This is a genomic window from Micromonospora sp. NPDC050397 (genome assembly GCF_044901685.1).
GTDB lineage: Bacteria > Actinomycetota > Actinomycetes > Mycobacteriales > Micromonosporaceae > Micromonospora_G.
Map to the genome: position 1 here is coordinate 228,870 of NZ_JBJDPS010000005.1, position 56,682 is coordinate 285,551.

At 70.0% G+C, this 56,682-nt stretch carries 51 protein-coding genes and 2 tRNA genes (1 of these 53 cut by a window edge); 33 read left to right on the forward strand and 20 right to left on the reverse strand.

What is annotated here, in order from left to right:
* Positions 1-403: 403 nt before the first annotated feature.
* On the forward strand, positions 404-1,831 hold the full coding sequence (locus ACI2K4_RS19890) for an MFS transporter (protein WP_404513177.1): 1,428 nt from the start codon (positions 404-406) through the stop codon (positions 1,829-1,831).
* A 283-nt stretch (positions 1,832-2,114) separates the two neighbouring features.
* Here ACI2K4_RS19890 and ACI2K4_RS19895 read toward each other — a convergent pair whose 3' ends face one another.
* Both ACI2K4_RS19895 and ACI2K4_RS19900 read right to left on the reverse strand, forming a co-directional pair.
* The gene (locus ACI2K4_RS19895; protein WP_404513178.1) at positions 2,115-2,306 is read right to left on the reverse strand and encodes a DUF397 domain-containing protein; all 192 of its coding nucleotides are present in this window, start codon (positions 2,304-2,306) and stop codon (positions 2,115-2,117) included.
* Positions 2,299-3,168: a helix-turn-helix domain-containing protein gene (locus tag ACI2K4_RS19900; RefSeq protein WP_404513179.1), complete on the reverse strand. Its 870-nt coding sequence runs from the start codon at positions 3,166-3,168 to the stop codon at positions 2,299-2,301. The genes ACI2K4_RS19895 and ACI2K4_RS19900 overlap by 8 nt, the downstream gene beginning before the upstream one ends.
* Positions 3,169-3,773: 605 nt before the next feature.
* Between ACI2K4_RS19900 and ACI2K4_RS19905 the strand changes: the two genes are divergently transcribed.
* The 5 genes from ACI2K4_RS19905 (at position 3,774) to ACI2K4_RS19925 (ending at position 12,792) form a co-directional block, all read left to right on the forward strand.
* Positions 3,774-4,682 (forward strand): hydroxymethylglutaryl-CoA lyase, encoded by a 909-nt coding sequence (locus tag ACI2K4_RS19905; RefSeq protein WP_404513180.1) that lies wholly within the window; start codon positions 3,774-3,776, stop codon positions 4,680-4,682.
* A 176-nt stretch (positions 4,683-4,858) separates the two neighbouring features.
* A complete protein-coding gene (locus ACI2K4_RS19910) occupies positions 4,859-6,391 on the forward strand; it encodes an acyl-CoA carboxylase subunit beta (protein WP_404513181.1) in 1,533 nt (510 codons plus the stop codon).
* Positions 6,392-6,501: 110 nt separating this feature from the next.
* Complete coding sequence (locus ACI2K4_RS19915) at positions 6,502-7,650, forward strand: acyl-CoA dehydrogenase family protein (protein ID WP_404513182.1); 1,149 nt, start codon at positions 6,502-6,504, stop codon at positions 7,648-7,650.
* Between the two features lie 163 nt (positions 7,651-7,813).
* Positions 7,814-10,003, forward strand: coding sequence for an MMPL family transporter (locus ACI2K4_RS19920; RefSeq protein ID WP_404513183.1), 2,190 nt, complete (start codon positions 7,814-7,816; stop codon positions 10,001-10,003).
* A gap of 131 nt (positions 10,004-10,134) precedes the next feature.
* Positions 10,135-12,792 carry an ATP-binding protein gene (locus ACI2K4_RS19925; RefSeq protein WP_404513184.1) on the forward strand — a complete coding sequence of 886 codons (2,658 nt, stop codon included), beginning with the start codon at positions 10,135-10,137 and terminating at the stop codon, positions 12,790-12,792.
* A gap of 287 nt (positions 12,793-13,079) precedes the next feature.
* Here ACI2K4_RS19925 and ACI2K4_RS19930 read toward each other — a convergent pair whose 3' ends face one another.
* Entirely contained in the window at positions 13,080-13,526 is a 447-nt protein-coding gene (locus ACI2K4_RS19930) for a MarR family winged helix-turn-helix transcriptional regulator (protein ID WP_404513407.1), read from the reverse strand.
* A gap of 159 nt (positions 13,527-13,685) precedes the next feature.
* Between ACI2K4_RS19930 and ACI2K4_RS19935 the strand changes: the two genes are divergently transcribed.
* Positions 13,686-14,264 (forward strand): YceI family protein, encoded by a 579-nt coding sequence (locus ACI2K4_RS19935; protein WP_404513185.1) that lies wholly within the window; start codon positions 13,686-13,688, stop codon positions 14,262-14,264.
* 289 nt (positions 14,265-14,553) lie between these two features.
* Positions 14,554-16,032: a glutamate--cysteine ligase gene (locus ACI2K4_RS19940; RefSeq protein WP_404513186.1), complete on the forward strand. Its 1,479-nt coding sequence runs from the start codon at positions 14,554-14,556 to the stop codon at positions 16,030-16,032.
* A 112-nt stretch (positions 16,033-16,144) separates the two neighbouring features.
* Here ACI2K4_RS19940 and ACI2K4_RS19945 read toward each other — a convergent pair whose 3' ends face one another.
* Positions 16,145-17,560: a hypothetical protein gene (locus ACI2K4_RS19945; RefSeq protein WP_404513187.1), complete on the reverse strand. Its 1,416-nt coding sequence runs from the start codon at positions 17,558-17,560 to the stop codon at positions 16,145-16,147.
* 193 nt (positions 17,561-17,753) lie between these two features.
* On the opposite strand from ACI2K4_RS19945, the gene ACI2K4_RS19950 reads away from it, so the two are divergent.
* On the forward strand, positions 17,754-18,380 hold the full coding sequence (locus ACI2K4_RS19950; protein WP_404513188.1) for a PASTA domain-containing protein: 627 nt from the start codon (positions 17,754-17,756) through the stop codon (positions 18,378-18,380).
* 819 nt (positions 18,381-19,199) lie between these two features.
* Complete coding sequence (locus ACI2K4_RS19955) at positions 19,200-20,300, forward strand: PASTA domain-containing protein (protein ID WP_404513189.1); 1,101 nt, start codon at positions 19,200-19,202, stop codon at positions 20,298-20,300.
* 41 nt (positions 20,301-20,341) lie between these two features.
* On the opposite strand, the gene ACI2K4_RS19960 is transcribed toward ACI2K4_RS19955, so the two are convergent.
* Positions 20,342-20,878 (reverse strand): hypothetical protein, encoded by a 537-nt coding sequence (locus ACI2K4_RS19960; RefSeq protein ID WP_404513190.1) that lies wholly within the window; start codon positions 20,876-20,878, stop codon positions 20,342-20,344.
* Positions 20,879-21,073: 195 nt separating this feature from the next.
* Positions 21,074-21,379, reverse strand: coding sequence for a hypothetical protein (locus ACI2K4_RS19965; protein ID WP_404513191.1), 306 nt, complete (start codon positions 21,377-21,379; stop codon positions 21,074-21,076).
* 580 nt (positions 21,380-21,959) lie between these two features.
* Between ACI2K4_RS19965 and ACI2K4_RS19970 the strand changes: the two genes are divergently transcribed.
* The 3 genes from ACI2K4_RS19970 (at position 21,960) to ACI2K4_RS19980 (ending at position 23,810) form a co-directional block, all read left to right on the forward strand.
* A complete protein-coding gene (locus ACI2K4_RS19970) occupies positions 21,960-22,835 on the forward strand; it encodes a helix-turn-helix domain-containing protein (RefSeq protein ID WP_404513192.1) in 876 nt (291 codons plus the stop codon).
* Positions 22,811-23,032: a DUF397 domain-containing protein gene (locus ACI2K4_RS19975; RefSeq protein ID WP_404513408.1), complete on the forward strand. Its 222-nt coding sequence runs from the start codon at positions 22,811-22,813 to the stop codon at positions 23,030-23,032. The genes ACI2K4_RS19970 and ACI2K4_RS19975 overlap by 25 nt, the downstream gene beginning before the upstream one ends.
* Positions 23,033-23,396: 364 nt before the next feature.
* Positions 23,397-23,810, forward strand: coding sequence for a hypothetical protein (locus ACI2K4_RS19980; RefSeq protein ID WP_404513193.1), 414 nt, complete (start codon positions 23,397-23,399; stop codon positions 23,808-23,810).
* Here ACI2K4_RS19980 and ACI2K4_RS19985 read toward each other — a convergent pair.
* The 6 genes from ACI2K4_RS19985 to ACI2K4_RS20010 all read right to left on the reverse strand — a co-directional run bounded on the left by ACI2K4_RS19985 (position 23,778) and on the right by ACI2K4_RS20010 (position 29,056).
* A complete protein-coding gene (locus tag ACI2K4_RS19985; protein WP_404513194.1) occupies positions 23,778-24,389 on the reverse strand; it encodes a hypothetical protein in 612 nt (203 codons plus the stop codon). The two genes, ACI2K4_RS19980 and ACI2K4_RS19985, sit on opposite strands and share 33 nt — an antisense overlap.
* 100 nt (positions 24,390-24,489) lie before the next feature.
* Positions 24,490-25,269, reverse strand: coding sequence for a 3-ketoacyl-ACP reductase (locus ACI2K4_RS19990; protein WP_404513195.1), 780 nt, complete (start codon positions 25,267-25,269; stop codon positions 24,490-24,492).
* Positions 25,266-26,705: a hypothetical protein gene (locus ACI2K4_RS19995; protein WP_404513196.1), complete on the reverse strand. Its 1,440-nt coding sequence runs from the start codon at positions 26,703-26,705 to the stop codon at positions 25,266-25,268. Before ACI2K4_RS19995 ends, ACI2K4_RS19990 begins: the two co-directional genes overlap by 4 nt.
* 187 nt (positions 26,706-26,892) lie before the next feature.
* On the reverse strand, positions 26,893-27,699 hold the full coding sequence (locus ACI2K4_RS20000; RefSeq protein WP_404513197.1) for a WecB/TagA/CpsF family glycosyltransferase: 807 nt from the start codon (positions 27,697-27,699) through the stop codon (positions 26,893-26,895).
* Between the two features lie 75 nt (positions 27,700-27,774).
* On the reverse strand, positions 27,775-28,890 hold the full coding sequence (locus tag ACI2K4_RS20005) for an NAD-dependent epimerase/dehydratase family protein (protein ID WP_404513198.1): 1,116 nt from the start codon (positions 28,888-28,890) through the stop codon (positions 27,775-27,777).
* An 80-nt stretch (positions 28,891-28,970) separates the two neighbouring features.
* Positions 28,971-29,056 (reverse strand) — tRNA-Leu (locus ACI2K4_RS20010).
* Between the two features lie 244 nt (positions 29,057-29,300).
* Here ACI2K4_RS20010 and ACI2K4_RS20015 point away from each other — a divergent pair.
* The 7 genes from ACI2K4_RS20015 to pknB all read left to right on the forward strand — a co-directional run bounded on the left by ACI2K4_RS20015 (position 29,301) and on the right by pknB (position 38,362).
* A complete protein-coding gene (locus ACI2K4_RS20015; protein ID WP_404513199.1) occupies positions 29,301-30,107 on the forward strand; it encodes an FhaA domain-containing protein in 807 nt (268 codons plus the stop codon).
* A 4-nt stretch (positions 30,108-30,111) separates the two neighbouring features.
* Positions 30,112-30,594, forward strand: coding sequence for an FHA domain-containing protein (locus ACI2K4_RS20020; protein ID WP_404513200.1), 483 nt, complete (start codon positions 30,112-30,114; stop codon positions 30,592-30,594).
* Positions 30,591-32,072, forward strand: coding sequence for a PP2C family protein-serine/threonine phosphatase (locus tag ACI2K4_RS20025; RefSeq protein WP_404513201.1), 1,482 nt, complete (start codon positions 30,591-30,593; stop codon positions 32,070-32,072). The genes ACI2K4_RS20020 and ACI2K4_RS20025 overlap by 4 nt, the downstream gene beginning before the upstream one ends.
* A 79-nt stretch (positions 32,073-32,151) precedes the next feature.
* Positions 32,152-33,600 carry an FtsW/RodA/SpoVE family cell cycle protein gene (locus tag ACI2K4_RS20030; RefSeq protein WP_404513202.1) on the forward strand — a complete coding sequence of 483 codons (1,449 nt, stop codon included), beginning with the start codon at positions 32,152-32,154 and terminating at the stop codon, positions 33,598-33,600.
* On the forward strand, positions 33,597-35,099 hold the full coding sequence (locus ACI2K4_RS20035; RefSeq protein WP_404513203.1) for a peptidoglycan D,D-transpeptidase FtsI family protein: 1,503 nt from the start codon (positions 33,597-33,599) through the stop codon (positions 35,097-35,099). The genes ACI2K4_RS20030 and ACI2K4_RS20035 overlap by 4 nt, the downstream gene beginning before the upstream one ends.
* Complete coding sequence (locus ACI2K4_RS20040; protein ID WP_404513204.1) at positions 35,100-36,533, forward strand: serine/threonine-protein kinase; 1,434 nt, start codon at positions 35,100-35,102, stop codon at positions 36,531-36,533. It begins immediately after the preceding gene.
* Complete coding sequence (pknB, locus tag ACI2K4_RS20045; RefSeq protein WP_404513205.1) at positions 36,530-38,362, forward strand: Stk1 family PASTA domain-containing Ser/Thr kinase; 1,833 nt, start codon at positions 36,530-36,532, stop codon at positions 38,360-38,362. Before ACI2K4_RS20040 ends, pknB begins: the two co-directional genes overlap by 4 nt.
* A 49-nt stretch (positions 38,363-38,411) precedes the next feature.
* Here the strand turns inward: pknB and ACI2K4_RS20050 are convergent, their stop codons facing one another.
* Genes ACI2K4_RS20050 through ACI2K4_RS20065 form a run of 4 tightly spaced genes read right to left on the reverse strand, consistent with a single transcriptional unit; the run spans position 38,412 to position 42,062 of the window.
* A complete protein-coding gene (locus ACI2K4_RS20050) occupies positions 38,412-39,062 on the reverse strand; it encodes an aminodeoxychorismate/anthranilate synthase component II (RefSeq protein ID WP_404513206.1) in 651 nt (216 codons plus the stop codon).
* Positions 39,063-39,066: 4 nt separating this feature from the next.
* Positions 39,067-39,360: a hypothetical protein gene (locus tag ACI2K4_RS20055; protein ID WP_404513207.1), complete on the reverse strand. Its 294-nt coding sequence runs from the start codon at positions 39,358-39,360 to the stop codon at positions 39,067-39,069.
* Between the two features lie 3 nt (positions 39,361-39,363).
* Positions 39,364-41,259: a class E sortase gene (locus ACI2K4_RS20060; RefSeq protein ID WP_404513208.1), complete on the reverse strand. Its 1,896-nt coding sequence runs from the start codon at positions 41,257-41,259 to the stop codon at positions 39,364-39,366.
* On the reverse strand, positions 41,256-42,062 hold the full coding sequence (locus ACI2K4_RS20065) for a DUF881 domain-containing protein (protein WP_404513209.1): 807 nt from the start codon (positions 42,060-42,062) through the stop codon (positions 41,256-41,258). The genes ACI2K4_RS20060 and ACI2K4_RS20065 overlap by 4 nt, the downstream gene beginning before the upstream one ends.
* A gap of 219 nt (positions 42,063-42,281) precedes the next feature.
* On the opposite strand from ACI2K4_RS20065, the gene ACI2K4_RS20070 reads away from it, so the two are divergent.
* The 7 genes from ACI2K4_RS20070 (at position 42,282) to ACI2K4_RS20100 (ending at position 50,515) form a co-directional block, all read left to right on the forward strand.
* The gene (locus ACI2K4_RS20070) at positions 42,282-42,545 is read left to right on the forward strand and encodes a cell division protein CrgA (RefSeq protein ID WP_404513210.1); all 264 of its coding nucleotides are present in this window, start codon (positions 42,282-42,284) and stop codon (positions 42,543-42,545) included.
* Positions 42,546-42,848: 303 nt separating this feature from the next.
* Complete coding sequence (locus ACI2K4_RS20075; RefSeq protein ID WP_404513211.1) at positions 42,849-45,041, forward strand: (Fe-S)-binding protein; 2,193 nt, start codon at positions 42,849-42,851, stop codon at positions 45,039-45,041.
* An 11-nt stretch (positions 45,042-45,052) separates the two neighbouring features.
* Positions 45,053-46,219 carry a sensor histidine kinase gene (locus tag ACI2K4_RS20080; RefSeq protein WP_404513212.1) on the forward strand — a complete coding sequence of 389 codons (1,167 nt, stop codon included), beginning with the start codon at positions 45,053-45,055 and terminating at the stop codon, positions 46,217-46,219.
* Complete coding sequence (locus ACI2K4_RS20085) at positions 46,210-46,854, forward strand: response regulator (protein WP_404513213.1); 645 nt, start codon at positions 46,210-46,212, stop codon at positions 46,852-46,854. Before ACI2K4_RS20080 ends, ACI2K4_RS20085 begins: the two co-directional genes overlap by 10 nt.
* A 144-nt stretch (positions 46,855-46,998) precedes the next feature.
* Positions 46,999-48,312 (forward strand): hemolysin family protein, encoded by a 1,314-nt coding sequence (locus ACI2K4_RS20090; protein WP_404513409.1) that lies wholly within the window; start codon positions 46,999-47,001, stop codon positions 48,310-48,312.
* Positions 48,309-49,352 carry a hemolysin family protein gene (locus ACI2K4_RS20095; RefSeq protein WP_404513214.1) on the forward strand — a complete coding sequence of 348 codons (1,044 nt, stop codon included), beginning with the start codon at positions 48,309-48,311 and terminating at the stop codon, positions 49,350-49,352. The genes ACI2K4_RS20090 and ACI2K4_RS20095 overlap by 4 nt, the downstream gene beginning before the upstream one ends.
* A gap of 134 nt (positions 49,353-49,486) precedes the next feature.
* Complete coding sequence (locus ACI2K4_RS20100) at positions 49,487-50,515, forward strand: NlpC/P60 family protein (protein WP_404513215.1); 1,029 nt, start codon at positions 49,487-49,489, stop codon at positions 50,513-50,515.
* A 298-nt stretch (positions 50,516-50,813) separates the two neighbouring features.
* Here the strand turns inward: ACI2K4_RS20100 and dcd are convergent, their stop codons facing one another.
* Positions 50,814-51,392 carry a dCTP deaminase gene (dcd, locus tag ACI2K4_RS20105; protein WP_404513216.1) on the reverse strand — a complete coding sequence of 193 codons (579 nt, stop codon included), beginning with the start codon at positions 51,390-51,392 and terminating at the stop codon, positions 50,814-50,816.
* 156 nt (positions 51,393-51,548) lie between these two features.
* On the opposite strand from dcd, the gene ACI2K4_RS20110 reads away from it, so the two are divergent.
* On the forward strand, positions 51,549-52,190 hold the full coding sequence (locus ACI2K4_RS20110; protein ID WP_404513217.1) for a pyridoxamine 5'-phosphate oxidase family protein: 642 nt from the start codon (positions 51,549-51,551) through the stop codon (positions 52,188-52,190).
* A 105-nt stretch (positions 52,191-52,295) separates the two neighbouring features.
* Here the strand turns inward: ACI2K4_RS20110 and ACI2K4_RS20115 are convergent, their stop codons facing one another.
* Positions 52,296-53,273 carry a zinc metalloprotease gene (locus ACI2K4_RS20115; protein ID WP_404513218.1) on the reverse strand — a complete coding sequence of 326 codons (978 nt, stop codon included), beginning with the start codon at positions 53,271-53,273 and terminating at the stop codon, positions 52,296-52,298.
* Between the two features lie 208 nt (positions 53,274-53,481).
* Here ACI2K4_RS20115 and ACI2K4_RS20120 point away from each other — a divergent pair.
* The 3 genes from ACI2K4_RS20120 to ACI2K4_RS20130 all read left to right on the forward strand — a co-directional run bounded on the left by ACI2K4_RS20120 (position 53,482) and on the right by ACI2K4_RS20130 (position 54,498).
* A tRNA-Gly gene (locus ACI2K4_RS20120) sits at positions 53,482-53,555 on the forward strand.
* Positions 53,556-53,739: 184 nt separating this feature from the next.
* Positions 53,740-54,036: a hypothetical protein gene (locus ACI2K4_RS20125; RefSeq protein ID WP_404513219.1), complete on the forward strand. Its 297-nt coding sequence runs from the start codon at positions 53,740-53,742 to the stop codon at positions 54,034-54,036.
* A 108-nt stretch (positions 54,037-54,144) separates the two neighbouring features.
* Complete coding sequence (locus ACI2K4_RS20130) at positions 54,145-54,498, forward strand: hypothetical protein (RefSeq protein ID WP_404513220.1); 354 nt, start codon at positions 54,145-54,147, stop codon at positions 54,496-54,498.
* Positions 54,499-54,521: 23 nt separating this feature from the next.
* Here the strand turns inward: ACI2K4_RS20130 and ACI2K4_RS20135 are convergent, their stop codons facing one another.
* Together ACI2K4_RS20135 and ACI2K4_RS20140 are read right to left on the reverse strand one after the other, a co-directional pair.
* On the reverse strand, positions 54,522-55,274 hold the full coding sequence (locus ACI2K4_RS20135; protein ID WP_404513221.1) for a glycosyltransferase: 753 nt from the start codon (positions 55,272-55,274) through the stop codon (positions 54,522-54,524).
* Positions 55,262-55,930, reverse strand: coding sequence for a UTRA domain-containing protein (locus ACI2K4_RS20140; RefSeq protein ID WP_404513222.1), 669 nt, complete (start codon positions 55,928-55,930; stop codon positions 55,262-55,264). The genes ACI2K4_RS20135 and ACI2K4_RS20140 overlap by 13 nt, the downstream gene beginning before the upstream one ends.
* Before the next feature lie 131 nt (positions 55,931-56,061).
* Between ACI2K4_RS20140 and ACI2K4_RS20145 the strand changes: the two genes are divergently transcribed.
* Together ACI2K4_RS20145 and ACI2K4_RS20150 are read left to right on the forward strand one after the other, a co-directional pair.
* Positions 56,062-56,616 carry a hypothetical protein gene (locus tag ACI2K4_RS20145; RefSeq protein WP_404513223.1) on the forward strand — a complete coding sequence of 185 codons (555 nt, stop codon included), beginning with the start codon at positions 56,062-56,064 and terminating at the stop codon, positions 56,614-56,616.
* A 38-nt stretch (positions 56,617-56,654) separates the two neighbouring features.
* On the forward strand, positions 56,655-56,682 hold the start of the coding sequence (locus tag ACI2K4_RS20150) for an LLM class flavin-dependent oxidoreductase (RefSeq protein ID WP_404513224.1). 848 nt of this gene lie beyond the right edge of the window; 28 of the gene's 876 nt are visible here — the first part of the coding sequence; it begins with the start codon at positions 56,655-56,657; its stop codon lies beyond the right edge, outside the window.

Below are 56,682 nucleotides of genomic sequence, written 5' to 3' on the forward strand. Positions count from 1 at the left end.
CGTGGCGACACCCGCGAGTACGCCGTGCATCGGCAACCGGTGCATGTAGAGGCGGGCCGCCGCGCCAGCCGGATCAACCCGAACGCGTTGTCGCCGGCCGAGTAGCGGTCGGCAAGGGTCGGCAACCGTCGCTTACGGGTCTGGTCCTGCTGCACGGGCACTCCCCGGTCTCGGGAGGGGATGTTGTCGGTTCTGGTCATTGTCATCCCTTATCGGGAGTTAAGAGCCGAGATATAGGCATTGCCCGCATCGCCCCACCCGCCGAGACCGAACGTGTCCTTGCTCATACCCCCGACCGGAACTTTGTGTACGCCGTAGACCACTCGTATACGTTGTAGACGTACGCCGTAGATCCACGACGTACGTCTCTCTTTTGGCACCGGCTTCCTCGACGGGATACGCAATGCGACGCAGCCCCTGGGCCACCCTCGCGGTGTTGGCACTCGCCCAGTTCATCGTGGTACTCGACGTGACGATCGTGAACGTCGCACTGCCCGACATCCAATCCGACCTGCGGTTCACCACCGACAACCTGCAATGGGTGATCAGCGGCTACACGCTGCTCTTCGGCGGGTTCCTGCTCCTCGGCGGACGTGCCGCCGACCTGCTCGGTCCACGGCGGGTCTTCATCGGTGGACTCGCCCTGTTCGGCCTGACCTCGCTGCTCGGCGGACTCGCCACCTCACCGGGTCTGTTGATCGGCGCACGAGCCGTACAGGGACTGGGCGGCGCGCTGCTCTCCCCGGCGGCACTGGCGATCCTCACGGTCACCTTCGCGCACGGACGCGCCCGGAACATCGCCATGGGCGTCTGGGGTGGCCTCGCCGGGCTCGGTGGCACCCTCGGCGTGGTCGCGGGTGGACTGCTCGTCGACTCGCTGAGCTGGCGTTGGGTCTTCTTCGTCAACGTACCGATCGTGATCGCGCTGATCGTCGCCATCCCGACCTTCGTCCGGGACATCCGGCACGACAAGCAGGAGAACCGGAGCTTCGACCTGGCCGGCGCGGTGCTCGGCACCGCCGGGGTGCTCGCCGTCGTCTTCGGCGTCGTACGCGCCGAGGCGAGCGGCTGGGGTTCGGCCGAGGTGGTCGGCTTCCTCGCCGGTGGCGTAGTGCTGCTCGTCGCCTTCGTCGCGGTCGAGGCTCGCACCGCCGCGCCCCTGGTACCGCTGCGCCTGTTCCGTGCCCGCTCGCTGAGCGTCTCCAGCGCCGCACTGGCACTCAACGGCGCCGCGTTCCTCTCGATGTTCTTCCTGGTCGCCATCTACCTCCAGCAGGTACGCGGCGACTCCGCCCTGGAAGCCGGCATGCACTTCCTGCCCATGGGTGTCGCCGCGATCGTCGGCGCCGCCCTCGCCACGCAACTGGTGCACCGGGTCGGCACCCGTACGCTCCAGATCGCCGGTACGGTGCTCAGCGCCGCCGGACTCCTGCTCCTCTCCCGGGCCGGGGCGACCGGCGGCTACGCCACCGAACTGCTGCCCGGCCTGGTCCTGTTCGGCCTGGGCATCATCGGCATCGGCGTACCGGCGCAGATCGCGGCGGTGGCCGACGTCGCGCACCACGAGGCGGGAGCCGCCTCCGGCGTGGTGACCGCGTTCAACCAGGTGGGGGGCGCACTGGGACTCGCCATCGTCACCACCCTCTCGATCACTCACACGACCAACGCGATCGCCCAGGGGGTCGGTCAGCAGCAGGCCCTGGTCGAGGGCTTCCACCGTGGCCTGCTGGTGGCCACCGCGTTCGCGATCCTCAACCTCGTGGTCAGCCTCGCCACACCGCAACTGCGCCCCGACGCCGAACAGGTCGCCGAGGCCGCCGTCGCCGCCTGACCTCTCTCGGTCGGGGTGGGTGGGGCCCACCGTGCCCACTCTGGGCCGTCAGGCTTGATCCCCGCCGTGGGCACGGTGGGCCCCACCCTGGCACATCACGATGATGGTTGACTGTCTTCCGCTCCGGAAGTGGTGACTTGGTTCGGGAGTACATGGAAAACCGTGTAGATACATCGAATTCCGTGTAGAGAATTTCCTCGTCATACGTCCGCTGCCGCGACACGCGTGAGGATCTCCGTGAGCGGTAGATCAGCCGGGCTCGGCCGCACCGTGCGTGGGTTTGTCAGGACTGCTTGGCGAAGCTGACGAAGGCTCGCCAGGCTTCGGGGGTGACGGTCAGCGCCGGGCCGTGCGGGTCCTTGCTGTCGCGTACGCCGACGATGCCGGTCAGGTTGTCGGCGACCTCGACACACTCGCCGCCCGACCCGTTGCTACGGCTGGACTTGCGCCACCGGGCGCCGGTCAGGTCACGCATCTTCGACCTCCTTGGCGATTTTGGCTATCAGGTCGGCCGACTGGCCCGGATCCAGGGCCAACTCATCGAGCGCGTCCCACGCAGCATCGTACGCCGCGACCTCGGCCGGCTTGTCCAGATAGAGCGCGCCGGTGAGCGCTTCACAGTAGACGGTGGTCGGCTCCGGTGCCCGGACTCCGACGGCCGGAAAGTCGAGAATGATGAAGGCGCCGCTGGTAAGCACGTAGCTGAGTCGAGCGGTCGTGGGCACGACCCGGATCGACACCCGCCTGCGTTCACCCGCCGCGATCAGGTGGGTGAGCTGCTGGGACATTCCCGGTACCGAGCGGCGTAACGGATCTTCAGACAGGAACACGTCAAGCTGCGGCGGGACTGGCGACCTGCGTTGCAGTAACTGCTGGCGCTCCATGCGGACCTCGACCAGGCGACCGACCTCGTGATCGGGGATGCCCGGGTGCGAACCCAGCAGGGCTTCGGCGTACCTCCTTGTTTGCAGCAGTCCAGGTACCGACGTTGGCTGGAAATGCCGTAGGCGGGAGGCGGCTGCTTCTAGTCCTAGGTAGAGGTCGAACCAGCCGGGGATGGCGTCGCCGTAGGCGTGCCACCAGCCCTTTGCCTTGCTCTCGACGGCAAGGCCGATCATCGCCTCGGTCATCTCGGGCGAGACGCTGTAGAGCCGGCACATGGAGATGACGTCGGATTTGCGTACGGCGTTGTAGCCGCCTTCGACCCGGTACATGGTCGCCCGGGACCACTCCTGCTCCTTTGCCGCCGTTTCGAGGCTCAGCCCTGCCGTCTCGCGCGCCTGTCGGAGCAGACGTCCGAGCTGCCTGCGCGGTACGGACGATCCGGTGTCGACCATTTAGCCCCCTGTCTCAAATTCATGCGGTTGACGCACCGAGTATGCGACTCAAAAACGTCGATTGTCGATACGGAGACAAGATTCTTTGGATGTCTCAGGACTGAGTATTGCTCCGCAAGTGATCCGGCGTACAGAGTGGATCGGGAAAGATCCTGCTCGATCTTGATGTTGGGGAGGTGGACATGTTTGTCTGGCGGCTTTTAGGCGACTGGTGCGGGCGGGCGGATGAGCCCCGTTTCCTGGATCGGCGCGACCATGGATGTTGATCCGATCGTTCCGGAGCTGGAGTTGCACGCGCCGCTGCGGCCCTTCTGGATCTGTCGGAACGACGCCAGGCCCTGGCCGTGTCCGGATGCTCGGCTTAATTTGCTCCGGGCGTACGGCGAGCGCCGGCTTGAGCTGTACCTGTACCTCGGTGCCCAGTTTGTCCATGCGCTGGCTGAGTTGGACGGGATCACGGCGCAGGTCGGGGGTGGTCCGGAGCCTGGGGTGCTGCATGCGCGGATCCTCGGTTGGGTGCCTCCGGGGCGGGGCGGGCGTTCGGGGCGGTGAGCCGGTGGGCGAGTAACAATGGGCGGACCAGTGGCGTCACAGTGAGGTGGCCGATGAGTCAACTGCCAGGTGCGGTGTCGATCCGCGAGGTGGGACCGCGCGACGGGTTGCAGAACGAGGACCCGATCCCGACCGAGGCGAAGGTGCGGTTGCTCGACGCGCTCTCGGGCACGGGGGTGCGCCGGATCGAGGCGGTGTCGTTCGTCCATCCGAAGGCGATCCCGCAGATGGCGGACGCGGACGAGGTCTGGTCGGCCGCGACTCAGGTGGCCGGGGTGCGTTACTCGGCGCTGGTGCCGAACTCGCGCGGGGCGGCGCGGGCGCTCGCCGCCGGGTTCACCGAGATCGAGGTGGTGGTCTCGGCCAGCGACACGCACAACCGGCGGAACGTGAACCGGTCGACGGAGGAGTCGCTGGACGACATCGCCGGGTTGGTCGAGCTGTTGCACGGGGCCGGGGCGACGGTCGAGGTGATCGTGGCGACGAGCTTCGGGTGTCCGTACGAGGGGGATGTTGATCCCGCTCGGGTGGCGGGGATCGTGGATCGGGTCGTCGCCGATGGTGCCGATCGGGTTGCGTTCGGTGACACGACCGGGATGGGTACGCCTCGTCGAGTGCGTGAGTTGGTGACGGCGGTGCGGGACCGGCGGCCGGACGTGCCGATGTTGCTGCACTTCCACAACACCCGGGGCACGGGGTTGGCGAACATTCTGACCGCGTTGGAGCTGGGCGTTACCGAGTTCGACGCGAGCATCGGTGGACTCGGTGGGTGTCCGTACGCGCCGGGGGCGAGCGGGAACGTGGCCACCGAGGAGGTGGTGCACATGCTGCACGACATGGGCATCGACACCGGAATCGACCTGGACGCGTTGATCGAGGTGGCGGAGTTGGCCGAGAAGCTGGTCGGGCGGCAGTTGCCGTCGGGTGTGTTGCGGGCCGGGCCGCGCAGTCGGCTGGTGTGACCTCGCAACCCGGTCGCCTGTCGCCTGAATGGTGTGCGGGTGGCTGTTGATCAGGGGTTCGTGGTCGCGGTGGCTCGGCTCGATGCAGTAGCCTAACGATCGTTCAGTGGATTTCCGGGGCCGGTCGACGGCCGGCACCGGAGCCGTGGTCGCTCGGGGTGCGGTGAGGAGTCGGCGTGACGCTCGACAGTGAGGCGCTTGAGCAGCTCCGTAAGCGGGTCCGGGCCGGTGGTGCGGAGAAGTACCACGCGGCCAACGCGGCGAAGGGCAAGCTCTTCGCCCGGGAACGGGTCGCGCTCCTGGTGGACGAGGGCTCGTTTGTCGAGGACGGGGCGTACGCGAACGCGCTCGCCGAGGGGTTGCCGGCCGACGGGGTGATCACGGGGCAGGCCACCATCGACGGCCGCCAGGTCTGCCTGATGGCGAACGACTCGACGGTCAAGGCCGGAAGCTGGGGCGCGCGTACGGTCGAGAAGATCATTCGCATCATCGAGCGGGCGTACGCGGCCGGCATGCCGATGGTCTACCTGGTCGACTCGGCCGGGGCCAGGATCACCGACCAGGTGGACCTGTTCCCGGGGCGGCGCGGGGCCGGCAAGATCTTCTGGAACCAGGTGCGCGCCTCGGGCTCGATCCCGCAGGTCTGCGCGCTGTTCGGGCCGAGCGCGGCCGGTGGCGCGTACATCCCGGCGTTCTGCGACGTGGTCGCGATGGTCGAGGGCAACGCCAGCATGTACCTCGGGTCGGACCGCATGGTCGAGATGGTGACCGGCGAGAAGACCACGCTGGAGGAGATGGGCGGGGCGCGGGTGCACTGCGCCGAGTCGGGCGTGGGGCACTTCCTCTGCAAGACCGAGGCGGACGCGCTCACGGTGGTCCGGGACTACCTGTCGTACCTGCCGGCGAACTGGACCGAGGCGCCGCCGGTCGCCCCGGCGGTCGACGCGCCGGCCAAGGTGGACCTGGCCGCGCTGGTGCCGGCGAGCGAGCGGCAGGCGTTCGACATGCGCCGGTACGTGAAGGGTCTGCTCGACGCCGACTCGTTCCTGGAGATCCAGGCGCTCTGGGCCAAGGAGCTGACCATCGGGTTCGGCCGGTTGAACGGCGAGGTGGTCGGCGTCGTCGCGAACAACTCGATGTTCAAGGGCGGCGTGCTCTTCGTCGACTCGGCCGACAAGGCGACCCGGTTCGTGCAGCTCTGCGACGCGTTCAACGTACCGCTGCTCTTCCTTTCCGACGTGCCCGGTTTCATGGTCGGCACGGCGGTGGAGAAGCAGGGCATCATCCGGCACGGCGCGAAGATGATCACGGCGATCTCCGAGGCGACCGTACCGAAGATCTCGGTGGTGGTGCGCAAGGCGTACGGCGCCGGCCTCTACGCGATGGCCGGTCCCGGCTTCGAGCCGGACGCGACGATCGCGCTGCCGACGGCGAAGATCGCGGTGATGGGCGCGGAGGCGGCGGTGAACGCCGTCTACGCCAACAAGATCGCCGCGATCGAGGACCCGGACGAGCGGGCCGCGTTTGTCGCCACCAAACGGGCCGAGTACGAGCGCGACATCGACATCGTGCGGCTGGCCAGCGAACTTGTCATCGACGCGATCGTTGAGCCGCATGAGTTGCGCGGCGAGCTGATCCGTCGGTACGCGGCGGCGAAGGGCAAGGAGCGGCACTTCTCCCGCCGCCGCCACGGCGTCACCCCGGTCTGACCGGAAGTCGTCCGGTCCCGCCGGGCGAAGGTCTTCCCGCCGGTCGGCAGCCACGAGCGACGCCGACGGCACCCACGTTCCATCGTCGTACCGCCTACGAGGAGGCACCCATGGACTTCCGGCTCACCGAGGAGCAGGAGGCGCTTCGCCAGACCGTCCGGGAGTTCGCCCGAGAGGTGATCGCGCCGGTCATCGGCGAGCACTACGAGCGGCACACCTTCCCGTACGAGATCATCCGCGAGATGGGCAAGATGGGCCTGTTCGGGCTCCCCTTCCCGGAGGAGCAGGGCGGCATGGGCGGCGACTACTTCGCGCTCTGCCTGACCCTGGAGGAGTTGGCCCGGGTGGACTCCAGCGTGGCGATCACCCTGGAGGCGGCGATCTCGCTCGGCGCGATGCCGATCTACCGGTTCGGCACCGCCGCGCAGAAGGCGGAGTGGCTGCCGAAGCTGCTCACCGGTGAGGCGCTGGCCGGCTTCGGCCTGACCGAGCCGGGTACGGGCTCGGACGCGGGCGGGACCACCACGCGCGCGGTGCTCGACGGCGACGAGTGGGTGATCAACGGCTCGAAGGCGTTCATCACGAACTCGGGGACCGACATCACCGCGCTGGTGACCGTGACCGCGGTGACCGGCGTGAAGGAGGACGGCTCGAAGGAGCTGTCCACCATCATCGTGCCCTCCGGTACGCCCGGCTTCACCGTCGCGCCCGGTTACTCGAAGGTGGGTTGGTGCGCGTCGGACACGCACGAGCTGAGCTTCGACAACTGCCGGGTCCCGGCGGCGAACCTGCTCGGCGCCCGGGGTCGGGGCTTCGCCCAGTTCCTCCAGATCCTCGACGAGGGGCGGATCGCCATCGCCGCGCTCGCGGTCGGGCTCGCCCAGGGCTGTGTTGACGAGTCCATCCGGTACGCGAAGGAGCGGCACGCGTTCGGCCAGCCGATCGCGAAGAACCAGGCGATCCAGTTCAAGATCGCCGACATGGAGTTGCGGGCGCACATGGCCCGGTTGGCGTACTACGACGCCGCCGCTCGGATGCTCGCCGGTGAGGATTTCAAGCGTCAGGCCGCGATCGCCAAGCTGTACGCGAGCGAGAGCGCGGTCGACAACGCCCGCGAGGCGACGCAGATCCACGGCGGCTACGGCTTCATGAACGAGTACCCGGTGGCCCGGTTCTGGCGCGACTCGAAGATCCTCGAAATCGGCGAAGGCACCTCCGAAGTCCAACGCATGATCATCGCGCGCGACCTGGGCCTCTGACCCCCACCACTCGTCGACCCGACCGGGTGACCGGTCGTCCGGCCGCGCGAATCGGACGGTTGGACTGACCGGTTGTGGGTTGGTGCGGGGGTGCGGTGGGTGCTTGCATCGACGGGACAAACGCGCAAAGCGGCCGTACGGGTCGCTCCGGGGAGGTCTCGTCATGCTCGCTGCACTCGGGCGTTCCATGTGGCGCTGGCGTTGGCCGGTGCTGGGTGCGTGGCTCGTGCTCGTACTCGCCGGGGCGACCCTCGGCGGCTCGGTCTTCGACCGGCTCTCCTCGACGGACGGTCTGCGGCCCGGGGTCGAGTCGGAGCGGGCACAGGCCCGGGTGGACGAGTTGCTGCCGGAGGGACCCCTGGTGGTGGCGGTGGTCCGGGACCGGGACCCGTACGACCCGCCGCTGGTGGAGAGCGTCTCGAAGATCTCGGCCGAGATCCGTGAGCTGCCCGGGGTGGCCGACGTCGACGACCTCTACAACTCGCCGGGCGGACGGATCGGGGCGGACAACCGCAGCACCATGGTCCGGGTCGAGTTGGTGGACGGGCAGCCGGACGCCGAGCGGGAGCGGGTCGAGGACCGGGTGGCCGAGCTGCTGCACCGGATCGACGCGCCGCAGGTGCTGGTCGGCGGCGAGACGTTGGCCGAGCGGGCGTTTGCCGAGCAGGCGATCCGGGATGCCGCCGTGGGCGAGTCGATCGCGCTGGTCGTGCTGCTGGTGGCGCTGGTGCTGATCCTCGGCGGCGTACTGGCCGGGATGATCCCGCTGCTGGCGGCGCTCGGCGCGGTCGCGGTGACCCTGCTCGGGCTGCTCGGGCTGGCCACCGTGACCGAGATCGGCGAGTTCACCGTCAACGTGGTCACCCTGCTCGGCATCGGTCTGGCCGTGGACTACGCGCTGCTGTCGCTGTTCCGGTTCCGGGAGGAGCGGGACGCCGACCCGGGCGCGGAGCCGGGCGAGCTGCTGGGGCGTACGGTCGCCACCGCCGGGCGGGCGGTCCTGGTCTCGGGGCTCGCGGTGGCGGCGGCGATGACCGGCCTCTTTGTCTTCGGCGAGCCGCTGCTCGCGGCGATGGCGCTGGGCGGCGCGCTGGTCGTGGTGCTGGCCACGCTGGCCGGGCTGACCGCCGTACCGGCGCTGATCGCGGTGCTGCACCGGCGCATCCCGGCCCCAGGCCAGCGGAATTGGGTCAACCGGGCGGCGGTGGCCGGTGGGGTGCTGGCGCGGCTGGCGACGTACGCCCAGTCCCGGCCGGGTCCGGTGGCCGCGACCGTCGCGGCGGGCCTGATCCTGCTCTCCCTGCCGTTCCTGCTCGGCGCCAACCTGGCCAACTCGGACGCGCGGGCGCTGCCGGCGGGAATGGAGGCGCGGCAGGCGTACGACGTGCTGCTGCGGGACTTCGAGGCGGGTCGGGCGCAGCCGGTGGTCGTGGTGGCAAGCGCCGACCCGGCCACGGGCGCGGTACGCGACCTGATGAACGAGATCAACCGGCTGCCGAACGTGATCCAGATGCAGCCCCGGCCGGACGTACCGGGCAACGCGCTGGTCATCGACGTGACGCCGAAGGGGGTGACCGCCGGACCCGAGTCCCGGGACCTGGTCCGGGCGGTACGCGACCTCGACACGACCATTCCGCTGCTGGTCGGGGGCCCGGCCGCCGAACTGGTGGACTACCAGGCGTCGGTGACCCAGCGGCTGCCGCTGGCCGTGCTGGTGCTGCTGCTGGTCACCATGGTGCTGCTGTTCGCACTGACCGGCTCGGTGGTCATTCCGGTCAAGGCGCTGCTGATGAACGCGCTGACCCTGCTCGCCACGCTCGGCGTACTGGTGGTGGTCTTCCAGTGGGGTTGGGGCTCGGCGCTGTTGGGGGTCGACTCCTGGGGCGCGATCGACCTGACCACGCCGATTCTGCTCTTTGTCTTCGTGTACGGGCTCTCGATGGACTACGAGGTGTTCCTGCTGGCCCGGATCCGGGAGGAGTGGACGCGCTGGTCCGGGCAGCGGACCTCGGCCGCTCGGGCGACCGCGGGTGAGCGTGCCGTGCTGGCCGGGATCAGCCGTACCGGCCCGGTGGTGACGGCGGCGGCGGTCTGCATCGTCATCGTTTTCCTCGGATTCCTGCTCGGCGACCTGACCGCGGTCAAGGAGATCGGGTTCGGTCTGGCCGTCGCGGTGATCCTGGACGTCACCCTGGTACGCGGACTGCTGCTGCCCGCCGTGATGAGCCTGCTCGGCGAGTGGAACTGGTGGGCGCCCGCACCGTTGCGCCGGTTGCACGGACGGTGGTCGGCCGCACGGGTGGGGGTGACGTCCGCCGAGCCGGCGACGGCGGTCCCCGAACGGGTGAGTTGACCATTTGTTGACTTGATTCTGACCGGGTCCCGACATCTGCGGCGGTAACTGTCGGGTATCCGGTGCATTGGCGGTCGGCACCGCGACGGATGCCTGCCCACGGTGACGCCGTGTGCGTACTCTTCCAGCCCATGCCTCCGGATCATGGCTCTGAACGGGGTTCCACGTGGTTCCCCGAGCAGTTGCGTGCCCGGCGCCGCGCGGCTGGACTGACCCAGGAAGACCTTGCCGTACGGGCCGGAGTCGGAGTGCGTACGGTGCGCGATCTGGAGCGTGGACACGCCCTGCGTCCGCAGCGTACGACGGTGGAACTGCTCGCCACCGCACTGCGGCTGACCGGGGCCGAGCGGGCGGAGTTCGTCGCCTCGGCCCGGGGGCAGGGATCGTCCACTCCGGAGCCCGGATCGAGCGCCGGGGCGGCGGTCGCGGTCTCGGCGGGCGGGGTCTCCGCGCTGGCCACCGACGTACCGCCGGGGGTGCCTGCCGGGCGGGCGACGGCGACCGGCCTGGGACTGCCGGCGCCGGGCGCGCTGATCGGCCGGGACCTGGAGGTGCCCGAGCTTGCCGCGCTGCTCACCGGCGGCACGGGCGCGGCACCGGCGGTGGTGAGCCTGGTGGGGCTGGCCGGGGCGGGCAAGACCGCACTGGCCCTGGCCGTCGCGGACCGGGTGACCGCCGAACACCCGGGCGGGGTGGTCGGGATCGTGGTGACCGACCTGTCCAGCGAGAGCGACGTGCTCTCGGCGGTGGCCACCGTGTTCGGGGTCGGACGGCCCCAGGATCTCGCCGCCCGGCTGGCCGGGGCGCCGTCGCTGCTGCTGGTCGACGCGGTGGAACGGGCACCGGAGGCGGTCGCCGGGGCGCTGCACCGGCTGGTCGCCGGGGCGCCGAACCTGCGCGTGCTGGCCACCGGGCGACACCCGGTCGGCCTGGCCGGCGAGCGGGTCTGGCCGGTCGCGCCCCTGGAGGTGCCACCACCCGACGCACCCGCCGAACTGGCCGTGATCGAGCCCTACCCGGCCGTCGAGCTGTTCCTGGCCCGGCTGCGTCAGGTACGCCGGGAGCCTCCCCAGCCGGAGGAGATCGACGCGCTACTGACCCTGGTACGTCGGCTCGGCGGCCTGCCGCTGGCGATCGAGCTGGCCGCGGCGCGGGGAGGCGTGCTGGACCTGAACGGGATCCTCGAACGCCACGGCGACCGGGTGCTGGACCTGGCCCACCCGGTTGCCGTACACGAGGCGGTGGCGGTGACGCTGCGGGACGCGGTGGCCGCCTCGTACCGGCTGCTCGATCCGGCCGACCGGGCCGCGCTGCGCCGGCTCTCGGCCTTCCGCAACCGCTGGTCGGTCGAACTGGCCGAGGCGATGTTGAGCGGCGAGTGCGACCGCGCCGGGCCGACGTTGGCGGCCGACCCGGTGCCACTGCTCGACCGGCTGCTCGGGCTCGGCCTGCTCAGTGCCCGGGGGCGGGGACCGTTCCGGTTCCGCCTGGTCGACGTGGTACGCGACTTCGCCGCCGAGTCGGCGGCGAGCGCCGGGGAGCAGACCGTGATCCGGCGGCGACACGCCCAGGTCTTCGCCGGACTGGCCGCCCGGACCGCACCCGAGTTGAGTGGCGCCAACCTCGCCGCCGCCGTACGTCGGCTGGACGAGATATCCAGTGATCTCTGGGCCGCGCTCGCCCACGCCGCCACGGACGACCCGCACACCGCCCTGCGGCTGGCGGCGGGTCTGGCCCGGTGGTGGCGGTTCCGGGGGCGGGACGTCGCCGGGCGGCAGTGGCTGCGCCGGCTGCTCGACGACCCGCGTACCGCCCAGGCCGATCCGGCGGTCCGGGCCTGGGCCCGGGTGGGGGTGGCGCAGCTTGCGGCGGCACACGGCGCCGGACCGCAGGAACTCGCGTCGGCGCGGGCGGCGCTCGACTGGTTCCACGAGAACCACGACGTGGGCGGGGAACTCGCCGCGCTCAACGTGCTCTGTGGTCTGTGGGCGACCGCCGGCGGGTACGGCGAGGCGCGTCGACTGGGCGAGACGATGCTGGCCCTGGCCGGGCGCAACGGCCGGTCCCGGGACATGGCGGTGGCCCAGCACTACCTCACCTGGCACGAGATCCGCGGTGGTGACCTCGCCGCGGCGCGTCGGCGGCTGGCCGCGATGGACCTGCTCGGGGCACAGTGCGGTGACGAGCGGCTGCGCGCGCTGGCGCGGGCGAACCTCGCAGAGGTGGCCCGGCTCGACGGCCGGTACGCCGACGCGGTCAACCAGGGCCGCCGGGTGCTCGCCGCGCTGTCCGAGTTCGGCGACCCCACGCACCGTCGGCAGGTGCTCGGCACGGTCGGGTTGGCGCTGGCGCAGGAGGGCCGGCTGGAGGAGGCGGGGGTGGTGCTGGCCGAGTTGCGGGCGAGCGCCGCGTCGGCGGTGACCCTGCCGGACGTACGGTCACCGGGCGAGGCGCTGGACGTCGGCCGGCCGCTCGCCGGGGACCGGGGCGGCGGCAGCGACGACGGGACCTGCGCATTGATCGAGGCGATCCTGGCCGTACAGCGGTCGGACCGGGAGTGGGCGGTCGAGTGGTACGCCGCCGCCGCGAGCGCGTACGCCGGTGGTCGTGACCTGCGCGGTGCGGCGGAGGCGTTGGTGGGCCTGCTCGCGACCACCGACGACCCGGCGCTCCGGACGAGCCTGCTGGCCCGAATCGATCAGGTCTGCCGGGAGGGTGCGGTGACCCTGCTGCCCCGTGAGCGGGTGCTGCTCGGTTCGGTGGTCGCCACCTCACCGGCCGACGACTGAGGGTCTCCTAGCCGCTGGTTGTCCCGGGCGTGGCGCGAGCGGGACTGTCCCCCCGACAGCCCCTCGCTTCCTCCCGCTCGCGCCACTCCCCCCGGAGCCCCCCCGTTCGATGGACACTAGTCCGACCTGGAGTGCCGTTTGTCCGAATAAACGGCATACACCGCAGTACGCGTATGACTTCTGCCGGTTTTTCTGCCGGTCCCGACATCGAACTTCCGGACACTCGACCAGCCGTTCGTGCCGTTCCGCCATTCCGGATCGGTTGGCACAATTCGCCGGGTAGGGAGTCAGCTTCCGACGGTGAGGTCCACGGTTTCCCCGCCCCCGGCGGTGGCGCCCGGGTGCACCGCGTCCCGCAGTACGCGCAGCGAGCCGAGCAGGGTCTGCAATGCCTCCGGTTCGAGTTGGGAGACGAACCACCGCTCGATCAGTTCGAGGTGTCCGGGCAGGGTCTCGTCGAGCCGGGCCACTCCGGCGGGGGTCATCACGGCGTACAGGCTGCGGCGGTCGGAGGGGCAGGCATGGCGGTAGAGCAGGCCGACCCGCTCCATCCGGTCGACCACCCGGGTCACCCCGCTGGTGGAAAGTGAGGTCTGGGCGGCGAGGTGGCTCATCCGGAGTCGGTGCTCCGGTGAGCGGGTCAGGCGCATCAGCACCTCGAACTCGACCGGCGACAGCCCGTGCTGCTCGAGCTGGGTGGCGATCCGGGTGGTGAGCCCGGTGTGCACCTCCATCAGCAGCCCGATGGCGGTGATGCGGGGGTCGTCGGCGAGCGCCTCGGTCGATGCCACCGTTGTATCCTACCAATCCTTGACAACGGGAATATTGCTCAGTCTATAGTTGCTCAGTCAGTCGTTGACGTACTCAATCATCGCACCCGAAAGGCCACGATCATGACCAGCACCAACCCCGCCACCCGCGCGTGGGAGGGACTCACCATCCCCGCCGCTGGCACCTACGTGCTCGACCAGTCGCACAAGCGGGTCGGGTTCGTGGCCCGGCACATGATGGTGAGCAAGGTGCGCGGCGAGTTCACCGAGGCGACCGCCACCGTCACCGTCGCGGAAAACCCGCTCGAGTCCTCGGTCACCGCCACCATCCAGGCTGCCAGCATCACCACCCACCATGCCGACCGTGACGCGCACCTCAACAGCGGCGACTTCTTCGAGGTGGAGAAGCACCCGACCCTCGAATACCGCAGCACCGGCGTGAAGTCGCACAGCGGTGACGAGTTCGACCTCGCCGGCGAGCTGACCATCCGGGGCATCACCCACCCGGTCGACCTGCACGTCGAGTTTCACGGCGTCGGCACCGACCCGTACGGCCAGCAGATCTTCGGGTTCACCGCGACGGCCGAGATCGACCGCGAGGACTGGGGTCTGACCTGGAACGTCGGTCTGGAGACCGGCGGTGTGCTGGTGGGCAAGAAGGTCAAGATCGAGATCGAGGGCGAGGCAATCCGCCAGGCCTGATCCACCCTCCACATCGGACCGCGCGACGAGCGCGGTGGTTTCCGACACAGTCCGCCCCGGCGACCGCTCCTCCGGTCTCCGGGGCGGACCGTATGTGTGACCGATCACAGGCGTCCCGTCCTGTGCGATGGTTGACCCAGCGTCGTCGGCCCCCCACTCCCGGCTCGCAGTGTCGCCGTTCTGGCCGGATACGGTCCTTACTCGTACGGTAATAGTTCGGTCGCGGTAAGAATCCGGGCATCGACTCCTCCGGGCTGCGCCGACAGCGCTTCTGCGCCGGGGAGGGCACATGGGTACTGAGGTCGGACAAAGCGTGTTTTCCCGTGCGGACCGCATCCGCTACCGACAGAAGGTCCGGCGCTGCCTCGACGTCTTCGCGCTGATGCTGGACGACTTCGGCTTCGACGCCGAACGGCCGATGACCGGCCTGGAGATAGAAATCAATCTCGTCGACGCCGAGGCCGAGCCGGCGATGCGCAACGAGGAGGTCCTGGCCAACCTCGGTGACCCGATGTTCCAGACCGAGTTGGGACAGTTCAATCTGGAGCTCAACGCGCGGCCCCGGCTGATCGAGGGCACCGGGTTCGCCGACTACGAGCGGGACCTTCGGGACAGCCTGGGGCGGGTGGAGGACCGAGCGGTCAAGGCGGACGCCTCACTGATCCTGATCGGCATCCTGCCCACGCTCACCGCGCGGCACCTGGTCGCCGACAACATCTCGATGAACGAGCGCTACCACGTCCTCAACGACCAGATCGTCGCCGCTCGTGGCGAGGACATCGAGATGGACATCCGGGGGGTCGAGCGGCTGCACACGCAGACCGACTCGATCGCGCCCGAGGCCGCCTGCACCAGCATCCAACTGCACCTACAGGTCGCGCCGGACAACTTCGCCAGCTACTGGAACGCGTCCCAGGCCATCGCCGGCATCCAGGTGGCCATCGGCGCCAACTCGCCCTACCTCTACGAGCGGCAGCTCTGGGCGGAGACCCGGGTGGCCGTCTTCGAACAGGCGACCGACACCCGACCGGACGAGCTCAAGGCCCAGGGCGTACGGCCGAGGGTCTGGTTCGGGGAACGCTGGATCACCTCGATCTTCGACCTGTTCGAGGAGAACGTCCGCTACTTCCCTCCGCTGCTGCCGATCTGCGAGGAGGAGGACCCGGCCGAGGTGCTGCACCGGGGCGGCGTACCTCGGCTGAGCGAGTTGCGGCTGCACAACGGCACGGTCTACCGCTGGAACCGCCCGGTGTACGACATCATGAACGGCCGACCGCACCTGCGGGTGGAGAACCGGGTGCTCCCTGCCGGGCCGACGGTGGTCGACATGCTCGCCAACGCCGCGTTCTACTTCGGGCTGGCACGTGAACTGGCCGAGGCCGAACGGCCGATCTGGAGCCAGCTCACCTTCAGCGCCGCCGAGGAGAACTTTCACTCCGCCGCCCGGCACGGCATCGACGCGACCGTCTACTGGCCCCGCCTCGGCGAGGTACGGGTGACGGACCTGGTCCTGGAAGTGCTGCTGCCCCGGGCGGCGGTCGGCCTGGACCGGTTCGGCGTCGCGCCGGCCGAACGTGACCGGCTGCTCGGCATCATCGAGCAGCGTTGCCGACTCCGCCGCAACGGGGCGGTCTGGCAGGCGCGATCGGTGCGCGCCAACGAGCGGACCCACGGCCTGTCCCGACCCGCCGCGCTGCACCGCATGCTCCAGCGGTACGGCGAACTGCAACGTACGAACGAGCCCGTCCATACCTGGCCGGTCGACTGAACGGCACATCGACCGCGGCACCGGTCACGGTGGTCAGTCGCGAGCGTTCCCGGCTTCCGTCAGCGGTGGTCGTCGACGGTGGTTGTCAGCGATGGTTGTCAACGAGCGGTTGTCAGCGTGAGCGGCGCCCGAAGCGGGGCGTTCTGCCCTTCGGCTTCGACGACGGCTCGGGCTGCTCGGCGTCGGTGCCGGCACCGGTCGGCTGATCCGCGCCGACAACCGTCTCGGTCCGGTCCGGCAAGGAATCCGCTGTCCAGGCGGCATCCCGCCGCTCCGGCTCCGAATCACCGCTCGGCGAGCGCGCGGGCCCGGTAGCGGGCGATGCCGGCCCACCCGCAGGTCTGGACACCGGTTTGTCGCCGTACGGCCGGGTCGAGGGCTGCGACTCGTCGTCGGCGGTGTCGATCCGACCAGCGGTGCGCTGTGTCGGCGCCGTGCCCTGCTCCGGCTGTGCCGAGGAATCCGATCCGCCCTGCTGGGTCCAGGAATCCGACCGGCCCTGCTGGGTCGGGGAATCCGGTCCGGTCAACACCGGCCGTTGGAGATCGCGGTTCGTCGATCGGCGTTGGGCCATCGCCGCCACCAGCGCCGAACCGGCGAGGCCGGCGATGACCGCGTACGGTGCCGCCAGGTGTGCCGAGACCTGCTCGGCACGGATTCCGGCCAGCCGGGGCGCGGCCAGGAAGTACGCGGCCGCGACCAGCAGTGGCCCGGCGACACCGGAGACCACCGCGCCGACCCGACGTTCCGGCGACCGCGCGGTCGACCGGGCGGCGAGCGCACCGATGACCAGGGCCGAACCGAGCGACAGCGCCGCCCCGGGCCAGTAGAAGTAGTCGCGGAACCAGAACCGTTCGCTGTCCGAGGTGATCTGCCATACCCCGAGCTGCGCACTGGCCAGTCCTCGGCCGGACAGGACCCCGTCGACCACCGCGACGATCGCGAGCAGCCACAGCCAGGCGGAGGTGGCGATGACGTTGCTGGCGACGGCCGGGGACGAGAGTGACCAGATCGCCATCACCAGCCCCAGCATCACCCCGATGACCGCGTAACCGGCGGCGATGCTCTGCGGCGAGACGCTGTCCGCCCGGGTGGCCGCCCGAGCCGGTACGGCGACCAGCGCGACGGTCACCAGACCGCCGACCGCGCTGGCCAGTGCCAGTGCGACCCGCCACAGTCCGGTGGTGAGGGTCTGGCCGGATTTCACCGCGCCGCCGCTCGCCGTCGGTCGTACGGTCTCCGGCGCACCGATCCGTTGGGCGGCGATGGCCCCGGCGACGGTGGAGGTGGCCGCGATCCAGGCGGCCCAGGCGAGGCTCGCCACCCAGGTCGCCTCACTCGTGCCGCTGGCGGATGGCAGCCAGGCGATGATGCCCAGCCCGTAGCCGAGCCCAAGCTGTGCGGCACCAGCACCGGCAGCTACGCCGATCGCGATCGCGACCGATCCTCCCCAGCCTCGTACGGCCATGCCGGGCAGCGTAGCGTTCACCCGCCGGCAGGGCGAGTTGCGGTTGTTTGGTGCTGGCATCCTCACGGAGGGTGTGGATCGCCGCCCGATTGGATCGCGGTTGCCGTCAGCCAGCACACTCGATCGGTCAGAGGTTTGATTGTCGGCGGGCGGTTCGTGCCCGGATGGTGAGGCAGTGGTCGACATGTCGGACGGGAATGCGGGCTGGCAATCATCGTCGGTCGAGCAACCAGACCGGCCCAACCGGGCGCCCATGATCGCTGGTGCGGTGGTGGCAACGGTCCTGCTCGCCACCATCGGCGCGACCGGTGGTTGGGTGCTGGCCAGGGAAGACAGCGCCGAGCCGGTGAACGGCGCCGGGCCGACGCCGACGACCACGACCTCGGCGCCGAGTCCCACCAAGACGCCGAAGGGCCGGCCCTCCAACACGACCCCGTCGGGCGGGAAGACGACCGGGGCACCGGCCGGGCAGTTCGCGCTACCGGACTTCGCGGGCCAGAGCTTCCAGGAGGTACGGCAGGACCTGCGCGACCGAGGGCTCGGCTGGCAGATCATCTTCGGCAACAACGGCGAGGAATCCTCGGTGGTGCGTACCGATCCGGCGGCGGGCGCGGACGTCCGCAAGGGAATCACGGTCAAGGTGTACGTCAAGGGCGTGGCACCCCTGACCGACGTACCGGACGTGAACGGGCTCTCCTGCAGCGAGGCGCAGGCGCGGGTGGTCGAGGCGGGCTTCACGCCGAGCTACCCGAACGGCAAGGGCGGCCAGATGGTACGACAGGAACCGCGGCCGGGCGATCGACTCCGGTGGAACGACAAGGTCGTGCTCTTCTGCGGCACGAACCTGCCCGGGGGGCAGCCGAGTCCCGCGACCACCTGATCCTTTGCGCGCGGTGGTGCGGCGGCCCGCCCGAGTACCGGCCGGATAAATTGGACAGCGTTGTTGTCGGGGAGAGGACGTGCCATGGCAGACGACCGTGAGCAGCCACGGGACGTACCGGAGCCGTCCGCGTCCGGGTCTGCGCCGCCCTCGCGGAGCCCCGACGATGGCGCCCCAACGACTCGGGATGAGTCGGGCGGGGATGCGTCGGACCCAAGCGGCCAGGATGAGTCCGCGCCTGCTGACAAACCCGACCAGCCAGCGGTCGAACCTCCGACGCGGGTCGACAGTTCCGGGTCCGAGACCGAGGCCGACGAGTCTTCGGCGCAGCCGGATGTGACCAAGACCGAGCCCGAGGCCGACGGGGCTTCGGCGCAGCCGGATGTGACCAAGACCGAGCCCGAGGCCGACGGGGCTTCGGCGCAGCCGGATGTGACCAAGACCGAGCCCGAGGCCGACGGGGCTTCGGCGCAGCCTGCGGACGCTGCGCCGGAGACCGACGAGCCTTCGACGCGGGCGGAGGAGTCTGCGGCTCGGCCCGATGCCACGGAGCCCGACACCGCGGAGCCGACCGAAAAGGTAGGGCGGTCCGGCGGCGCCGAGGGGCCGAGCGAGCCGGGCGCCGGGGCCGACAGCGCCGAGGCGGACGCGACGGTGACGTTGCCTCCTTCGACCGTTTCGGCTGCTCCGGCCAATTCAACCGTTGCCACTCCGGCCACTCCGGCCACTCCGGCTGCTCCGGCTGCGTCGACAGCTTCGCCGGCTGCTGGGCCGGACGAGACAGTGCCGCTGCCGGATCGTGCGGATGGTGACAAGACGGTGGCACTGCCGTCGCCGTCGACCACCGCCGAGGCGGATGCGACCGTCGCACTGCCGTCCGCGACGGCAGCCTCGGACGAGACCGTCGCGCTGCCACCCTCTCCAGCCGCACCGGACGCGCTGCCAAGTGGTGCGGGGCGTGCGGGTGGTGACGAGACGGTTGCGTTGCCGGGTGGTGCGGGGCGTGCGGGCGGTGACGAGACAGTCGCGCTGCCACCGCCGCCGGCCGTGCCCGCCGGAGATCAGACGGTCGCGCTGCCACCCTCTCCGGCCGCACCGGACGCGACGATGCCGCTGCCGGGCGGGCGGGTCGGCGCACCGTCAGGCGACGTGACGATGCCGCTGCCGGCCCCACCCAAGGGCTCGGAGAGCGATCGGACGATGGCACTGCCGCGTCCGCCGGCCGGTGCGGGAGTGGACGCGACCGCGAAGTTGCCGCGTACCCCTTCCGGCGGGTCGAACCAGACAACCGCCTTCCCCGCCGCTCGTGGTGGTGAGCCGGCACCGGCGGAGGGCGGGGCCTGGGCGGGGCGGGCAGGTGTGCCGCCACCGAAGCGGCCCAACGTACGACCACCGGCCCAGCCGGAGTGGTACGGCGACGACGGTCAGCCCGGCCGACGCTGGTGGCTGCCCATCCTGGTGGGGCTGATCGCGTTGGTCCTGCTCGGCGTACTGGCGTTCGGCATCTGGCTGATCGTGCAGGCGAATTCGGGCGGCACCGGACCCGCCCCGGTGAGCCCCTCGCCCTCCGCCAGGCCCAGCGCCACCGCCGCGCCGACCACGGCCGCGCCGACGACGCCACCGCCGACCGCGACAACGGCGGCCATGATCGAGGTGCCGCCGGTGATCGGGTTGCCCCAGGGGGAGGCCCAGGCGCTGCTCGAACAGGCCGGGTTGACGTTCCAGGTGCAGTTCCGCGAGTCGCCCCGGGAACCCGGCACCGTGATCGCCTCCGACCCGCGACCGAGTACGCAGATCGCCGTCGGTTCGCAGGTCACGTTGACGGTCGCGGAGGCGCCACCGCCCCCCTCGGCCACACCGACGCCGTCGCCGACCGACGAGCCGCCGCCGACGCCCGATCCGACACCGACAACCGGCTGAGTACGGCACCCCAGTCGGCGCTCCGAGCCGGTAACCAATGATCACCAGAGTTGTCGGCGCCGGCCGATCATGGCGATTCCGATGGCCGAGATGGTCATCCCCAGCAACCCGGAGTAGATCAACGAGAGTTGGTAGCCCTCGGGACGTTGAGCCCCTTCCCGGTCGGCAACGGCGCGCTTGCCGCCCGAGTCGGTCACCGCTCCACCAGCGCCACCGGATCCACCCGACCCACCGACGGTGCTGCTCGCGCCGCCGCTGGCGGCGGGCGGGTCCGGCGTCCACGGCAGCGCGTCCTGGTCCGTTCCGGGGCGGCTGGTCTCGGCCGAGGGTGGCAGTGGTAGCGACCACTCGCCCGGCGAAGGCGGCGGGATTCGATCCGACAGCGGGTACGACGGCAGGGCGGTGCCGCGTGCCAGTCGGGGAGCGGGTGGCAAGGACGTCGGCGAGACGGAAGGACCGCCGCGCTGTTCCTCGGCGGCGGCACATCCCGCCGTCGCGCCGCCGAGCAGTGCGGCCAGGATGACGACGAGCGCTATTCGCGACTCCGGGCGGTGTCGAACGCTGGACTTCGTGGCCATGGCCACCCCTGCGGTTCGGTGCCTCGTGACGGGTGGGTGACCGGTACGCCCATCGCTTGCCCGAGCTTGCCGGTCGCCCCGAGTCTATGGCGACCTACGGGCCGCCGCCGTCGGAACAGCCGGATGCGTCACCGGGTCGGAGCACACCGTACGGCGTGCGTTTCGACTGGTCAGCCCAGTCGTCCGCGGTAGGGACTAGCCCACCCGCACCCGGACCGCGGCGGAGTTGCGCGAGGTTGCCATGGGGCGTGGTCCGGCGTTGAGGTGTCGCGCCGCGGGTGCCGTCAGCCGGACCACCCGGAGCCCTTCGAGCTGTACGAAGATCGACCGCCGGGCGACCGCGTCCAGGGCACCGTTCAGCTCGTACCCGTCGAGCCAGATCCAGCCGTCGTAGGTGGGCCAGTCGTGTGCCCGGATCACCCGGAAGAGGATTGGCTCGGCGAACTGCACGCTTGCCGCGCGGGTCACCTGGAGGACGTCACCTGAGCGGGGAGGAAGCACATCGACTCCTGTCCGAACTGACCGTGGCTGGACTGTTGAGCTGGTGGCTTTCCGCGCGTCCGGGTGGTGCGGGACGTACGCGCGGTGTCCCGCCGCCCGCAGCGCCGGGACAAGGGTGTTGGTCGGGCCGTTTGTCCAACCCGTGTCGGCACTGTTCGTTGGCCCGGCCAACACCCGTCGGCTCCGGGAACGCGCCAGCCGCCGTAGTCGTACGGCGTACAGCGGCGGGGACCATTACCCCGGAGCGCGCCTGGCTGGGGTGGTGGCGCGGTGACCGCCGCGGTCTACTGCGGAGGGAGGAGCGTTGCCCCGCTCCGCTAGATCGAAACGCTGAGTGACCCGAGCCATACGCACAGGGTGCACCAAGAGCGTGATCAATGCAAGTTGCACCGTGGCTCTTGCGTGCCGGGTGTCCGGATGCTTGAAGTGTCGCGTGTGGACGCGGCAGACTGGGGCCGGTCTCCGCCGTCGCGGCCGGCTGACACGTAGGTATTTCCTGCCGCGAACTCGATCGCCCGCCGCCCCATGGTCGCGCACCGCGGTGGGCTGAACTCGTGCGCGATCGACCGGAGGTGACCTGGTGGCCGAGCGCCGGAGCCCGACAATCCGTCGCCGTCGTCTGGGAGCCGAGTTGCGTCGGCTCCGGGAGGCGGCCGGAGTGACAATCGAGGTGGTTGCCGAGCGGTTGGAATGCTCGCAATCCAAGATCTCACGTATTGAGACAGGTCATACCACTGCCACGGTTCGCGATGTCCGCGACATGATCACCATTTACGGCATCGTCGGTGCCGAGAGCGAGGACCTGCTGCAGATCGCCCGGGAAGCGCGGCAGAAGGGTTGGTGGGCCTCCTACAGCACCGTCCTGACCAGCGCGTACGTCGGCTTCGAGGCCGCCGCCGGGTCGATCCGGGCGTACGAGCAGCAGGTCGTGCCGGGTCTGTTGCAGACCGAGGACTACGCCAAGGCGATGATCCGGTCGGCCCGGCCGGACATCACCGCCGAGGAAGTCGAGCAGCGCGTCCGTGTCCGGTTGAGTCGTCAGTCGTTACTGAGCCAAGACGATCCGATCGACGTGTGGGTGGTGCTCGATGAGACGGTGGTGAGTCGGCCGGTCGGCGGCGACGAGGTCATGCGTGGCCAGCTGAAGCGGCTGGTGGAAGCGGCCGATCAGCCGAATGTGACGATCCAGATCCTGCCGTTCGACGTCGGTGCGCATGCCGGCATGGACGGCACCTTCACGATTCTCGACTTTCCGGAACCGGGCGACCCGCCGGTGGTGTATGCCGAAAATGCCACGGGTGGGCTCTTCCTGGAAAAGGTCGAGGAATTGCAGAAGTACGCCTTTATTTTCGACCATATTCGAGCTGCGGCGATCCGTCCGGAGGATTCGGTAGCTCTGATCGCAAGTCTGGCAGAGGAGCCATTGTGGAAGTGGAGACAAAGGGGTTTCGCGTAGACCTCATCCGTGCAGCTTGGTTCAAGAGCTCGCGCAGCGGGCCGAACTGTGACAACTGCGTCGAGGTGGCCTTCGTGAGTGGCGCGATCGCCGTTCGTGACTCGAAGAACGCGGCCGGGCCAGCCTTGATCTTCACGCCGGACGAGTGGGACGCCTTCGTCGGCGGCGCCAAGGACGGCGAGTTCGACCTGGACTAGTTGAACGTACGACGCGGGCCACATCGAGCGCGGACACCCGACGGGTGCCCGCGCTCACCATGTCCGGCGGACTCTTCCGGCGAGTGATCGGTCCACGTACGACCGGTCTGGGGGCCCCAGGTAGGACACACCCCGACGGGGCGCTCGGCCACAACACCGTCCGAGCCCTCGCCCGCCACCGTCGGCCAGCGGCTCGGTTCAGCCTGCCGCTGACGCTCCGCCGCAGGTCATCGCGGGTCTGCTGGGCCATTGATCGGACGTACGCCGTCGCCAGCGAAGTCCCGCGTCGTTGTACCAGGCGGCGCGGCACCGGCTGGGCCAACCCGCCGCGCGGGTTCGCGACGGAGCGAGGCAGGCGAGACGGATGACGATTGGTGCGGAGAATCTGGGCAATGGTTCGGCGAAGACCGAGCGGCTCGGCGGCAAGTACCGGGGTGCCCGACGCGACGGCGTACTGGCCGACGACGGACCCCCCGGTCAGGACCTCGGTTCGCACGACGGCGGGGTGACCGACCTGGGACCGGTCGGTACGGTCGATCGGCCGCCGAAACTGCCGTCGCTCGATCTGGGCGGACTCACCGAGCCGGTGTACCCCCCGCCGGACTGGGCCGAGCCCCAGGCCGAGTCACTGGTCGATCACCCATTGTTGCGAGGGCTGCTCCTCGAATTGCCGTCAAAGGGCTCGTTGCCCCGGCAGGAATGGTTGGACCGGTGGTTCGAGGCGGCTCGGGCAATTCTCGAGTTGCTATACGTGCAGGACTCCGGTCGACCGCGCTGAGGTTGCCCGAGCGCTCGGTCGTACCGTTATCGAGCCCTCGGCCAGGCGATTGTGACGCAGCGCGTGCCGTACGCCGATGGTGCTCACCGTGGCCAGGCCCACGGTGAGCGCGAGCCCGGTCAGTGCGGGCGCGGCGGCCGGGACGAGCGGGGTCGCGGAGAGCAGCGCGGGCAGCGCCACCAGCCCGGCGACCTGTAGCGGGAGCGCGATCATCGGATGCGCGGCGCCGGCCCGGAGCGCGGGTGGGACCGGGGCGTCCGGTGCCGCCGCGAAGGCACCGGCACCAGCCCGGAGGCGACGCAGCCGGCGTACGGTCGACAGCGCCACGGCCGTGGCCGGAATGGCGGGCAGAACCACCGCGAGCGGTGCCCGGTCCGCCACCGTCGGACCCGAGGCCACCAGCGCGGCAAGTCCGAGCGTGGCCGTTGCCGCCAGCCCGGTCACGGTGAGCCCCAGCAGCCAGGTGGTACGCCGACGCATCGCCCGGGGACTGTCCAGTTGCGGCAGTCCGTCCGCGACGACACCGGCGGTGAGCCAGACGGTGGCCACCGCGAGCAGGACGACCAGGTCGGGATCCATGAGACGAGTCTTGCCCGAAGTGGCGACCGGGGAATCAGGGCCGCGCCCCGGGCCACCCCCGGATTCCGTCCAGTAGGGGTAGCCCGGGTGGTCCGGCCGGCTAGAGGGTGCGCAGGTGGAAGCCACCGTCGACGTCGATGACCTGTCCGGTGCTGAACGGCAGCAGGTCGGTCGCGACCGCCGCCACGGCCCGGCCGACGTCGTCGGGCTGGCCCCAGCGACGGATCGGGGTCAGCCCCTGGTTGAAGATCAGGTCGTCGTACCGGTCCTTCACCCCGCCGGTCATGTCCGTCTCGATGACACCCGGCCGGATCTCGTACACGTTGATTCCGTGTTCGGCCAGCCGGGACGCGTAGAGGCGGGCGGTCATCGCCAGCCCGGCCTTGCTGACGCAGTAGTCGCCACGGTTCACGCTGGCCGTGTAGGCGCTGATCGACGAGACGATGACGATCTTCGGGTTGGTCACGACACCGGCGGTCTGCTGCTCGATCATCGTTCGGGCGGCGAGCTGGACCAGGAAGTACGGCCCCTTCAGGTTGATCTCGATCAGTCGGTCGAAGGACTCCTCCTCCGCCTCCAGCAGGTCGGCCCGTACGTTCGGCGCCACGCCCGCGTTGCTGACCAGCAGGTCGAGCCGGCCGAAGGTGTTGACGGTCTCGTCGACCAGGCGCTGGCGGTCGGCCCGCCGCGACACGTCGGCGCGGACCAGGTGGGCCCGCCCGCCACGCGACTCGACCTCCTTGCCGACCTCCCGGGCCGCTTCGGCGTTGCTCGCGTAGTTGACCACCAGGTCGTAGCCGGCCTCCGCGAGCGAGAGCACGATGCCGCGCCCGATTCCACGCGATCCACCGGTGACGACCGCGACCCGCCGCCCGGTCACCGGCCCACCAGCGCCGTCCCGGCCGGCGCCGCGAGCGCCGGTACGACCGTCGTCCCGGCCTTGCCGAAGAACGTGTAGTACGGCTCGTCCCGGGCCACCCGTTGGACGTACAGGGCCAGCTCCCGGGCGTGGTAGTCGCCCCACATGCTCGACTCGCCGTTCGGCACCCGCTGCCCGGCCGGCACGTGGTCCCAGCCGTTCGGCCGGTGGTAGACCGAGTGCAGGAGCAGCCCCTGGTGCCGGCTCTCCGTGCTCAGGTACGGCTCGTCGAAGATCGTGTCGCAGACGGTCAGTCCGGCCTGCCAGTAGCGCTGCCCCTCGGCCGTCCGACCGAGCGAGGTGAGGTACCGGCCGAGCCGGAGCAGCCCCTGGGCACCGATCGCGGCGGCCGAGGAGTCGACCGGCTCGTACCCGTTGTACGGGTCCGCCGGGTGCTCCAGGTAGTCGCCGAGCCGGACCAGCCCCGGCGCGCCGGTGTCCCAGTAGGGAACGCCGTCGACCGGGGTGTGGGCCAGGTAGAAGTCGCAGGTCGCGATCGCGGCGCGGAGCAGGGTCGCCTCGACCTCGGCCCGCCCGCCGTACGGCTCGAACGCCTCGTCCGGCAGGGTGGCGAGGAACTCCAGTTGCTCGGGGAAGCCGAGCATGGCCCAGGCCAGTCCCCGGGTCCAGGTGCTGAACGGGGAGTAGCCCTGCTGGGTGCTCGGGCACCGGTAGCTGCCGTCGTTGACGTTGAAGATCGACTCGTGCGCCGTACGTCCGGGGATGTCGTAGCCGTCCCGGCCCTCGCCGTAGAAGACGTTCCACCGGGCGGTGTTGGTGGCGTGCTCGATCAGCCGGCCGAGCAGCGAGATCCGCTCGTCCCGCTCACCCATCAGTACGTGGCCGAGCAGGTGCGAGACGCCGAGGGCCCGGCAGGAGCGGATGGTGTCGACAAAGAGCGACTGCGGGCCGTTGAAGGAGTAGATGTACCCCGTGCCGTCGGCGGTGTCACGCCAGCGGGCCGCCTGGACCGCACCGGTCAGCTTCAGCGCCAGCTCGTAGAAGTGCCGCTCGCCCTGGTCGGCCGGGATCCGCCCCTCGCCCATCAGCCGCCACAGGTTGCCGTACGTGCTGACGTTGTTGAACCCGTGGTCGTGTACGCCGATGTGGCTGACGTGGCTGGCCATCACCGCCACGGTCCGGTCCCGGCCGAGGTCGAGGAACCGGCGTTCACCGGTTGCGTCGTACTGCAACAGCGCGGAGCCGTACTGGAAGCCCTGGGTCCATTCGGTCCACCCCCGCGCGGTGTAGCGGCCGTCGACGGTGAACACCGGCGACGGTGAGCCGGGCGGGCAGCTCTGCTCGATCGAATCGATCTTCTCGGCGGAGAGCGCCCAGAGCCGTTCGATCTTGGGGATCAGTCGGGCCGGGGTCAGCTCGTCGTCGCTCCTCATCATCCGCCCAGCATAGGAAAGCGCTTGCCCAAGAGCCAGGGGTGAACTCGGGCGCGACCGAGACGATGAGCGAGAGGGCTGGTAGGGGCGCTGCCGACAAAGCCGACGCCCCGGCGCTCGGGTCGACTCCGGCGCCCGACGGGCACCGCGAATCGACCGAGCGCCGGGGCGTCGGTCGAGGTCGGTTGACTCAGACCGAGAAGGTCGGCGGCGGCTCCGTTGCCGGTGGCGGCGGTGTCGCCTTCCAGAGCTTTGTCCGCTGGGCCGTCAGTCGGGCCAGGTAGGCGGGATTCAGCACCAGGTAGCGCTGCCAGAGGCGTTTCGGCTCCAGGCCGAGTCGCCACAGCCACTCCAGCCCGGCCCGCTGCATCCACGGGGGCGGCTTGCGCAGCAGCCCGGCGTGGTAGTCGAACGCGGCGCCGACGGCGAGCAGCGGCATGTCCAGCAGCGGGCGCATCGCGTACGCGAAGACCTCCTGCCGGGGACAACCGAGACCGACCAGCACCACCCGGGCACCGGAGTTGCGGATCCGGTCCGCGATCTCGTGCTCCTCGCCGGGCTGCACCTGGCGGAACTTGGACGGCTCCACCCCGGCGAACTTCAGTGCGGGGAAGAGCCGTTCCAGCGCCGGCACCAGCCGGGCCAGGGTCTCCTCGGTCGAGCCGTACAGGTAGACCGGCAGACCCTCGTCGGCGGCCCGGGCGAGGACGTGCAGCGTGAGGGTCGGACCGTAGACCCGGTCGGTCAGCCCGGCCCGGTGCAGCAGGTTGAGTGCCCAGCGCACCGGCTGGCCGTCCGGCGTGACCACGTCGAACGAGTTGAGTCGACGGTTGTGCGGCGGGTCGAGCACGCCGGTCATCACACCGTGTACGGCCAGCGCGGTGAGCGCGAAGGGCCGGCGTTCCCGGGCGGCCGTGACCACCTGGTCCGCGGCGGCGTCGTAGTCGATCACGTCCACGAGTACGCCCAGGACGTTGCGCTTACCTTGGAAGATCATCGCGGTTCCTCGCTGCGCCGCGTGGCGCTGTGAACCCCGTGAGTGAGCTGACAGGTTCGGCCCGACAGCCGGCGATCATGACTGCGGTATCCACTTGTCCACGTTGGCCTCGTAGATCTCCCGGAGGATCATCGGCACGTCGTAGATCTGCTTCCAGTCGGGGTAGTGGGCCTGGAAGGACGCGTTGGACCCGATCCACCACTGGTGATCGCCGACCCGGTTCGCCTCGCGGTACTCGGTGATCATCTCTTCGCCCGAGATCTGCTCGGCCAGCGCGAACGCCTCCAGGTGGGAGCAGTTCGAGTGCCGCCCCCCGCCGAGGTTGTAGACCGCAGCCGAGCGCGGATTGCGGTAGAACGCCTCGAACGCGTTGACCACGTCGTGGCTGTGGATCGCGTCACGCACCATCTTGCCTTTGTACCCGAAAATCTTGTACGTCCGGCGTTCCATGTTGCAGCGCATCACGTACGCGAGGAATCCGTGCAGTTCGGTGGCGGAGTGCGCCGGCCCGGTCAGCGTGCCACCTCGGAAGCAGGCGGTACGCATGTCGAAGTAGCGGCCGTACTCCTGCACCATCACGTCGGCGGCGACCTTGGAGGCGCCGAAGACGGAGTGCAGGGTGCCGTCGATCGACATGTCCTCCTTGATCCCGTCCGCGTACGGGTGCGCCGGGTCGATCTCCCAGCGGGTCGCCTGCTCGGTGAGGGGCAGGCTGTTCGGCCGGTCGCCGTAGACCTTGTTCGTCGAGCAGTGGATGAACGGCGCCTCGGGGCAGTGCTCCCGCACGTTCTGCAGCATGTTGAGCGTGCCACCGGCGTTGACGTCGAAGTCGGTGAACGGATCCCGGACCGCCCAGTCGTGGGACGGCTGCGCGGCCGTGTGGATCACCACCGAGATCTCCCGGCCGTAGCGGCGGAAGATCTCCGCCAGCCCGTCCCGGTCGCGGATGTCGGTGTCCCGATGGGTGTACGACCCGCCGAGCTCGCTGGTCAGGCGGAGCACGTTCCAAGCGGTGGAGGCCTCGGCGCCGAAGAACTGGCGGCGCATGTCGTTGTCGATGCCCACCACGTCGAGACCGAGACCGGCGAAGTGCCGGACCGCCTCGGAGCCGATCAGACCGCCTGATCCGGTCACCAACGCGACACTCACACGACACTCCAGAATCTTCGGCAGCGGAAACCATCGGAGCATAACTCGGTGCCGTCCAAGTCCGGGCATTCGCGCCCAGAGACGGACGAAGGGCCTCGCGATAACGCGAGGCCCTTCGTAGTTGGTGGGGAAGGGGGGAGTTGAACCCCCACGCCCTTTCGGGCACACGGACCTGAACCGTGCGCGTCTGCCATTCCGCCACTCCCCCAAACGCGACGCCGAGGCAGATTAGCACCGCCCCCACCGTCGTGCGTGGGCCCTACCAACTTCAGGTTATCCCGGCCAGGTCTTCGACCGACGCCGGGACATACTACGCTGTTCGTACTGCGACCGTTGGCGTTACCGCTCGCGGCGCATGGAACACTAGCACGAGGACTCCGACCCTCAGGTGCGGGTCGGCAGCGGACGGCCGAGCGGCGTGCAAGCCACGTGTGCGGCGGCCGGATACCATCATGTCCTCGGGACCCGAGGAGGAGCCGGTGAGCGTGCTGCAACGCTTCGAGAAGCGTCTGGAAGGCCTGGTAGAAGGGGCCTTCGCCAAGGTGTTCAAGGGGGTCGTCCACCCTGTGGAGATCCTCAACGCGATGCAGCGGGAGGCGGAGGCGCACAAGGCGATCCTGGCTGGTGGGCGCACTCTTGTGCCCAACCGCTACGTGATCGATCTCTCGCCCTACGACCACAGCCGGCTCGCGCCGTACGCTGCCGCGCTGGCCCAGGAGCTGGCCCAGTCGCAGGCCGAGTTCATCGGCGAACAGGCGTGGACGGTCTACGGCGACGTCATCGTCGAGATCGAGCGCGGCGACGGCCTCGACACCGGCATGTTCCGGGTCACCGCCGAGGTCTACACCGGCGGCGACGTCGCCCCGGTGCAGCAGCAGCAGGGCTACGACCAGCCCGGCCCCGGTGGCGGCTACTCGCCGTACGACCAGCAGCAGGGTGGCGGCTACGGCCCGCCGCCCGGCCACGGCGGCGGTGGGCGCAACGTCCGGCTGGTCTCCGGCGACGGGCGTAGCTACCCGTTGCAGATGGGCTCGACCGTGATCGGCCGGGGCGACCAGGCCAACCTGCGCCTGCCCGACGTCGGCATCTCCCGGCGGCACGCTCGGCTCGACTTCGACGGTGCCCAGGTTGTCCTCACGGATCTGGGATCCACCAACGGGACGATGGTCAACGGCCAGCGGGTCTCCGCAGTGGCGCTCAACCCCGGCGACATGGTGCAACTCGGGACGACCACGCTGACGTTCCGAGTGGACGGCTAAAGACTTGGCGCCCTTCGTCATCACCGTCGCCCGGTTCGGGTTCATCGTCCTGCTCTGGATCTTCGTCTTCACCGTGGTGGGGGTCATCCGCCGAGACCTCTTCGCCGGTGCCCGGTCCAGTCGCCTGGTCGCCGCGCCACGTGGTGTCGGCGCGGTGACGGCCCAGGGCAAGCCGGCGAAGGTGAAGCGCGGCCGGGCAGCCCATCAGCTCGTCGTCACCGCCGGCCAGTTGGCCGGCACCAGGATCACCCTTGGCGAGGGGCAGATCACCATCGGTCGTGCTGAGGACTCCACGTTGGTGATTACCGACGATTACGCCTCGGCCCGACACGCCCGGCTGGTGCCCCGTTCCGGTCAGTGGTTCGTCGAGGATCTCGGCTCGACTAACGGCACATACCTCGATCGCGCTAAGGTCACCGGACCAACCCCCGTCCCCCTCGGCGTGCCGATCCGGATCGGCCGCACTTCTCTCGAGTTACGGCCATGACTCTGACCCTGCGCTATGCGGCCCACAGCGACCGCGGTCTGATCCGAGACGGAAACCAGGACTCCGTCTACGCCGGTCCGCGGCTACTCGCCGTGGCGGACGGCATGGGCGGCATGGCCGCCGGTGACGTCGCCAGCAACATTGTCATCGGTGCGATGGCGCCGCTCGACGAGGACGTCCCCGGTGACGCCCTGGTCGACGCGTTGCGTTCTGCCGTCGACACCGCCAACCAACAACTGCGCGACACGGTGGACGCCAACCCTCACCTGGAGGGAATGGGCACCACCCTGACCGCGACGCTCTTCTCCGGCAGCAAGATCGGCATGGTGCACATCGGTGACTCCCGTGCCTACCTGCTCCGCGACGGGGAGTTCGCCCAGATCACCAAGGACGACACCTACGTCCAGATGCTCGTCGACGAGGGCCGGATCACCCTGGAGGAGGCGAGCAGTCACCCGCAGCGGTCGCTGCTCACCCGGGCGCTCGACGGACGCGACATCGACCCGGAGTACTCGGTCCGGCAGGTGCTTCCCGGTGACCGCTACCTGATCTGCAGCGACGGTCTCTCCGGCGTGGTGAGCGCCGAGACGATCGGGCAGACCCTGCGGGAGTACACCGACCCGCAGCAGTGTGTCGAGCGGCTGGTCCAGCTCGCCCTCCGTGGCGGCGGTCCGGACAACATCACCGTGGTCATCGCCGACGCCACCGACCAGGACATCCTCGAGGCCACGCCGATCGTCGGCGGTGCCGCCGCCCGTGACCGGGGCATGGCGACCTCGGCGGACGACTCGACCCCGGCGGCTCGTGCCTCCGCGCTGAGCCCGCCCCGTCCGGCTACTCCCGAACCGGCGGCCAGCCCGTCGGGCGGCGAGGACGACCCGGAGCGGCCCCGGCGCCGACCACTGCGTACGGCGGTGCAGTTGATCGCCCTGGCCGGCATCCTCGGTGCGGGTCTGTGGGGCGGCTGGAGCTACAGCCAGCGGCAGTACTACGTGGGTGCCACCGATTCGGGGCAACTCGCCGTCTTCCGGGGTGTTCCCGGCCAGATCGCCGGTCTCAACCTCTCCAGCGTGCACGCGACCAGTCGGGCCGAGCTCAACGACCTGACCAACGCCGCGCAGGAGCAGGTCAAGCAGGGGATCGTAGCCAAGAACGAGCCGGACGCCGAGCGGCTGCTCTCCGAGTTGACCGTCGATGAGCCGGGCAACCCGAATCTGAAGCCGACCTGCCCGCCGAGCCCGACGGCCTCGGCCGACGCCCCTGCGGTTCCGACGCCACCCGCCGCACCGCCGGCCGGCAGCCCGACGCCGAGCGCTCCCGGGTCGCCGAGTGCCGGGGCGCCGAGCGTCACGGCGAGTGCGGTCCAGCCGACCGGCACCGCTGTCGCTCCCAGCGACAGCGGTGGCACCGACGTCCTACCGTCCGACACTCTTCCGCCGGCCACTCCCGATCCGGCGGGATGCCGGTCGCCCGAGTGACCGTGAGATCGAACGATCCGAGGGATCCAAGGTGACTGCCCCAGTCGGACCGCCACCAGCGCCCGCAGTCACGGGTGAGATGCCGCGCGTCCGGGACACCTCGTCCCGGCGCAACGCGGAACTGGCGCTACTCCTGCTGGCGATGGCGCTGGTGCTGGTCTACGCGGCCACGGTCGAGGCGAACATGCTCGACACGGTCACGCTGGACTTCTGGGTGCCGACCGCGTCGCTGACCGTGGTCTTCCTCGCCCTGCACCTGGTGATCCGCTACCTCGCGCCGTACGCCGACCCGGTGTTGGTGCCGGCGGTGGCACTGATCAACGGGCTCGGTGTGGGCTTCCTGCGCCGGCTCGACCTGGCCGAGGTGAAGCCCGAGGAGCGGCCGGACTTCGCGATCTTCGCGGGCACCGGTGGCCGGCAACTGGCCTGGACCCTGGCCGCGGTCATCCTCGCCGCCGGTCTGCTGGTGCTGGTCCGGGACCACCGGGCCATCTCGCGGTACGCGTACACGCTCGGCCTCGCCGGCATCGTGCTGGTGATGCTGCCGGCGGTCCTGCCCAGGAGCATGTCGGAGATCAACGGGGCCAAGCTCTGGATCATGATCGGCGGCTTCTCCATCCAGCCCGGCGAGTTCGCCAAGCTGGCCCTGCTGGTCTTCTTCGCCTACTACCTGGTCCGCAAGCGGGAGGTGCTGTCGCTGGCGAGCCGCCGGTTCCTCGGCATCGACTTCCCGCGCGGCCGGGACCTCGGGCCGGTGATCGGGGTCTGGCTGGTCAGCCTGATGGTCCTGATCTTCGAGAAGGACCTCGGCACCTCGCTGCTCTACTTCGGCATGTTCGTGGTGACGCTCTACATCGCCACCGAGCGGGTGAGCTGGCTGATCATCGGTTTGCTGCTCTTCTTCGGCGGCGCCTTCCTGGCGTACTTCCTGGGTAGTACGGTCGGCGGACCGTTCGCGAACTTCTACCTGCGGGCCGAGATCTGGCTGCACCCGTTCGAGAAGCCGTACGACGACGGTTATCAACTCGTCCAAGGCTTACTCGGGCTCGGTACCGGAGGTCTCTTCGGCGCCGGACCGGGCGGTGGCCAGCCGACCGAGGTGCCCGAGGTGCACAACGACTTCATCTTCGCCGGCATGGGTGAGGAGATCGGCCTCTTCGGGCTGACCGCGCTGCTGGTGGTCTACCTGCTGATCGTCGAGCGGGGTCTGCGCGCCGCACTCGCCGTACGCGACTCGTTCGGCAAGCTGCTCGCCGGTGGTCTTGCCTTCACGCTCGGACTACAGGTCTTCGTGATCGTCGGTGGGATCAGCAAGCTCATCCCGCTGACCGGTCAGACCACGCCGTTCCTCTCCGCCGGTGGCTCGTCACTGATGGCGAACTGGCTGCTGGTGGCGTTGCTGCTGCGGGTCTCCGACGCGGGTCGGCGGCCGGTGGACGGCTCCTCGTCCGCGCGCCCCGGGGGCGGGTCCGGCGGAACACCGCCGGCCCAACTGCACGGCGCGACAACGGAGGTGATCCGACCATGAACGCTCCCCTGCGGCGGGTCGGCATGGTCGTCATGGTCCTGTTCGGCCTGCTCTTCGTGAACCTCAACTGGGTCCAGGGCTACAAGGCCGACGACTACCGCACCAGCGACTACAACGGCCGGGTCCAGGTCGCGCAGTACGACCGCAAGCGTGGCAACATCGAGGCCGGTGGCACCGCTCTGGCCAGCAGCAAGGAGACGAGCGGCAAGCTGAAGTTCCTTCGCTCGTACGTCGACGGCCCGATGTACGCGCACGTGCTCGGCTACCAGCCGGTCAACATCGGACCGACCGGTATCGAGCGGAGCGAGAACGACTTCCTCGCCGGCACCAGCGACCAGCTCTTCGGCGACCGGGTCCGGGACCTCTTCACCGGGGACCAGACGGCCGGTGGCAACGTGCTGCTGACCCTCTCCCGGCGGGCCCAGCAGACCGCGTTCGAAGAGATGACCAAGAACAAGGTCGGTGCCACCAAGGGCGCGGCGATCGCGTTGAACCCGGCGACCGGGGCGGTGCAGGCGCTGGTCTCGATGCCCAGCTTCGACCCGAACGTGCTGGTGAGCCACGACACGGAGGCGGCGTCGAACGCGTACGCCGCACTCAACAACGACCCGAACAAGCCGCTGAACAACCGGGCGCTCTCCGAGCTGGCGCCACCCGGGTCGACCTTCAAGGTGATCGACGCCGCCGCGGCGCTGGAGAACGGTTACACCAAGGACAGCAAGATCCCGGCCGGTCCGAGCTACACCGCGCCGACCTCCGGCACCCCGATCCGCAACGCCGCCCCGAGCATCTGCCCGGAGGCCGAGGTGACGCTGATGGACGCGCTCACCGAGTCGTGCAACACCGGCTTCGCCCAGCTCGCGGTCACGCTCGGCGCGGACAAGATCAAGGAAAAGGCGGCGGCGTTCGGGTTCGGCGACGACGACCTCACCGTCGGTCGGCTCGACGAGAACGGCATCGCCACCGCGGCCAGCCAGACCGGCGAGATCAAGAACCCGGACGGCGGGGACGACCCGGCGGCCCTGGCCCAGTCGGCGATCGGGCAGTTCGACGTCAAGATGAGCCCGCTGGAAGGCGCCATGATCGCCGCGGCCGTGGCGAACAACGGCAGCCAGATGCGTCCGTACCTGGTGCAGCAGTTGCTGGGTCCGGACCGGACCACCGACTACTACACCGCCGACCCGCGCGAACTGCGCCAGTCGGTCAGCGAGCCGGTCGCCGCCACGCTGCGGGAAATGATGATCAGCGTGGTCCAGAACGGCACCGGCAAGGCGGCCCGGATCAGCGGCTACCAGGTGGGCGGCAAGACCGGTACGGCCCAGTCCGACCCGACGGTCAAGGACCACGGCTGGTTCATCGGATTCACGATGAAGGACGGCAAGCCGATCTCCGCCGTCGCGGTGTTCCTGGAGACGGCGGGCAGTGGCGGCAGTTCCGAGGCCGCCCGGATCGCCAAGGAGATCATGCAGGCGGTCATCCAGGATGGGGGAGGCAAGTAGATGCTGAGCCCGGGAGTCCTGCTCGGTAACCGCTACCGGCTCGACGAGCGGATCGCCGGCGGCGGTATGGGCGACGTCTGGCGCGGTACGGACGAGGTGCTCGGCCGTACCGTTGCGGTGAAGATCCTGCTCCCCGCGCTGCTGGACGAGCCGGGTTTCGCCGAGCGTTTCCGGGGCGAGGCACGGACCATGGCGACCATCAACCACCCCGGTGTGGTGGACGTCTACGACTACGGCAGTGACCAGCAGATCGCCTTCCTGGTCATGGAGTACATCGAGGGCGACGCCCTCTCGACGACCCTGGGCCGGGTCGGCCGGCTCACCCCGGCGCGGACCATGGCCTTGGTGGCGCAGGCCGCCGACGCGCTGCACGCGGCGCACGAGAAGGGCATCGTCCACCGCGACGTGAAGCCCGGCAACCTGCTGGTCCGGCCGAACGGCACGCTGGTGCTCACCGACTTCGGTATCGCCCGCTCGGCGATGGTCGGGCAGCTCACCGCCGCCGGGTCGGTTCTCGGCACCGCCTCCTACATCTCTCCCGAGCAGGCCACCGGGGGGACCGCGTCGCCCGCCTCGGACGTGTACGCCCTCGGTGTGGTGGCCTACCAGTGCCTTTCCGGTCGGCGGCCGTTCGAGGGCGAGAACCCGCTCGACATCGCCATGCAGCACGTACGGGACACACCCCGGCCGTTGCCCGCCGACATCCCGCCCGCCGTGCGGGCGATCGTCGAGCGGTCGCTGGCAAAGGACCCGGCAGCCCGGTGGCCGACCGCGGCGGCCCTGGCGGCGGTGGCCCGACAGGCCGCCACCCCGGCGCCACCGATGCGACCGTCGGTGAACCCGGCCTCCGTGCCGCCCGCCCGGCCCGGCGGGCACCCCGCGCAGCCCGGCCCCGGGCAGCCGGGCTGGCCGGGCGGTCACCCCGGCTCGATGCCGCCGGGTTCGCCGGTCACCGGTCCGACTTCGGGGCCGCCCGGTCCGCCCCCGCTCGGTCCCGGCTCCACCCGGGTGGCGCCGGCCGGTGCCGCCCCGATGCCACCGCGCCCGACCGGCTCGCCTGCCACGGCGGCCCAACCGGCGGGTTACCACCGGGGTGCGGCTGCCGTACCGTCGCCCCGGGCGCCGCAGGCACCCGGTTACGTCCACCCTCCGGCGCCGGCCGCGACGGCCCGACCCCAGTCGCCGGCCAACCGGTCGCTGGTGGTCGCGCTCGCGGTGGTGCTGGGGCTCGTGGTGCTGATCTGTTCCGGCGTGATTTCCTATTGGGTGACGAAGAGCAACGCCGCCAGCAATGGCAGCTTGCGGCCCGTTACGTCTAGCTTGCAGAGAGTCAACGAACGCGACGTTTCGCAGTACGCGCCGTACCGTCGGATAGAGCGGGCCGAGTACGGCGCCCGGGTGACCCAGATGAGCGAAGGACGACAGACGCGATGACTGCGCAGGCCCGCCTGCTGGGTGGCAGGTATCAGGTCGGCGAGCTGCTCGGCTATGGCGGCATGGCCGAGGTGCACCGGGGGCGCGACCTCAGGCTCGGCCGAGATGTCGCGATCAAGATGCTTCGTACCGATCTGGCCCGGGATGCGACCTTCCAGATGCGGTTCCGCCGTGAGGCCCAGAACGCGGCATCCCTCAACCACCCGGCCATCGTCGCCGTCTACGACACCGGCGAGGAGATCGCCCCCACCGGCGAGACGTTGCCGTTCATCGTGATGGAGTTCGTGAACGGGCGCACCCTGAAGGAGGTGCTGGCCGCCGAGGGGCGGCTGATGCCGCGGCGCGCCCTGGAGATCTCCGCCGACATCTGCGCCGCGCTGGAGTTCAGCCACCGGCACGGGATCATCCACCGGGACATCAAGCCCGGCAACGTGATGCTGACCCTGAACGGTCAGGTCAAGGTCATGGACTTCGGTATCGCGCGGGCCCTGGCCAGCGGTGCCACCACCATGACACAGACCAGCGCCGTCATCGGTACCGCGCAGTACCTCTCCCCGGAGCAGGCCCGGGGCGAGCCGGTGGACGCCCGCTCGGACGTCTACGCCGCCGGCTGTGTGATCTTCGAGCTGCTCTGCGGCCACCCGCCGTTTGTCGGTGACAGCCCGGTCAGCGTGGCCTACCAGCACGTACGGGAAGATCCGCCGGCACCGAGCGACATCAACCGGGACGTCACGCCGCCGATCGACGCGATCGTGCTCAAGGCGCTCTCGAAGAACCCGCTCAACCGCTACCAGAGTGCTGGCGAGATGCGGGCGGACCTGCTCCGGGCCGCCGCCGGCCGACCGGTCATGGCCACCCCGGTGATGCGTGAGGACGAGACGGCCATGCTGCCGCCGGGCGGTGTGATCCGTCCGGGTGCCGGCGGTCCGCGACCGGCACCGGCCCGGGTCGGCGACGCCCGTCGGCGCCGCGCCTCGGCCTGGGTTCTCGCCACGCTCAGCGGGCTCGGTGTGCTCGCCGTGATCGCGCTGGCCGCCGGTCTGGTGCTTCGGGGCAACGGCAACAACGCGAACTCCGTTCAGGTCCAGGAGGTACGCGGACAGTCGCAGGCCGCCGCGGCTGCGGCCCTCCAGAAACAGGGGCTGCAGGCCACGGTCGGCGAGGCGGTCTTCGACGACAAGTGCGCCAAGGACACCGTGACCGAGCAGTCGCCGGGCCCCGGGGCCACCGTCCCGGCGAACAGCGTGGTCACCATCCGGATCTGCGGCGGACCCGAGTCGGTGAAGGTTCCGGAGAACCTTGTCGGCAGCCCGTACGACAACGTCAAGAAGTCACTCGAAGCGGCGGGCCTGGTCGCCGTACGGAAGAACGTGTCGAGCGACCGGCCGGCTGAAACGGTTCTCGACCTCAACCCGGACCCCGGCACTTCGGTGGCGAAGGGGTCGAAGGTCGAGGTCGAGGTTGCCAGCGGTGACCTCAAGACCGTGCCGAACGTGGTGGGCGACAGCCGGGAGAAGGCCGAGGACGAGCTCGACAATCTCGGCTTCCTGGTCCAGATCGTCGACGGCACGAAGGTCGCCCCCGGCGAAGCCGGCAGGGTGGAGAGGCAGAGCGTCAGGGCGAACGAGAAGCGGAAGGTCGGCACCACGATCACGCTCACGATCACGGTCGCCCGGGACGAGCCGAGCACCAACCCGACGACGGGCGGGCCGCCGACGACCCCGACCCCGACCGGTGGAACGGGTGCCGGCGGCGGTGGCGGTGGCGGTTCGGCCACCCCGGGTTCACCGACGCCGAGTTCCCGGCCGACCCGGACCGGGATCCGCTAGCCCAAAACAGCGCCGCCCGCCCGCCGACCAGCGGGCGGGCGGGGTCCTGTCAGACGGTGACAAACGCCGCGTTGCGGCGTGCATCGACCTCGGCGGCGAGGGCCGGCGCCCGGTCGAGCGCCTCCGGGTGCCCGCAGGCGGCCAGCCAGTTGGCCAGCATCAGGTGCCCGCCCTCGGTCAGCACCGACTCCGGGTGGAACTGCACACCCTCGATCGGCAACGTACGGTGGCGCATCGCCATCACCACGCCGGACTCGGTCGAGCCGGTCACCTCGATCTCCTCCGGCAGCGTCTCGGGCAACACGGCGAGCGAGTGGTAGCGGGTGGCGGTGAACGGGTCGGGCAGCCCGGCGAGGACGCCGACGGACTTGTGCCGTACCAGCGAGGTCTTGCCGTGCAGCAGCTCGGGCGCTCGGGTGACGGTCGCCCCGAACGCGACCCCGATCGCCTGATGGCCCAGGCAGACTCCGAAGATCGGTAGCTGTCCGGCGTACTCCCTGATCACGTCCAGGCAGATGCCGGCCCGTTCCGGGGTGCCCGGTCCGGGTGAGAGCAGCACCCCGGCGACCTCCATCCGGCCGATCTCGGCCAACTCCACCTCGTCGTTGCGACGTACCTCGCAGTCGACGCCGAGCTGGCCGAGGTACTGCACCAGGTTGTAGACGAAGGAGTCGTAGTTGTCGATCACGAGGACGCGCATCGGGTTACCTGTTCGGGCTGGGGGGAGGGGTGTTGTTCTGGTCCGTGTCGTACGGCACCGAGTGGTCGTCTTCCGCCGCCGGGTCGCCGCCGACGCTCGAGTCGTCACCGGAGTCGACGCCGCCGGGTGCGCCGCCGTCCTCCTGGGTGACCTGTACGTCGTCGAACGGCAGCAGCGGCTCGGCCCAGGGAAAGACCACGTACCAGAGCAGGGCCACCGTCGCCGCGACCAGCAGGGTCGAGCCGACGAGCCTTCCGACCAGGCCAAATGGTAGTCGCCGCCAGATCCACGCGTACACGGCTCAGCCCTTCAGCTCTTCCGGCTGCCCGTCCGACTTCGCCTGGGTACGGGCCAACTCCGCATGGATGATCAGGCGTTCGTAGTTGTCGAACTTCGGGTTGCAGGTGGTGAGCGTGAGCATCGCCTTGGTCGCCTTGGCCTTGGGCTTGCCCGGCACGGGCGCCACCACCTCGACCTGGCTGGGCTTGACGATGATGTTCTGGGTGACCTTGTAGACGTACCAGTTGGTCTTCGACTCGGCCACGATCACGTCACCCTCGTGCAACTCGTCGAGCCGCCAGAAGGTGGCCTTGTTGCGGTGGCCGGCGATCGAGAAGTTTCCCACCTGACCGGGCAGGGCGGTCTTCGGGTAGTGGCCGGGCGCGTACCGGATGTCCTTCTGCGTAACGCCCTCCACCACCACCCAGCTCTTGTCGAGCTTCGGGATGTAGATCGAGGCCATCGGCTTCCCGCCGGCCGGAGCCTTCGGCGGAGCGACGACGGTCGGAGCCTGGCTCGGGCCGACGGTCGGATCGGTGGTCGGAATTCCCTCGTCCTCCCACGCCTGTTCCAGCTCCTGGCTCAGGGTGTCCTGGTGGGCGTTGACGATGACCGACTTGCCCCAGATCTCGTAGCCGGCGAAGAGCAGGATCACCAACCCGAAGGTGATCATCAGCTCGCCGCTGAACCGGAGCCCGGTCCGGATCCGGGAGCCGATCGTCGGTCGGGTCAGTTCCGAGTAGACGCTCTTGTAGCCCTCGCCCGTGCGCTGGGGGCGGAGCTTGACCACCCGTTCACCCCGGCGGGTGCGGGCCTGGTTGTCGGACTTCTCCTCGCCGTCCCGCTCCGGGTCGCCGTCGGCCGCCGGGCTGCCGTCGGTCCGGCTCCCCTTGGGTACGGTCGGCAGCATCGCCGTCGCGTGCTGGAAGGGCTGCGTCTTGCGGGGTGTCATGGTGGGCAGTAGCGCGGTGCTGGACGGGTCGTGCACCGGCACCGACGGGATGACCATGGTGGCGTTCTCGGGCGGAGTCGGGACGGATTCCGTCCCCGCCGGCTCGGTGACCCCGGTAGGCGTCGCGGGCGTACCGGAGTGTCCCAGGATGGGCTGGGTACGTTCCGACGCCAGCGTGCCGTACGTGGGGACGCTCCGGTGCCGCTGGGGCGCCTCGGGCGCAGTCCGGGCCACGGTGGGCTTGGCTGGCTCCGGCACGGCCGCCGGAATCGGCTGGGTCTCCTCGGGCGTGGCGGTGGCCGCCGGGACGGCGGTGGGCGCCGGACTCGCGCTCGGGAGGGAGCCGTTGCCGAGCGGGTCACTCCCGTACGACTTTCCGGTGCTGCCGGCGGTGGACGTACCGTTCAACGGGACGCCGGTCGGGCCGACGGTGCCCGGCCAGGGTCCCCTGGCCCGCGCGGCCGCCACGGTCTCCGACGGCGTCGACGGCGGGTAGGCCGCCCGGTAGGCGGAGGGCGATCCGCCGGGCGCCGTGCCGGCGGCGTACGGGTCCGGAGTGGCCGACGGCGGGTACGGCTGCTGGTTTGTCGCCGACCCGGACGGGGTGGCGGTGCGGGAGGCCCGGTAGCCCGTGGCGCCGGTCGCCGACTGCCCAGCGACCGACGGGTGGTCGGGGTAGGGGTTGTCGACGGGTGCTGGGCTCTGCGGCGCCGGGGTGAGCAGGAACTGGAGGCTGGCCCCGGGGCCGGCGGCGGCCGGTGGGTTCACGGCGGCGGGTTGGCCCGGGGTGGCCGACCGGTGTGCGGGGGCCGCCAGCGGATTGGTGGGCGCGCTCGGGTTGTCCGGCCAGGCTGGCGCCGACGGCGCGCTCGTGACCCGTGGGATCACGATGGTCTGGTCGTTGGCGTCCGGTGCGCGATGTCGTCCGTTCCGTTCGTCGTCCCGGTCGCCACTCACGGAACTCACCCCGGCACCTGGGCGTTACGTAGCCCGGTTGACCCCTCGAAGGCAGGCACGGTCACGCTCGACTCCACTGTCTCCTGGTATCCGAGTTGGAAGTGCTCTACGGCGTCCCTGAACAGCCGGACGCCCTCGGAGGCGGCGAGGGCCCGCTGCAACGCGGCGGGGTCACCGATTGCGGTGATCTTGAAGGGCGGGGAATACACCCGCCCGTGTAGTAACAAGGTGTTTCCTACGCAGCGTACCGCGCTGGTGGCGAGCACGCGGACATTCATGATGGACATGCCCTCCGCCCCACCGGCCCAGAGCGCGTTGACCACCGCCTGGACGTCGCCCTGGTGCACCACGAGATCGTCGTTGCTCGCGTCCGCCTGGGAGCCGTCGCCGAGGTTGGGCGCGTCGTTGAGCTCGACCACCAGGCCGGGGCCGGCCAGCGCGGTGAACCCGGCGGCCTGGCGAGCGGCGGCGGCCCGGTCACGTTGGGCGGCGACCGGCGCGTCGGAGCCGGCCAGCGATTCCGTCTCCTTCTCCACCTCCGCCCGCAGGGCGGCAGCCTGCTTCTCGCTGGCGAGCACCTGGTCGCGCCGGTCCTTCATCAACTGGGCCAGCTCGGGACGGCGGTCCTCCCGCAGCGAGGTGCCGTTCGCGGTGGTCGCCGAGGTGGTGAAGAGCAGGCCGGCGGCGAGTGCGATCAACGGCACAGCGGCCGACCAGCCGGACCGTCGGTTCCCCGACCGGCGCGGCAGCAGTGCGACGACCGCCCGGCGGAGCGCCTTGCCCCAGGAAGTCCCACCAGTGGTGTACTCCACCGAACCTGCCCTCCCGATCGTGTCGGTCTCTCGCAGTGTGGGCTCCGTGTCCCACCGGCTAGCCAGATCCGCTCACCGGGTGCAACCGGTTGGCCCCGTTCGTGGCCTGATCGGGTCTTCGCGACTACGCTAGCTGTCGAAGATTATTGGCCATGGACCGTCGCCCCTGCGTCCGGTTGTCAGGCCGGACGAGGATCGCCACCCCTCAGGAGGAGCGCCGTGCCGAAGTCGCAGGTCCGCAAGAAGAAGGTGTACACCCCGCCGACCGACGTCCGGCCCACGGGCACGGCGGCGACGCGCAAGCCTAGCCCGATCTGGTTGCCGATCACCGCGGTCAGCCTGATCGTCTTCGGCATCGCGTGGCTGGTCGTCTACTACCTCTCCGAGACCGCCTACCCGGTCGCCACCTGGGGTTACTGGAACCTTGCGATCGGTTTCGGGGGCATGGTCGGCTCGCTGGCCCTGCTCTCCCGTTGGCGTTGACCGCCCGCCCGGTCCGCCTCTGATCTCGTACGTCGTCCGGCGCCGGCCGGCCCTGTCGGGCCGGTCGGCGCGGTTCGTGCCGGCGCCCGTTCCGTCCCGGGAGGCGCCGGCTCAACGTATCCGCACCTGACCGGCGGGTGATGGTCCGGTCGGCTCGGCCTAGGGTGTCCGTACGGCGGTGCACCTGGTTGCGAGGAATCCCACACGTTACTAGTGGGTAACCTGGCGCGTAGGCTGCAGGCGCGATCGCATCCCCCGCGGTCGACCAGTCGCTCGACACGTCGCAGACCGGGAGGCCAGGGCATGGGCAGCGTCCAGATCGTCAGCACGGCTGTCGCCGCCGCCGTCACCGCCGTGGCGGTGGCACTGGCGGTGCGCGCGGTGCTGCGGATGGTCTCGGTGATCCGGATGGGGCAGCCCGACCCGCACCGTACCGATGATCCGGCCCTGCGGACGCGGACGATGCTGACCGAGACCCTCGGCCACACCCGAATGCTGCGCTGGAGCGTGGTCGGCGCGGCCCACTGGTTCGTGATGGTCGCCTTCGTCGTGCTCTCGCTGCTCGTGCTCGAGGCGTACTTCGAGGTGGTCAGCCCGACCGGCGGCCTGCCGGTGATCGGCGACTGGGTGGTGTACGGGCTGGTCACCGAGATCATCGGAATCCTCGGCACGGCCGGGATCCTGGTGCTGATCGGGATCCGGCTGGCCAACCGGCCGGGCAACCCGAACCGCCGGTCGCGGTTCACCGGGTCGACCATGTGGCAGGGCTACTTCGTCGAGGCCGTGGTGCTGGCGGTGCTCGTCTGCGGCTTCCTGATCCGTGGCTTCAAGGTGGCCACCGACCACTTCGAGTTCCCGGCCTGGGCCACCCCGGTCAGCCACGCGGTCGGCGCCGTACTGCCGGACTGGTCCGCCGGCACCAGCGTCACCGCCCTGGTGAAGATCGCGATCTCGATGACCTGGGTCATCGTCATCGCGCTCAACGTGACCATGGGCGTCGCCTGGCACCGCTTCGCCGCCTTCTTCAACATCTACTTCAAGCGTGAACCCGGCCGGGCCGGCTCCGGGCTCGGCGCGCTCCGGCCGATGATGAGCGCCGGAAAGCCGCTCGACTTCGAGGAGGCGGACCCGGAGAAGGATCAGTTCGGTGTCGCCCAGGTCGAGCAGTTCACCTGGAAGGGCCTGCTGGACTTCACCACCTGTACGGAGTGCGGGCGGTGCCAGTCGCAGTGCCCGGCCTGGAACACCGGCAAGCCGCTCTCGCCGAAACTGCTCGTGCTCAGCCTGCGCGACCACGCGTACGCGAAGGCGCCGTACCTGCTGGCCGGCGGTGGCAAGGACCTGACCGGCGAGGAGAAGGCGACCCAGGCCCAGTTGGCCCACCTCGACGTGCTCTCGCTCGCCGAGGGGAACCGGCCGCTGATCGGCGGGGCCGAGGAGGGCGGGGTGATCGACCCGGACGTGCTCTGGTCCTGCACCACCTGTGGGGCGTGCGTCGAGCAGTGCCCGGTCGACATCGAGCACGTGGACCACATCGTCGACATGCGTCGCTACCAGGTGCTGATCGAGTCGAGCTTCCCGTCCGAGGCCGGCGTGATGCTGCGCAACCTGGAGAACAAGGGCAACCCGTGGGGTGCGCCGCAGAACACCCGGGAGGACTGGACCAAGGGTCTGGACTTCGAGGTGCCCCGGGTCGGCGAGACCGAGGACTTCGAATACCTCTTCTGGGTCGGTTGTGCGGGCGCCTTCGAGGACCGGGCCAAGAAGACCACCCGCGCGGTGGCGACGCTGCTGCACGAGGCCGGGGTGAACTTCGCCATCCTGGGCGAGGGCGAGACCTGCACCGGCGACCCGGCCCGGCGGATCGGCAACGAGTTTGTCTTCCAGATGCTCGCCCAGCAGAACGTGGAGACCCTGAACGAGGCGTTCGGCGACCGGGAACCGACCAAGCGCAAGATCGTCGCGAGCTGCCCGCACTGCTTCAACACCCTCGGCAACGAGTACGGCGAGCTAGGCGGCGAGTTCGAGGTGGTCCACCACACCCAGTTGCTGGCCCACCTGGTCGCCACCGGCAAGCTCACCCCGGTCACCCCGATCGACGGCGGCGTCACCTACCACGACCCGTGTTACCTGGGCCGACACAACCGGGTCTTCACCCCGCCGCGCGAGGTGCTCGGCGCGGCGGCGGCCGACGGGCTGACCGAGATGCCCCGCAACAGCGAACGCTCCTTCTGCTGCGGTGCCGGTGGCGCCCGGATGTGGATGGAGGAGCGGATCGGCAAGCGGATCAACGTGGAGCGGGTCGAGGAGGCGATCTCGACCGGTGCCAAGACGATCGCGGTCGGCTGCCCGTTCTGCACCACGATGATCAGTGACGGGGTGAACGGCAAGGGCGCGGCCGAGCAGGTCGAGGTGATCGACGTGGCCACCGTACTGCTCCGTTCGGTCAAGCCGACCACGCAGGGGCAGCCCGAACCGGCCGGCACGGCGAGCTGAGCCGACGGGCCGTGGGAGTGGGCCCCGGGTTCGTCACCACCGGCGTACGTCTGCTCGGCCGTGCCGTACGACTGGTGGTCGGGGTGCTGCTCGGTACGGTGACCGCGGTGGTCGACCTGACGTACCTGCTCTGGTCCGGGCTGATCCTGGTGCCGGTCTGGCCGCACCCCGGCGCCCGGCGTTCGGCGATCCGGGAGATCCAGTCCGGCGCCCGGCACCTCGCCGAGGTGGAGCGGTGGCGGTTGGCCGCCTTCCTCGGCAGCACCAACGCCGCCGACTACACCGGCCGACGCGCGGTGGAGTATCTCTGCCTGCGCTGGGCGGTAGGTCTGTTCGGCGGCGGGGTACTCCTGATCTTCGCGTACGGTGCGCTGTCCGGCCTGGTCTGGCTCGGCGAGTGGGTCGCGGGCCAGAGCGGTCCGCTGCTCTTCGCAGGGCAACTCCTGCTCGGGCTGATCGGCCTCTTCCTGGTCACGCAGGGCCTGCTCGGGATGGCCGCGCTCGACCGTCGGCTGGGTCGGCACTTCTTCGGGCCGAGCGACCGGGAACTGCTGGAACGGCGGATCACCGAGCTGGCGGTGAGCCGGGCCGGGATCGTCGAGGCGGTCGACGCCGAGCGCCGCCGGATCGAGCGGGACCTGCACGACGGGCTGCAACAACGGTTGGTCGCGCTCGGCATGTTGCTCGGCCGGGCCCGGCGCAGCGCCGACCCGGAACGGGCCGGGGAACTGCTCCGCCAGGCCCACGAGGAGTCCCGGTCGGCCCTGGACGACCTCCGTGACGTCGCCTGGCGGGTCTACCCGACCGCGTTGGACAACCTCGGCCTGGACGAGGCGCTGGCCCGGGTCGCCGACCGGGCCGGGGTGCCGGTCACGGTCAACTACCGGCTGGTCGAGCAGCCGCCGGCCGGCGTCCGGACGGCCGCGTACTTCGTGGTGTCGGAGGCGGTCACGAACGCGGCGAAGCACGCCCGCGCCGGCCGGGTCGTGGTCGACGTCGGGTCGGGGCAGAATGCGGTCGTGGTGTCGATCGAGGATGACGGGATCGGCGGGGCGGATCCGACCGGCAGCGGCCTGGCCGGGTTGGCCCGCCGGGTGGCGGCGTTGGACGGGACCCTCAGGATCGACAGCCCGGCCGGCGGGCCGACGACGATCGTCGCGGAGTTCCCGTGCGGGTGATCCTGGCCGAGGACTCGACCCTGCTGCGGGAGGGCCTGGCCCGACTCCTGGCCGACGAGGGGCACGAGGTGGTGGCCTCGGTGGGGGACGCGGTGGCGTTGGTGGCGGCGGTCGAGGCCGAGCCGCCGGACGTCGTGGTGGCGGACGTACGGATGCCGCCCACGCACACCGACGAGGGGCTGCGCGGGGCGTTGGAGATCCGCCGCCGCTGGCCGGACGTCGGCGTGCTGGTCCTCTCCCAGTACGTGGAGAAGCGGTACGCGGTCGAGCTGCTCGGTGGGCGTACCGAAGGGGTGGGCTACCTGTTGAAGGACCGGGTGGTGGAGGTCGGCGAGTTCCTCGACGCGCTGGCCCGGGTCGGTGCCGGCGGCACCGCCTTCGACCCGGAGGTGGTCCGGCAGTTGCTCGCCCGTACGTCGCACAGCGACTCGTTGGGCCGGCTCACCGAGCGGGAGCGGACGGTGCTCGACCAGATGGCGCAGGGCCGGACCAACGCCACCATCGCCGCGCAGTTGCACGTGTCGCAGAGCGCGGTCGAGAAACACGTCAACGCGATCTTCGACAAGCTGGGGTTGTCGCACACCACCGGCTACAGCCGACGGGTCTTGGCCGTACTGCGCTACCTGGGTAGCTGAGCCCCGTACGGCCCACCCGGTCGTGAATTGGCGGTTGACGAAACAAATCCGTCCGGTGAATCGGTGCTCGTGCCGACGCGCATAGTCGTGGAACAATCGGCGCGAGGTGAGCCGATCATCGAGAGCGCACTGTTGAGCACCCTCCTGCCGCTGGTCGCCTTCGTGCTGCTGACCGCCGGCAACGCCTTTTTCGTGGCAGCGGAGTTCGCCCTCGTGACGGTCGACCGGGCCGAGATCGACCGCCGGGCCGCCGCCGGTGACCGGCGGGCCGGCACCGTCGCCAAGGCGCTGCGGGAACTCTCCTTCCAGCTCTCCGGCGCCCAACTCGGCATCACCATCACCGCGCTGCTGACCGGCTACCTCGCCGAGCCGGCGCTGGCCAGGCTCTTCGGGCCGGTGCTCCGGCCGCTCGCCGGTGAGCACACCGGACTGGTCACCCCGCTGCTGGCGCTGGTGCTGGCCACATTGCTCTCCATGCTCTTCGGCGAACTGGTGCCGAAGAACGCGGCACTGGCCCGGCCGTTGCCGGCCGCGCTCGCCACCGCCGCGCCGATGCGTACGTTCAGCATCGTCTTCAAGTGGCTGATCCGGGCGCTGAACAATTCCGCCAACCGGCTGGTCCGGCGGCTCGGGGTGGAACCGCAGGAGGAACTCGCCAGCGCCCGCTCGGCGGAGGAGCTGGGGCTGCTCGCCGCCATCTCCGCGCGGGCCGGAGCACTGCCACCGGAGACCGCGATGCTGCTGCGCCGGACCATCCGTTTCGGCGACAAACGCGCCGCCGAGGCGATGACGCCCCGGGTCGACGTGGTCGCGCTGCGGGCCGGCGCGACCGTGGCCGAGCTGCTCGCCCTGGCGCAGCGCACCGGGCGGACCCGCTTTCCCGTGTACGAGGAAACGCTCGACCTGGTCACCGGGGTGGCCGGGGTGCCGGACGCGCTCGGCGTACCGCTGGACCGGCGGGGCAGTACGACGGTGGCGGCGGTGGCCCGCGAGCCGGTGTACGTACCGGAGAGCCTCGACCTGGACAACGTGCTCGCCGCCCTGCGTGCCGCCGACGCCGACCTGGCCATCGTGGTCGACGAGTACGGCGGCACCGACGGCGTGGTGACGATGGAGGATCTGGTCGAGGAACTGGTCGGGGAGATTGCCGACGAGTTCGACCCGGCGGTCGCGCCGACCGGTGAGCGGCTCGAACCGACCGTGCCCGGCGGCGAGCCGACGGTTCTGGTCGACGGGGTGCTGCGCGCCGACGAGCTGACCGAGCAGGCCGGTTTCCGGTTGCCGGACGGCCCGTACGAGACACTCGCGGGCTTCCTGCTGGCCCGGCTGGGGCACATACCGGTGGCCGGCGAGACGGTCACCGAGCAGGGGTACGAGTTCACCGTGGTCGAGGTGGACCGGCACCGGATCGAACAGGTCCGGGTACGCCGCCCGGTGCAGCCCGGTGAGCTGCCGTGACCGAGCTGCTGGTCGCCCTCCTGCTGCTGCTCGGCAACGGCTTCTTCGTGGGCAGCGAGTTCGCGTTGATCGCCAGCCGACGTACGGTGATGGAGCCGCTGGCGGCGGCGACCCGGCGGGCCCGGTTCGCGCTCTCCGCGATGAACCAGATCCCGTTGATGATCGCCGGAGCACAGCTCGGCATCACCATCTGCTCACTCGGCCTCGGTGCGATCGCCGAGCCGGCCCTGGCACACCTGCTGGAGCGTCCGTTGCACGCGCTGGCGGTGCCGGACGCGGCGGTGCACCCGCTCGCGTTCGTGTTCGCCCTGGGTGTGGTGGTCTTCCTGCACACCGTGGTCGGCGAGATGGTGCCGAAGAACATCACGCTCGCCGGCCCGGAACGCTCGGCGCTCTGGCTCGGGCCGGCGATGCTCGCCTTCTGCCTGGTGACGAAGCCGTTGCTGCTGGCGATGAAGTGGACGTCCCGACAGGTGCTGCGACTGTGGCGGATCGAGGCGGCGGACGCGGTGAAGACGGTCTTCACCGCCGAGGAGCTGGCCGGGCTGGTGGCGCAGGCGCGTACCGAGGGGTTGCTCGACCCGGTGGAGCACGCCAGGATCACCGGGGCACTGGCGCTGAGCCGGCGGACCGCCGCCGACGCCCTGCGGCCGTGGTCGACGGTCACCACCGTGGCCGAGGACGTCTCCCCGGCGGCCCTGGAGGTGCTGGCGACGACTACCGGTCGGTCGCGGTTTCCGGTGGTGCAGCGGAGCACCCGGCGGGTGCTCGGTTTCGTACACGTCAAGGACGTCCTCGGCTACGCCGGAGCCGCCCGGCGGGCACCGGTCCCGGCCCAGGTACGACGCCCGCTGGCGGTGGTGCCGCCGGACCGTACGCTCGCGGACCTGTTGTTGTCGATGCGTCGCGAACGTCGACATATGGTGCTGGTGAGTGACGGTCGTATGCCGCTCGGTGTACTAACGCTCGACGATGTATTGACTGCGGTCGTTGGTAGGTCGACGGATGCGGTCGTATCGCAACCGAATGCGCAGGTCTGAGTACAGCGAGAAGTATTCGTCCGTCGGCCTTGATTCGCGCCCGAACCTTCCCTAATGTGGGGCACCGACCGCTGTGGGACGTCGGCGCCCAATTCCCCTCGGGCGGCACCCGGTGGTCGGTATCGAAGGAGTCGGTGCCGGTGGCACGCGTGCCCTCCCATCGCCATTCGACCAACCACGAGCATCCGGGCGCCGGCAGACGTCGGCGGGCGTACCAATTGTTGGCCCTCGCCGCGGTGGTCCTGGCCGGATTGCTGCCCCAGGCGGCGGCACAGGCCGCTCCGTCGGTCGAGGAGATCGAGAAGCAGATCGACGCCCAGTGGGTGCAGCTCGAACCGACCATCGAGCAGTACAACAAGGTGCACAGCCAACTGCTGGCGAACCAGAAGAAGTCGGGCGAGCTGCAGACGAAGATCCAGCCGCTGGCGCTGCGGGCCACCATGGCGCTCGACCGGGTCGGTGGCCTCGCCTCGCGCTATTACAAGACCGGCCCGTCGTCGGACCTGAACGCGCTGATCAGCAGCGGCTCGCCGACCCAGCTCGTGGACCAGTTGACCATTCTGGACCACCTGGCCCGGCAGCAGCAGGAGCAGATCGCCGACGTCACGGCCGCCAAGAGCAAGTACGACGAGGAGAAGCGCAAGCTCGACGAGCTGGTCGCCCAGCAGAAGAAGCAGGACACCGAGCTCGCCGCGAAGCAGAAGTCGATCGACGCCGAGATCGACCGGCTGCAGAAGTTGCGCGTCTCCGCGTACGGGACGAGCAGCTCCGGTGGCTCGCTGCGGATCGGGCCGTGCCCGGCGACGTACCCGGGTGGCGCGGCCGGCATCGCGGTCAAGACCGCCTGTGCGCAGATCGGCAAGATGTACGTCTGGGGTGCCGTCGGCCCGAGCAACTTCGACTGTTCCGGGCTCACCCAGTACGCCTGGGGCAAGGCCGGTGTGCGGCTGACCCACTTCACCGGCGCCCAGTGGAACGAGGGCAAGGTGGTGAGCCGGGCCAACGCCCGTCCCGGCGACCTGGTCTTCTTCTACGGTGATCTGCACCACGTCGGTGTGTACGTCGGTAATGGTCTGATGGTGCACGCGCCGCAATCCGGTCAACCGGTGAAAATGACAAAGATTGATGTCATGCCGGTCGCAGGGTTCCGCCGACCCGGCTGAGTCCCCGCAATTGCCCAACCTTGGGTAAGGAAGGGCCCCTTGTTAACGGTCGCGCCGTTAACAAGGGGCCCTTCCTTCGCTAGCGGTGAAACACCGAACGTAATTGCGAGATATACAGAACGGCCCCCCTCCCTACCCTCCCTCCCTCCCTTCCTCCCCTGTCCTAGTCCCGTTCTCGCGATCTAGGGCGAATCCACGTTGTTTGATCTCTGATCAAGGTGGATTCGCCCTAGATCGCGAACGGGAGCGGGAAGGAGAGGGGGGCGGGGAGGGGGAGGGTGGGGAGAGGGGGAGGGGGTTAGCGGGTGGGCCAGGTTTGCCAGCGTTGCCAGGAGCGGCTCGGGGTGGGGCCGCGTTGGCCCTGGTAGCGCGAGCCGTACACGGCTGACCCGTAGGGGTGCTCGGCCGGTGACGAGAGCCGGAAGATGCAGAGCTGGCCGATCTTCATGCCGGGCCAGAGCGTGATCGGCAGGTTGGCCACATTGGAAAGCTCCAGCGTGACGTGGCCGGAGAAGCCGGGGTCGATGAAGCCGGCGGTGGAGTGGGTGAGCAGACCGAGCCGGCCGAGGCTCGACTTTCCCTCCAGTCGCCCGGCGAGCTGGTCGCCCAGGGAGATCACTTCGAGCGTCGAGGCGAGCACGAACTCGCCGGGGTGGAGCACGAAGGGCTCGCCGTCGGGTACGTCCACGACCGAGGTCAGGTCATCCTGTTGACGGGCCGGGTCGATGTGGGTGTAGAGATGGTTGTTGAACACCCGGAAGAGCCGGTCCAGTCGTACGTCGATGCTCGACGGTTGCACGAGTGCCGGCTCGAAGGGTTCGAGCCCCAGGGTGCCCGCCTTGATCTCGGTGACCAGGTCGCGGTCGGAGAGCAGCATTCCGTCACCTTAGCGAGAGGTCCGGGCTGCTCCGGGGCTACCCGTACCGCGAGTGACGTGATCGCGTCCTGGCGATCGGGCGGTCGGAGCATCTGTCGGCGTGGCGAAGGCGTGTCGGACTACCCTTCTCGAACACATGTTCGATAGAATCTCCGCATGGCATCCTGGTCCGAATTCGCCGCCGACGCCCCGCGCCTCGCCGGAGCGATCCGCACCCTCTTGCAGCAGTACGGGCCGGGTCTCGGCTACCTGGCGACCGTCCGCGCCGACGGCGGTCCACGTGTGCACCCGGTGTCGCCGGTGATCACCGACGAGGGGCTGTTCTGCTTCGTCGTCGACTCGCCCAAGCGGCGCGACCTGGAGCGTGACGGTCGTTACGCCCTGCACTCGTTCCCGCCCGAGGAGAGCGACGACGAGGCGTATGTCGCCGGTCGGGCCAAGCCCGTCACCGACCCGGCGACGATCGCCCGGCTCGCCGGCTCGCTCCGTGCCGAGCCCCGTGTGGACTGGCGACTCTTCGAGTTCAGCGTGGAGGCGGCCATGCTCGCCGAGCACGGACAGGCCGGTGCCATCCCGCTCGCGTACGGCGGACGGGGTGAAGACCGACCTGGTGTACAGGTCTGGCTCGACCCGGCGGCCGGCGCCCGGGTGTCCGGTGGCCGACGTGGCCGCAGGCCCCGTCGGCACGTCAACCCTCCGGAGTTGCGATCCGCCGTCACGGCAAACGCGGTGGACCAGCGCTTCGCTCGGGAGCCCAGGGTCGTGGCCACCCCGGACCCGGTGGTCTGGGCCTCCTGAGCGACTGAAAAGTCCCCGTGCCCTCGTCGGGGACCCGATGACGCGCGACGAGGGCCGGCTCCTCGGGAAGCGGCCGGCCCTCGTCGTGTGAAAGCTGTGGAGATTTCAGGCGCGGTACGCCTGCCAAGCCTTGACCATGCGGCTCACCTGCCCGACCGTGAACCTGTCCATGCAGGAGTCGATCGAGTAGTTCATGAAGTTGTGGATCGGGTCCAGGCCCGGCTTGCTGACGCACGAGTCCCGCCCCGTCGGGCAGCCGAACGCCGGTTCCGCCTCGGCCGGGGTGTCGGTCACCGCGTCACCCTCGCCCACGCATCCGTTCTGGAACGTGTGGAAGAGGTCCATCCAGTGGCCGACCTCGTGCGTTCCGGTGTCGCCCTCGTTGTAGGGCTTGGCGGCGCCGCCCGGCAGCGACTCGGAAAGTACAACCACCCCGTCGTACGTGGTCACCTTCTTCTGCGGAAACGTCGCCCAACCGAGCAGGTTGTCGCTGAGCGCGCCGAGATAGAGGTTGAGCGTGTCCGGCCCGCCGGTCCGCAGTGACCGCTTCATCTGTACCTCGGCCGGGCTCTCCGCCACGATCGGGTACCACGCCGGATTCACCACTCGGTTGATCTTCTTCAGCTTGAACTTGAACGGGGTGACCGGGTTCCCGTCGGCACCGGCAAATGCCGTGTTCAGCACCTTGAGCTGAGAGTCGATCATCGCGCGCGGGATGTTGCCGCCCTCGCGGGTGCGGTCCCTGCTGATCACGTGAACCACCACCGGAATGGTGATCTTCGTCGGGCTGGTGCTGAACGGCGCGACGCCGACCCGCTCCGCGTACACGGTGTCCAGGTCGCGGTTACGCTGCGCCGCCTCGACGGGGCTCAGTTCGTTGGGGTCGTGCCGACCGGGCGCGCCGGGTCTGGCCCGGGCGTACGGGTTACCGCTCGTCGGCGTCGCACAGGCGCTCGCGGCCGGAGCAGCCTGACCGGCGGTTACCGGCGTGGCGGCCAACGCCGTAGAGCCGAGCAGCAGTAGGAGAGCGGAGAACGCCACGCCGGCCGAGCGCGACGACCTCCGGATGCGGTGCAAACCCATGACCTCACCTCTTCGCCACGGAGAGCGACACCAAAAGCACGTGCCGCAATTTATGGATGTGGCGGACGTTACAGCCCGGGATAGTCTTCGCAAACAACGCAGACCGGCGTGGTTCTCGCCTATCGCCCTGGGACGGCCCGACGCGCCCGACCTGCCCGGGGTACGTTGATGCGTGCCAGAGGCGGACCAGGTACAGTGGGCTCCGCTCGCGGGTGTAGTTCAATGGCAGAACATCAGCTTCCCAAGCTGACAGTGCGGGTTCGATTCCCGTCACCCGCTCCAAATGCAAAGGCCCTGGTCAGGACGAGAGTCCTCCAGGGCCTTCGACGTTCTGGCACCCGTGATCGTGCACCGGGCGATCCGGGGCGACCAGACCCCGTCGCCGCCTCGCTGCGCCTGGCAGGATCGCCGCGTGGAAGCGCTTGAGGTTTTGCGGCGGGAGTTTGCCAGCGACGAGGGAACTTTCATGTCCGTGTTGTACTCCGAGCGCAGGTGGGACCGTACGGCATTCACCCGGGTCGAGCAGGCCATGCGGGCGGTGGCCGAGGAGTACGCCGGCCGGGACCAGCTCGACCGCTGGCTGGCCGAGGGCTACTTCTGGATGGCGACCTGGGTACGCGACCACACCTCGCATCCGGAGTTCCCACGGCCGGAGCCGGAGAGCTACCACGACGCGTGTATCGAGCGCCTCTGGGAGCTCGCCGACTGGTTCTTCCGTGGCGAGCACGTCTATCAGGAGCCACACGTCTGGGAGGAACTGTAGGAGCGGTCGGCGTGAGAGGCGTCATCGTCGGGCCGGGTAGATCCCACCGTCCATGATGGTCCCCTGCCCGGTGTGCTGTTCAGGCCCGATCGAGTGGGGTGGCGTGACATGAGCGACGGCGACACGACGACGGTGTTGTGGCGACCGACGGGCCCCGAGGAGCTGGAGCTCGTACGGAAGTCGGGCTGGCGGTCCTGGCCGCCGCGCCTGCCCGACCAGCCAATCTTCTACCCCGTGTTGAACGAGGAATACGCGATCATGATCGCCCGGGACTGGAACGTGGCCAGTTCCGGCGTCGGGTTTGTCACTCGGTTCGAGGTCGAAGCGGACTTCCTGTCCCGCTACCCGGTTCGCCGGGTGGGGGGCGAGACCATTCTCGAACTCTGGGTGCCGGCCGAGGAGTTGGACGAGTTCAACCGGCACATCGTCGGGCCGATCGAAGTCGTACACGAGTTTCGCTGACCCGGTCTGCTCGTCGGCTCGGGTCAGGTGAGCAGGTCGCGGATGGCGTGGGCGCGGGCCTCGACCACGCGCATCCGGGCGGTGTGCTCGGCGGGTTCCCGATGGGTGGCCTGGTTGGTCATCTGACCGGGCCACTTCCGGTAGAGCAGGCCCGGCTCGGCGATGAACCACCCCGGGCTGACCGTGTTCGCGGCGAGCAGTAGACCGGTGTCCTCCGACGCGGGCAGCGCCATCCAGCCGCCGAGGGCGAGCAGCAGTTCGGTACGGATACAGAGGGTCGCCGGATGCACCGGCAGCCCGTAGTCGTTGGCCCGCCAGAAGGCGAGCACCGTACCGATGTCGATCGGTCCGTCCGGTGGGTCCTGCGCCCAGCCCTCGGTGGAGCCGTCGGGGAGCAGGTCGAGCACCCGTGCGGTGGTCCAGCCGATCCGGGGCTCCGCGGTCAGGATCGCCACGTCCCGGGCGAGCGCGCCCGGGGTGAGCTGGTCGTCGGCGTCGAGCACCTTGACCAGTTCCCCCTCGACCCGGGACAGCGCGAGGGTACGCGCGACGCCCGGTCCACCGGGCCGTCCGGTGCCGGGGCTGATCCGGGGATCGAGTTCGGGAAGCTGGCCGACCAGGAGCCCGTCCTGCCCGTCCTCCTGCACCAACCACTGCCAGTCCCAGCCGTCCGGCATCTCCTGCTCGACCAGGGACTCGTACGCGCCGGCGAGGTAGCCGACGCTGGGCCAGTGCACCGGGGTGATGACGGAGACGAGCCGGGTCACCGCTGCCACCGCCGCAGTGGCGTCGAGTACGCGAGTTCGGTGCGCTCGCCCGCGAAGACCACGTCGGCGACCTCGACCACCCGGCCCTCGATGTCGATCGAGGTCTTACGCAGGGCCAGGACCGGATCGTCGGGTCCGAGGTCGAGCAGGTCCGCCTCGTCGCGTGACGGCGTACGGGCGCGCACCTCGTCGACGATCCGGTCCAGTTCGACGCCGATGGTGAAGAGCTGGTGCTGCGTTCCGCCCGGCCAGGGTTCGTTGCCGGGGTCGAGCAGTGCGGGGTTCGTGGCGGCGAGTTCGTATGGCAGGTAGGAGTGGGAGACCGACAGCGCGGCGCCACGTTGGCGTGAGCTGGTCCAGTAGATCCGGCGCAGCAGGGACGTACCGGTTGGCAGGCCGAGCGCCTCGGCCAAATCCGGGTCGGCGTCGACCCGGTCGTACTCGGCGTGGAAGCGCAGGTCGTCGGTTGCCAGGCCGGTGTCGTGTTCGGTGCCGCCGGTCTCGCGTCGTCCCGCCTCGTCGAGCAGCACCCGGTCCTTCTCCCACTGGTAGCGCTCGCTGTTGTCCCGTCGTACGCGAGGGCGGGCGGCGGGGTCTGTGCTCGCCCGGGGACGCCGCTCGTCGGCGAGCTGCGGGTTACCCGGGCGCTGGTTACGGGCGATCACCCGGCAGACGGTACCGGTCCGGAGGGCGCTCCGCCCGCTATGCGCCTGCTTCACCCCGTGTCTTCCGGTCTGTGCCGATACTGACCTTGGGGCCACAGTTGAGGTTGTCGATGTCGTGTACGAATGCGGCTATGGCCAAACATGACGAGGGCTCGGGGACCGGAACGGACACCCTCTTCTTCCGTACGACCGTCGGCCGCACCCTGGCTGCGACGTTGCTGACCGGAACCATCGTTTGGATCTTCGTCCGACTGATCGTCATTCTGATGTTCGACCTGGGTTTCACCCGGGAGGTGCTCCGGGACAGCCTCCTGACCGGTGCGTTCTACGTAGCCGTTTTTGCCGGCCTCGGGACCTGGGCCCAGCGGCGGCGCCCGAACTGGGTGCGTATCTCCCCGGCCGGAATCGAGCTGGCCGCAGCCCGGCGCCAGCCGGTGCTCGTGCCCTGGGCGGCGGTGGAGGCGGTCCGGTTCCGGTGGTTCGGCCCCTTCACGGAGCTGGAGGTGACTCCGACGAGCCTGGACGCGACGGCGGCGCGGTCGCCCGGAGGTCGGGAGTTTCGCATCGGAGAGCGCGCCGGGCGCCCGACGATTCTCACCGAGGTCGGCCTGCTTCGGCCGGGACCGCGGGAACTGCGGGCGGAGTTGACCCGACGACTGCCGGCCGAGGTGATCCGCCCGAAGTGACGGTGCGCCGGTCAGACCGGCGCCGTAGGCTTTCGATCATGCGCGTGGGAATCGTCATTCTTGCCG

Bases quoted from the DNA above. Each gene is read 5' to 3' on its own strand.
- ACI2K4_RS19890 (WP_404513177.1), top strand. From the start codon at position 404: ATGCGACGCAGCCCCTGGGCCACCCTCGCGGTGTTGGCACTCGCCCAG.
- ACI2K4_RS19895 (WP_404513178.1), bottom strand. From the start codon at position 2,306: ATGCGTGACCTGACCGGCGCCCGGTGGCGCAAGTCCAGCCGTAGCAAC.
- ACI2K4_RS19900 (WP_404513179.1), bottom strand. From the start codon at position 3,168: ATGGTCGACACCGGATCGTCCGTACCGCGCAGGCAGCTCGGACGTCTG.
- ACI2K4_RS19905 (WP_404513180.1), top strand. From the start codon at position 3,774: ATGAGTCAACTGCCAGGTGCGGTGTCGATCCGCGAGGTGGGACCGCGC.
- ACI2K4_RS19915 (WP_404513182.1), top strand. From the start codon at position 6,502: ATGGACTTCCGGCTCACCGAGGAGCAGGAGGCGCTTCGCCAGACCGTC.
- ACI2K4_RS19920 (WP_404513183.1), top strand. From the start codon at position 7,814: ATGCTCGCTGCACTCGGGCGTTCCATGTGGCGCTGGCGTTGGCCGGTG.
- ACI2K4_RS19925 (WP_404513184.1), top strand. From the start codon at position 10,135: ATGCCTCCGGATCATGGCTCTGAACGGGGTTCCACGTGGTTCCCCGAG.
- ACI2K4_RS19930 (WP_404513407.1), bottom strand. From the start codon at position 13,526: ATGGAGGTGCACACCGGGCTCACCACCCGGATCGCCACCCAGCTCGAG.
- ACI2K4_RS19935 (WP_404513185.1), top strand. From the start codon at position 13,686: ATGACCAGCACCAACCCCGCCACCCGCGCGTGGGAGGGACTCACCATC.
- ACI2K4_RS19940 (WP_404513186.1), top strand. From the start codon at position 14,554: ATGGGTACTGAGGTCGGACAAAGCGTGTTTTCCCGTGCGGACCGCATC.
- ACI2K4_RS19945 (WP_404513187.1), bottom strand. From the start codon at position 17,560: ATGCCAGCACCAAACAACCGCAACTCGCCCTGCCGGCGGGTGAACGCT.
- ACI2K4_RS19950 (WP_404513188.1), top strand. From the start codon at position 17,754: ATGATCGCTGGTGCGGTGGTGGCAACGGTCCTGCTCGCCACCATCGGC.
- ACI2K4_RS19960 (WP_404513190.1), bottom strand. From the start codon at position 20,878: ATGGCCACGAAGTCCAGCGTTCGACACCGCCCGGAGTCGCGAATAGCG.
- ACI2K4_RS19980 (WP_404513193.1), top strand. From the start codon at position 23,397: ATGACGATTGGTGCGGAGAATCTGGGCAATGGTTCGGCGAAGACCGAG.
- ACI2K4_RS19985 (WP_404513194.1), bottom strand. From the start codon at position 24,389: ATGGATCCCGACCTGGTCGTCCTGCTCGCGGTGGCCACCGTCTGGCTC.
- ACI2K4_RS19995 (WP_404513196.1), bottom strand. From the start codon at position 26,705: ATGATGAGGAGCGACGACGAGCTGACCCCGGCCCGACTGATCCCCAAG.
- ACI2K4_RS20000 (WP_404513197.1), bottom strand. From the start codon at position 27,699: ATGATCTTCCAAGGTAAGCGCAACGTCCTGGGCGTACTCGTGGACGTG.
- ACI2K4_RS20005 (WP_404513198.1), bottom strand. From the start codon at position 28,890: ATGCTCCGATGGTTTCCGCTGCCGAAGATTCTGGAGTGTCGTGTGAGT.
- ACI2K4_RS20015 (WP_404513199.1), top strand. From the start codon at position 29,301: ATGTCCTCGGGACCCGAGGAGGAGCCGGTGAGCGTGCTGCAACGCTTC.
- ACI2K4_RS20025 (WP_404513201.1), top strand. From the start codon at position 30,591: ATGACTCTGACCCTGCGCTATGCGGCCCACAGCGACCGCGGTCTGATC.
- ACI2K4_RS20030 (WP_404513202.1), top strand. From the start codon at position 32,152: ATGCCGCGCGTCCGGGACACCTCGTCCCGGCGCAACGCGGAACTGGCG.
- ACI2K4_RS20035 (WP_404513203.1), top strand. From the start codon at position 33,597: ATGAACGCTCCCCTGCGGCGGGTCGGCATGGTCGTCATGGTCCTGTTC.
- ACI2K4_RS20040 (WP_404513204.1), top strand. From the start codon at position 35,100: ATGCTGAGCCCGGGAGTCCTGCTCGGTAACCGCTACCGGCTCGACGAG.
- pknB (WP_404513205.1), top strand. From the start codon at position 36,530: ATGACTGCGCAGGCCCGCCTGCTGGGTGGCAGGTATCAGGTCGGCGAG.
- ACI2K4_RS20050 (WP_404513206.1), bottom strand. From the start codon at position 39,062: ATGCGCGTCCTCGTGATCGACAACTACGACTCCTTCGTCTACAACCTG.
- ACI2K4_RS20075 (WP_404513211.1), top strand. From the start codon at position 42,849: ATGGGCAGCGTCCAGATCGTCAGCACGGCTGTCGCCGCCGCCGTCACC.
- dcd (WP_404513216.1), bottom strand. From the start codon at position 51,392: ATGCTGCTCTCCGACCGCGACCTGGTCACCGAGATCAAGGCGGGCACC.
- ACI2K4_RS20110 (WP_404513217.1), top strand. From the start codon at position 51,549: ATGGCATCCTGGTCCGAATTCGCCGCCGACGCCCCGCGCCTCGCCGGA.
- ACI2K4_RS20115 (WP_404513218.1), bottom strand. From the start codon at position 53,273: ATGGGTTTGCACCGCATCCGGAGGTCGTCGCGCTCGGCCGGCGTGGCG.
- ACI2K4_RS20125 (WP_404513219.1), top strand. From the start codon at position 53,740: ATGTCCGTGTTGTACTCCGAGCGCAGGTGGGACCGTACGGCATTCACC.
- ACI2K4_RS20130 (WP_404513220.1), top strand. From the start codon at position 54,145: ATGAGCGACGGCGACACGACGACGGTGTTGTGGCGACCGACGGGCCCC.
- ACI2K4_RS20145 (WP_404513223.1), top strand. From the start codon at position 56,062: ATGGCCAAACATGACGAGGGCTCGGGGACCGGAACGGACACCCTCTTC.